The 55,400-nt window shown below is 63.8% G+C and carries 50 protein-coding genes (1 of these 50 only partly in view); 30 read left to right on the top strand and 20 right to left on the bottom strand.

Annotated elements, in window-relative coordinates:
• Positions 1–225: 225 nt before the first annotated feature.
• The 3 genes from DJFAAGMI_RS24225 to DJFAAGMI_RS24235 all read right to left on the bottom strand — a co-directional run bounded on the left by DJFAAGMI_RS24225 (position 226) and on the right by DJFAAGMI_RS24235 (position 4,001).
• Positions 226–1,449: a phospholipase A gene (locus DJFAAGMI_RS24225; RefSeq protein WP_211459827.1), complete on the bottom strand. Its 1,224-nt coding sequence runs from the start codon at positions 1,447–1,449 to the stop codon at positions 226–228.
• A 41-nt stretch (positions 1,450–1,490) separates the two neighbouring features.
• Positions 1,491–1,814: a hypothetical protein gene (locus DJFAAGMI_RS24230; RefSeq protein ID WP_249334792.1), complete on the bottom strand. Its 324-nt coding sequence runs from the start codon at positions 1,812–1,814 to the stop codon at positions 1,491–1,493.
• Between the two features lie 114 nt (positions 1,815–1,928).
• Positions 1,929–4,001: an ATP-dependent helicase gene (locus DJFAAGMI_RS24235; RefSeq protein ID WP_043006512.1), complete on the bottom strand. Its 2,073-nt coding sequence runs from the start codon at positions 3,999–4,001 to the stop codon at positions 1,929–1,931.
• Positions 4,002–4,230: 229 nt separating this feature from the next.
• Here DJFAAGMI_RS24235 and DJFAAGMI_RS24240 point away from each other — a divergent pair, with 229 nt between their 5' ends.
• The 5 genes from DJFAAGMI_RS24240 (at position 4,231) to DJFAAGMI_RS24260 (ending at position 7,505) form a co-directional block, all read left to right on the top strand.
• Positions 4,231–5,019 (top strand): hypothetical protein, encoded by a 789-nt coding sequence (locus tag DJFAAGMI_RS24240; RefSeq protein ID WP_211459923.1) that lies wholly within the window; start codon positions 4,231–4,233, stop codon positions 5,017–5,019.
• Positions 5,016–5,582, top strand: coding sequence for a GTP-binding protein (locus DJFAAGMI_RS24245; RefSeq protein WP_003059262.1), 567 nt, complete (start codon positions 5,016–5,018; stop codon positions 5,580–5,582). Before DJFAAGMI_RS24240 ends, DJFAAGMI_RS24245 begins: the two co-directional genes overlap by 4 nt.
• Positions 5,579–5,980 carry a roadblock/LC7 domain-containing protein gene (locus DJFAAGMI_RS24250; RefSeq protein ID WP_211459829.1) on the top strand — a complete coding sequence of 134 codons (402 nt, stop codon included), beginning with the start codon at positions 5,579–5,581 and terminating at the stop codon, positions 5,978–5,980. The genes DJFAAGMI_RS24245 and DJFAAGMI_RS24250 overlap by 4 nt, the downstream gene beginning before the upstream one ends.
• A gap of 86 nt (positions 5,981–6,066) precedes the next feature.
• Positions 6,067–6,426 (top strand): hypothetical protein, encoded by a 360-nt coding sequence (locus DJFAAGMI_RS24255; protein WP_211459830.1) that lies wholly within the window; start codon positions 6,067–6,069, stop codon positions 6,424–6,426.
• A gap of 128 nt (positions 6,427–6,554) precedes the next feature.
• Positions 6,555–7,505, top strand: a complete 951-nt coding sequence (locus DJFAAGMI_RS24260) for an AEC family transporter (RefSeq protein ID WP_211459831.1) — start codon at positions 6,555–6,557, stop codon at positions 7,503–7,505.
• Between the two features lie 202 nt (positions 7,506–7,707).
• Here DJFAAGMI_RS24260 and DJFAAGMI_RS24265 read toward each other — a convergent pair whose 3' ends face one another.
• From DJFAAGMI_RS24265 to hemE, 3 genes are all read right to left on the bottom strand, one after another.
• Positions 7,708–8,829, bottom strand: coding sequence for an asparaginase (locus DJFAAGMI_RS24265; RefSeq protein ID WP_211459832.1), 1,122 nt, complete (start codon positions 8,827–8,829; stop codon positions 7,708–7,710).
• Positions 8,830–9,024: 195 nt separating this feature from the next.
• A complete protein-coding gene (gene priA, locus DJFAAGMI_RS24270) occupies positions 9,025–11,241 on the bottom strand; it encodes a replication restart helicase PriA (RefSeq protein WP_211459833.1) in 2,217 nt (738 codons plus the stop codon).
• Positions 11,242–11,901: 660 nt separating this feature from the next.
• Entirely contained in the window at positions 11,902–13,017 is a 1,116-nt protein-coding gene (gene hemE, locus DJFAAGMI_RS24275; RefSeq protein WP_211459834.1) for a uroporphyrinogen decarboxylase, read from the bottom strand.
• Between the two features lie 216 nt (positions 13,018–13,233).
• On the opposite strand from hemE, the gene DJFAAGMI_RS24280 reads away from it, so the two are divergent.
• Entirely contained in the window at positions 13,234–14,100 is an 867-nt protein-coding gene (locus tag DJFAAGMI_RS24280) for a GNAT family N-acetyltransferase (RefSeq protein ID WP_043006507.1), read from the top strand.
• A 63-nt stretch (positions 14,101–14,163) separates the two neighbouring features.
• Here DJFAAGMI_RS24280 and DJFAAGMI_RS24285 read toward each other — a convergent pair whose 3' ends face one another.
• On the bottom strand, positions 14,164–14,679 hold the full coding sequence (locus tag DJFAAGMI_RS24285) for a hypothetical protein (protein ID WP_211459835.1): 516 nt from the start codon (positions 14,677–14,679) through the stop codon (positions 14,164–14,166).
• Between the two features lie 333 nt (positions 14,680–15,012).
• On the opposite strand from DJFAAGMI_RS24285, the gene DJFAAGMI_RS24290 reads away from it, so the two are divergent.
• Entirely contained in the window at positions 15,013–15,399 is a 387-nt protein-coding gene (locus DJFAAGMI_RS24290) for a VOC family protein (RefSeq protein ID WP_211459836.1), read from the top strand.
• Positions 15,400–15,430: 31 nt separating this feature from the next.
• On the opposite strand, the gene DJFAAGMI_RS24295 is transcribed toward DJFAAGMI_RS24290, so the two are convergent.
• Positions 15,431–17,719 (bottom strand): protein-disulfide reductase DsbD family protein, encoded by a 2,289-nt coding sequence (locus tag DJFAAGMI_RS24295; RefSeq protein WP_211459837.1) that lies wholly within the window; start codon positions 17,717–17,719, stop codon positions 15,431–15,433.
• 205 nt (positions 17,720–17,924) lie between these two features.
• Here DJFAAGMI_RS24295 and DJFAAGMI_RS24300 point away from each other — a divergent pair, with 205 nt between their 5' ends.
• Positions 17,925–18,899 (top strand): Bug family tripartite tricarboxylate transporter substrate binding protein, encoded by a 975-nt coding sequence (locus DJFAAGMI_RS24300; protein WP_211459839.1) that lies wholly within the window; start codon positions 17,925–17,927, stop codon positions 18,897–18,899.
• Here DJFAAGMI_RS24300 and DJFAAGMI_RS24305 read toward each other — a convergent pair.
• A complete protein-coding gene (locus DJFAAGMI_RS24305; protein ID WP_211459840.1) occupies positions 18,886–20,517 on the bottom strand; it encodes an MATE family efflux transporter in 1,632 nt (543 codons plus the stop codon). The two genes, DJFAAGMI_RS24300 and DJFAAGMI_RS24305, sit on opposite strands and share 14 nt — an antisense overlap.
• Positions 20,518–20,613: 96 nt before the next feature.
• On the opposite strand from DJFAAGMI_RS24305, the gene DJFAAGMI_RS24310 reads away from it, so the two are divergent.
• Positions 20,614–21,489, top strand: coding sequence for a creatininase family protein (locus DJFAAGMI_RS24310; RefSeq protein WP_211459925.1), 876 nt, complete (start codon positions 20,614–20,616; stop codon positions 21,487–21,489).
• A gap of 105 nt (positions 21,490–21,594) precedes the next feature.
• Here DJFAAGMI_RS24310 and DJFAAGMI_RS24315 read toward each other — a convergent pair whose 3' ends face one another.
• From DJFAAGMI_RS24315 to DJFAAGMI_RS24325, 3 genes are all read right to left on the bottom strand, one after another.
• A complete protein-coding gene (locus DJFAAGMI_RS24315) occupies positions 21,595–22,581 on the bottom strand; it encodes a Bug family tripartite tricarboxylate transporter substrate binding protein (RefSeq protein WP_211459842.1) in 987 nt (328 codons plus the stop codon).
• A 101-nt stretch (positions 22,582–22,682) separates the two neighbouring features.
• Positions 22,683–23,132 (bottom strand): hypothetical protein, encoded by a 450-nt coding sequence (locus tag DJFAAGMI_RS24320; protein ID WP_211459844.1) that lies wholly within the window; start codon positions 23,130–23,132, stop codon positions 22,683–22,685.
• Positions 23,133–23,180: 48 nt separating this feature from the next.
• Positions 23,181–23,858 carry a histidine phosphatase family protein gene (locus DJFAAGMI_RS24325; RefSeq protein WP_211459846.1) on the bottom strand — a complete coding sequence of 226 codons (678 nt, stop codon included), beginning with the start codon at positions 23,856–23,858 and terminating at the stop codon, positions 23,181–23,183.
• A gap of 285 nt (positions 23,859–24,143) precedes the next feature.
• On the opposite strand from DJFAAGMI_RS24325, the gene DJFAAGMI_RS24330 reads away from it, so the two are divergent.
• From DJFAAGMI_RS24330 to DJFAAGMI_RS24340, 3 genes are all read left to right on the top strand, one after another.
• Positions 24,144–25,172 carry an extracellular solute-binding protein gene (locus tag DJFAAGMI_RS24330; protein WP_211459848.1) on the top strand — a complete coding sequence of 343 codons (1,029 nt, stop codon included), beginning with the start codon at positions 24,144–24,146 and terminating at the stop codon, positions 25,170–25,172.
• Between the two features lie 143 nt (positions 25,173–25,315).
• Complete coding sequence (locus tag DJFAAGMI_RS24335) at positions 25,316–26,968, top strand: ABC transporter permease (protein WP_211459850.1); 1,653 nt, start codon at positions 25,316–25,318, stop codon at positions 26,966–26,968.
• Positions 26,969–27,134: 166 nt separating this feature from the next.
• Positions 27,135–27,794: an ABC transporter ATP-binding protein gene (locus DJFAAGMI_RS24340; RefSeq protein WP_211459852.1), complete on the top strand. Its 660-nt coding sequence runs from the start codon at positions 27,135–27,137 to the stop codon at positions 27,792–27,794.
• Positions 27,795–27,808: 14 nt separating this feature from the next.
• Here the strand turns inward: DJFAAGMI_RS24340 and DJFAAGMI_RS24345 are convergent, their stop codons facing one another.
• Positions 27,809–28,735, bottom strand: a complete 927-nt coding sequence (locus tag DJFAAGMI_RS24345) for a PhzF family phenazine biosynthesis protein (protein WP_211459926.1) — start codon at positions 28,733–28,735, stop codon at positions 27,809–27,811.
• Between the two features lie 214 nt (positions 28,736–28,949).
• Entirely contained in the window at positions 28,950–30,131 is a 1,182-nt protein-coding gene (locus DJFAAGMI_RS24350) for an aminotransferase-like domain-containing protein (RefSeq protein ID WP_211459854.1), read from the bottom strand.
• 383 nt (positions 30,132–30,514) lie between these two features.
• Between DJFAAGMI_RS24350 and DJFAAGMI_RS24355 the strand changes: the two genes are divergently transcribed.
• On the top strand, positions 30,515–31,987 hold the full coding sequence (locus DJFAAGMI_RS24355) for an aminotransferase-like domain-containing protein (protein ID WP_211459856.1): 1,473 nt from the start codon (positions 30,515–30,517) through the stop codon (positions 31,985–31,987).
• On the opposite strand, the gene DJFAAGMI_RS24360 is transcribed toward DJFAAGMI_RS24355, so the two are convergent.
• Genes DJFAAGMI_RS24360 through DJFAAGMI_RS24370 form a run of 3 tightly spaced genes read right to left on the bottom strand, consistent with a single transcriptional unit; the run spans position 31,984 to position 34,225 of the window.
• Entirely contained in the window at positions 31,984–32,811 is an 828-nt protein-coding gene (locus DJFAAGMI_RS24360) for a ChbG/HpnK family deacetylase (RefSeq protein WP_211459858.1), read from the bottom strand. The two genes, DJFAAGMI_RS24355 and DJFAAGMI_RS24360, sit on opposite strands and share 4 nt — an antisense overlap.
• On the bottom strand, positions 32,808–33,224 hold the full coding sequence (locus tag DJFAAGMI_RS24365) for a GtrA family protein (RefSeq protein WP_419095629.1): 417 nt from the start codon (positions 33,222–33,224) through the stop codon (positions 32,808–32,810). Before DJFAAGMI_RS24365 ends, DJFAAGMI_RS24360 begins: the two co-directional genes overlap by 4 nt.
• On the bottom strand, positions 33,221–34,225 hold the full coding sequence (locus DJFAAGMI_RS24370; RefSeq protein ID WP_211459860.1) for a glycosyltransferase family 2 protein: 1,005 nt from the start codon (positions 34,223–34,225) through the stop codon (positions 33,221–33,223). Before DJFAAGMI_RS24370 ends, DJFAAGMI_RS24365 begins: the two co-directional genes overlap by 4 nt.
• 121 nt (positions 34,226–34,346) lie before the next feature.
• On the opposite strand from DJFAAGMI_RS24370, the gene DJFAAGMI_RS24375 reads away from it, so the two are divergent.
• Positions 34,347–35,828 (top strand): ArnT family glycosyltransferase, encoded by a 1,482-nt coding sequence (locus DJFAAGMI_RS24375; RefSeq protein WP_211459862.1) that lies wholly within the window; start codon positions 34,347–34,349, stop codon positions 35,826–35,828.
• Positions 35,829–35,893: 65 nt separating this feature from the next.
• Here the strand turns inward: DJFAAGMI_RS24375 and DJFAAGMI_RS24380 are convergent, their stop codons facing one another.
• The 3 genes from DJFAAGMI_RS24380 to flgA all read right to left on the bottom strand — a co-directional run bounded on the left by DJFAAGMI_RS24380 (position 35,894) and on the right by flgA (position 37,470).
• Positions 35,894–36,256, bottom strand: coding sequence for a hypothetical protein (locus DJFAAGMI_RS24380; RefSeq protein WP_167011068.1), 363 nt, complete (start codon positions 36,254–36,256; stop codon positions 35,894–35,896).
• Positions 36,257–36,279: 23 nt separating this feature from the next.
• The gene (gene flgM / locus DJFAAGMI_RS24385; RefSeq protein WP_003065535.1) at positions 36,280–36,594 is read right to left on the bottom strand and encodes a flagellar biosynthesis anti-sigma factor FlgM; all 315 of its coding nucleotides are present in this window, start codon (positions 36,592–36,594) and stop codon (positions 36,280–36,282) included.
• Positions 36,595–36,711: 117 nt separating this feature from the next.
• Complete coding sequence (gene flgA / locus DJFAAGMI_RS24390) at positions 36,712–37,470, bottom strand: flagellar basal body P-ring formation chaperone FlgA (RefSeq protein ID WP_211459864.1); 759 nt, start codon at positions 37,468–37,470, stop codon at positions 36,712–36,714.
• 203 nt (positions 37,471–37,673) lie between these two features.
• Here flgA and flgB point away from each other — a divergent pair, with 203 nt between their 5' ends.
• The 16 genes from flgB to DJFAAGMI_RS24470 form a co-directional block, all read left to right on the top strand.
• Complete coding sequence (gene flgB, locus DJFAAGMI_RS24395) at positions 37,674–38,087, top strand: flagellar basal body rod protein FlgB (protein WP_003059206.1); 414 nt, start codon at positions 37,674–37,676, stop codon at positions 38,085–38,087.
• Between the two features lie 16 nt (positions 38,088–38,103).
• A complete protein-coding gene (flgC, locus tag DJFAAGMI_RS24400) occupies positions 38,104–38,508 on the top strand; it encodes a flagellar basal body rod protein FlgC (RefSeq protein WP_003059205.1) in 405 nt (134 codons plus the stop codon).
• Between the two features lie 16 nt (positions 38,509–38,524).
• Positions 38,525–39,187: a flagellar hook assembly protein FlgD gene (locus DJFAAGMI_RS24405; protein WP_043006485.1), complete on the top strand. Its 663-nt coding sequence runs from the start codon at positions 38,525–38,527 to the stop codon at positions 39,185–39,187.
• Positions 39,188–39,201: 14 nt separating this feature from the next.
• Positions 39,202–40,470 carry a flagellar hook protein FlgE gene (flgE, locus tag DJFAAGMI_RS24410; protein ID WP_003059203.1) on the top strand — a complete coding sequence of 423 codons (1,269 nt, stop codon included), beginning with the start codon at positions 39,202–39,204 and terminating at the stop codon, positions 40,468–40,470.
• Between the two features lie 107 nt (positions 40,471–40,577).
• A complete protein-coding gene (locus DJFAAGMI_RS24415) occupies positions 40,578–41,318 on the top strand; it encodes a flagellar basal body rod protein FlgF (protein ID WP_003059202.1) in 741 nt (246 codons plus the stop codon).
• Between the two features lie 18 nt (positions 41,319–41,336).
• Entirely contained in the window at positions 41,337–42,119 is a 783-nt protein-coding gene (gene flgG, locus DJFAAGMI_RS24420; protein WP_003059201.1) for a flagellar basal-body rod protein FlgG, read from the top strand.
• A 169-nt stretch (positions 42,120–42,288) separates the two neighbouring features.
• The gene (locus DJFAAGMI_RS24425; protein WP_211459866.1) at positions 42,289–42,996 is read left to right on the top strand and encodes a flagellar basal body L-ring protein FlgH; all 708 of its coding nucleotides are present in this window, start codon (positions 42,289–42,291) and stop codon (positions 42,994–42,996) included.
• A gap of 20 nt (positions 42,997–43,016) precedes the next feature.
• Positions 43,017–44,165, top strand: a complete 1,149-nt coding sequence (locus DJFAAGMI_RS24430) for a flagellar basal body P-ring protein FlgI (RefSeq protein WP_054073443.1) — start codon at positions 43,017–43,019, stop codon at positions 44,163–44,165.
• Positions 44,162–45,184: a flagellar assembly peptidoglycan hydrolase FlgJ gene (gene flgJ / locus DJFAAGMI_RS24435; RefSeq protein ID WP_211459868.1), complete on the top strand. Its 1,023-nt coding sequence runs from the start codon at positions 44,162–44,164 to the stop codon at positions 45,182–45,184. Before DJFAAGMI_RS24430 ends, flgJ begins: the two co-directional genes overlap by 4 nt.
• Positions 45,181–47,160 (top strand): flagellar hook-associated protein FlgK, encoded by a 1,980-nt coding sequence (gene flgK / locus DJFAAGMI_RS24440; protein WP_211459870.1) that lies wholly within the window; start codon positions 45,181–45,183, stop codon positions 47,158–47,160. The genes flgJ and flgK overlap by 4 nt, the downstream gene beginning before the upstream one ends.
• Before the next feature lie 20 nt (positions 47,161–47,180).
• On the top strand, positions 47,181–48,380 hold the full coding sequence (gene flgL, locus DJFAAGMI_RS24445; RefSeq protein ID WP_211459872.1) for a flagellar hook-associated protein FlgL: 1,200 nt from the start codon (positions 47,181–47,183) through the stop codon (positions 48,378–48,380).
• A gap of 172 nt (positions 48,381–48,552) precedes the next feature.
• On the top strand, positions 48,553–49,704 hold the full coding sequence (locus DJFAAGMI_RS24450) for an HDOD domain-containing protein (protein ID WP_080758065.1): 1,152 nt from the start codon (positions 48,553–48,555) through the stop codon (positions 49,702–49,704).
• A 184-nt stretch (positions 49,705–49,888) separates the two neighbouring features.
• Positions 49,889–51,070: an EscU/YscU/HrcU family type III secretion system export apparatus switch protein gene (locus tag DJFAAGMI_RS24455; RefSeq protein ID WP_211459874.1), complete on the top strand. Its 1,182-nt coding sequence runs from the start codon at positions 49,889–49,891 to the stop codon at positions 51,068–51,070.
• The gene (gene flhA, locus DJFAAGMI_RS24460) at positions 51,070–53,172 is read left to right on the top strand and encodes a flagellar biosynthesis protein FlhA (RefSeq protein WP_211459876.1); all 2,103 of its coding nucleotides are present in this window, start codon (positions 51,070–51,072) and stop codon (positions 53,170–53,172) included. The genes DJFAAGMI_RS24455 and flhA overlap by 1 nt, the downstream gene beginning before the upstream one ends.
• Positions 53,169–54,782 (top strand): flagellar biosynthesis GTPase FlhF, encoded by a 1,614-nt coding sequence (gene flhF, locus DJFAAGMI_RS24465; protein ID WP_211459878.1) that lies wholly within the window; start codon positions 53,169–53,171, stop codon positions 54,780–54,782. Before flhA ends, flhF begins: the two co-directional genes overlap by 4 nt.
• Positions 54,775–55,400, top strand: the 5' portion of a protein-coding gene (locus tag DJFAAGMI_RS24470; RefSeq protein WP_211459880.1) for a hypothetical protein. Its footprint extends 232 nt past the window's final position; the window shows 626 of its 858 coding nt (coding positions 1–626); the start codon lies at positions 54,775–54,777; the stop codon falls past the right edge of the window. Before flhF ends, DJFAAGMI_RS24470 begins: the two co-directional genes overlap by 8 nt.

Raw genomic sequence — 55,400 nt, forward strand, 5'->3', positions numbered from 1 at the left:
GCTTGTATCCATTGAATTTCAATGCTTTTTAAGCTTGAAATTGATGAGGGTAGAGTGCTATATGCTATGAAAAATGAGTGCGCCGCAGCTGGCGGACGCCATCTGTAGAAGCGGTACTCCCCGAGCCCGAGCCCCAAGCCGGAGGCAGCGAGCCCGGGCTGCCCCGTTGCCTCTCGCCCCTGGGGAAGGCGCGGGTCCGCCCGGGCGCAGCGCCTCGGGCAGCGCTTAGAAGTCCAGCAGGCTCAGGCCCACGCTGAGCACCGTGCGCTTGTTGTTGTAGTCGACCAGGCTGTCGCCATAGCCGCTGAACAGCTGTACATGCAGGCGCAGATTGCTCTTGCCGCCGTTCCAGCCTTCGCCCAGGGTGCGCAGCCATTCGATGCGTCCGGAGCCCTTGCCCTGGCCCAGCGAGCCGCGAGCGGTCAGGCCCAGGTAATTCTGGTCGTTGACGTTCCAGCCCAGCTTGACTTCACCGCGGCCGATGTAGTCCTGGATGTGGGGGTTGTCGTCCTCGAGCGCGCTCTCCTTCATGCGCTGCCAGGCCTTCAGATGCAGCTGCCAGCGGTTGCCAAGCTCGGCGCCGGTCATCAGATACCAGCGGTTCCAGCTACGCGACAGCGGATTGCTCTGACCGTTGGACTGGTGCGCGATGCCAATGCCCGAGTAGCGCCAGCGCCAGCCCAGCGGCAGTTGGGCGTCCGTCGGGTAGACGTAGAAGACCTCGGGCTCGTGGTCGGTGGTGCGGAAGGGCCGCGAGATATCGCCGTTGAACAGCTGCCAGTAGGACTGCTGGGTATAGCCGAACCACAGCGAATCCTTGCCCTTCGAGGTGGGGCCGGTCAGCAGGCCGGAGGCAATCTTGGTGCGGGCCGAGAGCTGCAGGCGCATCTCGTGCTTCTGGTAGGGCTGCTCGGTCGCCAGGCCGCGGCTGGGCGAATAGGGCTGCTGATTGACCTCGTCACCCACGACCACGGAGACCGACATGGGACGGTAGCCGCGGAAGTTGAAGGTGCCGCAGTCCGTGCCGGGCTCCAGTTCGAAATAGCGCGACACCTCGGTGTAGCGTGGATCGCGGCAGCCGCCGTTGTTGGGCGATAGACCCAGGCCGCTGTCGGCGCTGGCGACAGTCGCCGCAGTCGCCCCGGCCGCACTGGCGGGCGCGGCATCGTTTGCCGAGGCGGTAGCGGCAGTGAGAGCAGGCGCAGCTTGTGCGCTGGCTGCAGGTGCACTCCAACCGGTGGCCTGGGGCGCAACCGCCGGGCCTTGCTTGTGTGCCCAGGCATCAAAGCAGGCCAGGCGGTCGTTGTTGCTGGTGGTGGCAGCACATTGCTGCCAGCTTTCGGGGGGCGGCAGTTCCGCGCTGCTGGCGGTGGTTGGGTTCAGGCCGCCGACCAGTGTCAAGCCTATGCTCAGGGTCAGGGGGGGCGGGGAGAAGAAGCGAATACTCATGGGATCAATCAATGCACAGGCAGGACAAGGCCCAGCCCTGCTCAGGGTTGGACCTTGCGCATGATGAACGCGCGGGGTGGATCATTTTCTCCCTCCTGGTAACTGCCGTGAATTTCTGTACCGCAGCTGCCGTCGACCACTTCGCCCAGCCAGGCGCCGGTGATGCGTGAGCCGTCAGCGCTTTCTTCGAGCGTGACCGTGCCATCGTTCACATCGCCGACCATGGGGTGGCTGCCGCCCGGGCGGCTGATGCTGCCCTTGACGTTGCCTGCCCACTCGGGATGCGGGCCCAGCACCATGCGGGCGGTTTCTTCGCTGCCGGTGACGGAGCCTGTCCATTCACCTTGCAACTGCTTGTCGCTCATCTGCCAGTCTTGCGGGCAAGTGCTGGCAGATTTGGAATCAAACTGGGCGCAGGCGCTTAGGGAGAAAGCGCTGGCAGCTATGAAAATCAGAGTTCTCAAAGTCATCTCGGGTCTTCAGTTGGCGGCGCCCGGCGCCGCCTGGTTCTTGCGCGCGGCAAATTCCTCGCGCAGCTTGCGCAGCTTCTCGCGCGGGTCTTCCCTGGCCGTGGCCGCATCGAGGCCCATTTCCTTGATGAAACGGCTGGGCTGGCAGGCCACCATCTCACGGCCTTTTTTGCGGCGCTTGGTCCAGCTCACGGCCAGCGTGCGCTGGGCGCGGGTGATGCCCACATACATCAGGCGGCGTTCTTCCTGCAGCCGCGCCGCCGTTTCATCGCTGACCTTTTGCTGCTTGCCGTCGTCGTCGTCCAGCTTGAACGGCAGCATGCCCTCGGTGACGCCGACCTGCATGACATGGGGCCATTCCAGGCCCTTGGAGGCATGGAGGGTGGAGAGCACGACCATGTCCTGCTCCTTCTCGCGCTCGCTGATGGTGGACAGCAGGGCAATGTTCTGCGAGACCTCCAGCAGGCTCTTGACCTCGGTCTGGGTACCGGCGCCTGCGGCATCCTCGATCTGGCCACCGGCGCGCTGGGCCATCCAGTCGCAGAACTCCAGCACATTGCTCCAGCGCGCGGCGGCGACAGACTCGCTGTCTTCGCTGTCATACAGATACTGTTCGTAGCCAATTTCCTTGAGCCAGTCGATCAGAAAGCTGCGCGAGGCTTCAAAGCCCAGGGTGTGGCGGGCGCGGTATTCCAGGTCGTTGATATAGCGGCCGAATTCCAGCAGGCTTTCGAAGGCCTTGCGCGGCAGCGCCTCCTCCAGCATGGCATTGAACAGCGAGCCGAACATGCTGAGCTTGTGCGCAGCGGAGAACTCCCCGAGCTTGCCCAGCGTGGTGTGACCGATGCCGCGCTTGGGCGTGCCGATGGAGCGCAGAAAGGCCGGGTCGTCGTCGTTGTTGATCCAGAGGCGGAACCAGGCGCACAGGTCCTTGATCTCGGCGCGGTCGAAAAAGCTGGTGCCGCCCGAGACCTTGTAGGGGATGTTGGCCTTGCGCAGCGCCTTCTCGAAGGGCTTGGCCTGGTGGTTGGCGCGGTAGAGGATGGCGAAGTCCTTCCACGCGGGCTGCGGGTTCATATTGGCGCGCAGGCTCTGAATGCGGGCCACGGCACGCTCGGCTTCGTGCTCTTCGGTGTCGCAGTCGACGATGCGCACGGGTTCGCCCTCGCCGAGTTCCGAAAACAGTGTCTTGGGAAACAGCTTGGGGTTGGGGCCGATCACATTGTTGGCGGCGCGCAAGATGGCGCTGGTGGAGCGGTAGTTCTGCTCCAGCTTGATGACCTTGAGCTGCGGAAAGTCCACGGGCAGCTTCCTGAGGTTGTCCAGCGTGGCGCCGCGCCAGCCGTAGATCGACTGATCGTCGTCTCCCACGGCCGTGAAGTGGGCGCGCTCGCCCACCAGGAATTTCAGCAGTTCGTACTGCGTGGCATTGGTGTCCTGGTACTCGTCCACCAGCACATGGCCCAGCAGGCGCTGCCATTTCTCACGCACTTCGGGGTGGCCGCGCAGCAGGCGCATGGGCATGCCGATCAGGTCGTCGAAGTCCACGCTCTGGTAGGCGGTCAGGCGCTCTTCATAGCGCTGCATGATGAGAGCGGTGCTGCGCTCGTTGTCGTCCTGCGCCATGGCCAGGGCCTTGCGGCTGTCCCAGCCCTGGTTCTTCCAGCCGCTGATGGTCCACTGCCACTGGCGGGCCGTCGCCACATCGGTGGTGCCGCCCGCGCAGTCCTTGAGGATGCCGGTGACGTCGTCGGTGTCCAGAATGCTGAACTGGGGCTTGAGACCGAGGATGTGGCCGTCCTCGCGCACCATGCGCACGCCCAGCGAGTGGAAGGTGCAGATCAGCACTTCCTTGGCCTGGCGGCCGATCAGACCTGCGGCGCGCTCGCGCATTTCGGCGGCGGCCTTGTTGGTAAAGGTGATGGCGGCAATGCGGCGTGGCGCCAGACCGGTTTCGATCAGGCGGCCTATCTTGTGCGTAATCACCCGGGTCTTGCCCGACCCGGCACCTGCCAGAACAAGGCATGGACCGTCGGTGTAATGCACGGCCTGGAGCTGAGCGAGGTTGAGACCAGCAGACATGAAGCAGAGTGACCCATCATCAAAAACAAGGACTGGGAGCATACCGCTTCACCGTGAAGAGCCCTGATGACAGCGCTCACAACTGACAAAAATCAGGGACTCAGCGAGCGTTTCACCTACACATGCGCTCTGCTGTTACTTGAATAATTGTTGTAATAAGGTGTTAGTTATGTAGCGTGAAGATTGTCTCGTGTCCGGCCTTGATCCCGACAACGCCAGCGAATTGTCGATGGTTGAGGGATTCATTGTCTTTTCCTCAACAGTCAGGGTGCTGTGCATGGCGAGAACCATCGGTGAAGTGAGCTTGGCCGCAGAACTTTGGACGCCTGCGGTGCAGCAGCGCTTTGAAGCGCTGTTCTCCGTGGCCGCGCGCAAGTCGCTTTCCGCCTGGCGTCAGGTTCCGCGCCAGGCGGCCGAGGTGCTGGTGATCGAAGGGCTGGAGAGTCTGCTGGCCAAGTCAGAGGCGAGAGCCCCCTGCGTGGTCTATCTCGGTGGCGAGCCGGCCATGCAGCCGCTGGGGCGCTCCTCCCAGGGCTGGGCCGCACATCTTGATGCGGACTTTACGCTGTCCGACCTGATCGACATGCTCGATCGCGCAGCAGTCTTCCTCATGGACTGGAGAGCCCGGCACAGGACCGATGCACCCCTGTCGCTGCAGCGTGCCCTGCAGGAGCTTCAGCAGCAGGGGGCCGACTGTTCGCACCGCTTTCATATCAAGTCCTGGGTCGCCCTGCCTGGCAGCGCTAACAGTGCGCTGCACATGCGCGTGCTGGCGCTGCTCGCGCGCGGGCCCATCGATGCCAGATCGCTGGCCGAGCACGCCGGCATCGAAATGCCGCAGCTATCGACCCTGCTGTCCCTGCCTCAGCTTCAGGCCGTCCTGCACTGCAGTCCGCGCGGCCCCGAGCAGCCAGCGGACGCACGCAAATCAAGCACCCCAAGGCAGGCCGCCACTTCGGTGACGCTCCAATGGGTCAGCAAACTGACGGGCTGGATTAGCCGTGGAGGACGCACATGACCTCTTTCATGCCCATGCAGCCCGGCCAGGGCCTGCTGCGGGTAAGTCTGCTTGGGCCCATGGGCATAGGCAAGACCACGGCGCTGCGCAGCCTGTGCGGGGAATTCATGGCAGGCAGCGATGTGCGCAATCTGGACAGGGCGGCACACAGCAAGGAGTTCACCACGGTAGGGGCGGAGTTTGGCGAGATCGACCTGGGCTCGGGCGAGCGGCTGCAGCTGGTGGGCAGTCCCGGCCAGGATCGTTTCGATTTCGTGCGCCGCTGGGTGCTCTCGGCATCGGTGGGGGCGCTGCTGATGCTGGACGTCAACGACGCGGGCGCGGTGGATTACGCCAGCGAGATGCTGACGGGGATCGCGGAGTTGGAGCAGGCTCCCCTGATGCTCATTCTCAGCTGCCGCAGCGCCAGCGGAGCAAGGCTGGAGGCGTTCAGTTCGGCCCTGGTGGCCAGAGGCCATGAGATCACCCCGCTGATCGAAGCCGACCCGCGTGATCGCCAGCAGATGCTGGATGCGCTGAGCGTGCTGGCGTCACTGCTGTCCCTGCAAAGTCAGACCCTATGAATACCCATACCTCTCTCGTGATTCCGGCCCATGCGGTGCAGGCCGGCCAGGAAATCCTGGCGCGCGTGGTCGCACCGGTTGCAGGCGTCCATATCGCCTTGCTCTGCACCCCTGACGGCTTCGAGATTGCCGCGCTGCGCATTCGCAGTGAGTTGCCGACCGAGCGGCTGTCGGCCATGGCGGGCTCGCTGATGGCCATGGCCAGGGCCGTGGCCAATGAAATCGGTCACAAGGATTGCAAGCGCCTGACCTTCGAGACGGAGTCGGGCACCGTGGTCTTCCAGGCGGTGAATGGCGCTTTCCCGGCCGTTCTCTGTCTGGTGGTCGATCAGAACGCCTTGCTGGGTCGCGCGCTTTGGGCGGCCGGCGAGGTTGCCACAGGGTACCTGCCTTCCTGATCACAGGTTCACTGGAGTTCTGAGTCCGAGTGGGTGCGCATACTGCGCACGGGTTCCTTGTCTTGCTTTTTCAAAAAGGTGGATTTATGGCCTCTATCCAGGATTCTCTGAACGCTTTGATGACCACCGACGGCGCCGTCTGTGGCGCTCTCGTGGACAGCGCCAGCGGCATGCTGATGGGCAGCGTCGGCGGCGGCGTGGACATGGAGCTGGCTGCGGCCGGCAACACCGAGGTGGTGCGCGCCAAGCTCAAGACCATGCGCATGCTCAATCTCAACGACCAGATCGACGACATCCTGATCACTCTGGGCAAGCAATATCACATCATCCGTCCCGTGGCCGCCAACGACGGTGTGTTCTTCTATCTGGTGCTGGACAAGGCCCGCGCCAATCTGGCACTGGCACGCCGCAAGACTGCCGATGTGGAAAAGGAGCTCAGGCTCTGACGCGCTGTCCTTGCATCCGTCACAGCGGCCTGCCTTGCGCAGGCTTTGTTTTGTCCACCGGGGGGCGCTGAAAAATTTTCATCGAAGGCTCTGAGAAGTCTGCCGCAGCGCGCTGTCACAATTTGCCGGTGCTGTCCGTTCTACTCATCACCTTTCCCTTTTTTGCGCTGGTGGCTTGCGGCTTTGCCGCCACATGGCGCGGCATCCTGCCCCAGGCAGCGATCCCCGGCCTCAATGCCTTTGTGCTGTACTTCGCGCTGCCCTGCATGCTGTACCGCTTTGGCGCGCAGACACCGATTCATCAGCTGCTCGACATCAACGTCACCCTGGTCTATCTGCTCTGTGCGGTGCTGATGGTGGGCGCGACCGTGCTGCTGACACGCAGGCGCCTGGGCTGGAACGATGCCGCATTCGGCGCTCTGGTGGCGGCATTTCCCAACACCGGCTTCATGGGCGTTCCCATGCTGGCGGCGCTGCTGGGCGCGCAGAGCGCGGGGCCGGTGATCGTGACCATGGCCATCGACATGGTCATCACCACCTCGGCCTGCATTGCGCTGTCGCGGCTCGATCTGGCGGGAGGGCAAGGAATCTGGCTGGCGGTGCGCAATTCGCTCAAGGGCATGGCGTCCAATCCCATGCCCTGGTCGATTCTGCTGGGCGGTCTGGCGTCGGCCATGGGCTGGGTATTGCCCGGCCCGGTGGACAAGACCGTGGCCATGCTGGCCGCAGCGGCTTCGCCGGTGGCCTTGTTCACCATAGGTGCCGTGCTGGCGCGCTCGCAGATGAACAGCCACGAACGCGTGGCTGCGCGGGACTATGTGCCGGTTGCGCTGGCCAAGCTGGTCGTCCATCCGCTGCTGGTCTGGGCCGTCGGACTGGCCGCGATCGCGATGGGTTTGCCGCTCCAGCACGAAACCCTGGTGGTGCTGGTGCTGCTGGCGGCTCTTCCCTCGGCCAGCAATGTGTCGCTGCTGACCGAGCGCTACGGCGCCCACAGCGGTCGCGTGGCGCGCATCATCCTGGTGTCGACCAGCCTGGCCTTCCTCAGCTTCTCCGCTGCCGTGGCGCTGATGACCTGATCAAAAACAAGAGCGGCTTGCGCAAGACCAGCCTGCGCAAACCGCTGTTTCGGCTTAAAGCCGCAAATCAAGCACACCCCAACAAAGAGACAGCGAGCAAGGGCCTAGGCGGCCCCGCCGCCCCGCACCGAAGGTGTCGTCCCCCTCCGGCGCTCAGCGCCAGAGAGAGGGGAAAGGCGCGTCAGCGCCTCAGGGGGAGTGCTCAATACTCCCAGAACATCCGCTGCAGTTCCTTGGTGTTGGCGCCCTTGGTCAGCGCCAGCATGGTCAGCAGGCGTGCCTTTTCGGGGCGCATATCGTGGGCGACCACCCAGTCGTACTTGTCGTCGGGCTGCTCGGCATTGCGCAGCACAAAGCCGTAGGGCACGCGTGACGAGCGCACGACGAGCACGCCCTTGCCGCGGGCATCCTGCAGCGGCTTGACCATGCGGTCGGCCACAGAGCCATTGCCGGTGCCGGCATGGACGATGGCCTTGGCGCCGGCATCGACCAGGGCATTCACGGCCGTGGGCTGGACGCTGCCATAGGCATAGACGATGTCCACCTGGGGCAGCTTGTCGATGTTGTCGATATTGAACTCGGAGTTCATGGTGTGGCGCTTGACGGGCGCGCGGAACCAGTAGTTCTTGCCCTCGACCACCATGCCCAGCGGGCCCCACTGGCTCTTGAAGGCACCGGTCTGGATGTTGATGTCCTTGTTCACATCGCGGGCGGTGTTGATCTCGTCATTCATGGTGACGAAGACGCCCTTGCCCTTGGCGTCCTTGGAGCCGGCCACGCTGACGGCATTGACCAGGTTCAGCGCACCATCGGCAGACAGCGCCGTGCCCGGGCGCATGCTGCCGACCACGGCGATGGGCTTGTCGGTGTGCACGGTCAGGCTCAGGAAGTAGGCCGTCTCGGCCAGCGTGTCCGTGCCGTGGGTGATGACGATGCCGTCCACATCAGGCTGCTTGGCCAACTGCGAGACGCGCTTGGCCAGAGTCAGCAGATTGTCGTTGGTGAAGCTCTCGGAAGCGATCTGGAACACCTGCTCGCCACGCACGTTGGCGATCTGGGCCAGCTCGGGCAGGCCGGCCAGCAGCTTGTCCACAGGGACCTTGGCGGCCGTGTAGGTGGCGCTGTTGACGGTCGAGGCACCGGCACCCGCAATCGTGCCGCCCGTGGCCAGCACCACCACATTGGGCTTGGCTGCCTGTGCCTTGACCGCCTGCGCGGCTGCAGGCGATGCATCCTGCGCCAGAGCTGCGCCGGGGGCGGACAGAACGCCCAGAACGGCAATGGTGGCGGCCAGCAAGGACTGGCGGAAGACTTGTTTTTGCATGAAGTAGTGCTCCGTGATTGAATGAAACGGCCTCTTGTGGAGCCGAGCCTCACACCATGCAATAGCCATGCCGGCTTGCCCATTCGCGCAAATCCCGATGGATTTGCCAGGCGCCTGTGGTTTATATAAATTGATAGCTGTCAGCGCTTATGGGTAAAGGGCTGAAGACTTAAAACCCTTAAATTTTCGGCGGCTTTAGATGCTGAGGGGATCCACATCCACGAGCCAGCGCACCAGCGGTCTGTGCTCGGGCAGAGTGCGCAGCCAGTGCAGATACTGCTGCCAGGCATTCAGAAAGCGCAGCAGGGCGCTGCGGTTTGCGGCCTCCAGCAGCATCTGGGCACGCTCCACATTGGCCACGCGCTGCACCGCCATGGGGATGGGCGGGTAGATGAACACCTCGTCCAGATAAGGCAGCTTGGCCTCTTTGGCGACCTGGGTGGCGGCATTCAGGAAAGCCTGTGCGGCTTCCTGGGCGCGTGCATCGGCGCGGACTATGGCCTGAAAGGCATAGGGCGGCATGCCGGCGTCCAGCCGTTCCTTGAGTTGCTGCCTGGCAAACGCCGGGTAGTCATGCTTGCGCAGTGCGGTGTAGACGGCGTTCTGAGGGTCGTGGGTTTGAATCCACATCTCCGGATGGCTGCCCTGGGCCTTCACATATTGCGCATCGCGCCCGGCGCGCCCGGCGGCCTGCATCAGCAGGCAGAACAGTCGCTCCGGGGCGCGATAGTCGCTGGAGTACAGCGCGCTGTCGGGTTGTACGGCGGCAACCAGCGTGATGCGCCGGAAGTCATGGCCCTTGGCCACCATCTGGGTGCCGACCAGCACATCCACATCGCCGGCATGCACCTGGGCCAGTTGCTGCTCAAGGCTGCCCTTGGCCCTGGTGGTGTCGGCGTCAATGCGCGCCACACGTGCCGGATTGCCGTCGGGGCGCTGCACATTGCGCAGCAGCCGCTCCAGCTCTTCCTGCAACTGCTCCGTGCCCTTGCCCAGCGGCAGGATGTCGGGGTTGCCGCAACTGGGGCAGGCAAACGGCACGCGCTGGGTAAAGCCGCAGTGGTGGCAGCGCAGCGTGCGATCGCCCTTGTGAAAGACCTGGTGGGCGCTGCAATGGGGGCAGTCGCTCTTCCAGTTGCAGTCGGCGCAGAACAGCACGGGGGCAAAGCCGCGGCGGTTGAGCAGGATCAGGCTTTGCTCGCCGCGCTTGACGCGCTCGGTAATGGCCTCGATCAGCGGTGGCGAGAACACGGCGCGTTTGGGCTGCTGGCCCATGTCCACCATTCTCACCCTGGGAAGGCTGGCCGCGCCTGAGCCGGCTGCATCTGAGCCGGCCGCGCCAATGCTGGCCGCGCCGATACGGCTGGGCATATGCAGGCGCAGGTAGCGGCCGACTGCAGGGTCCGAGGCATGCCAGCTCTCCAGCGACGGGGTGGCGCTGCCCAGAATGACCTTGGCGCCGGTATCACGGCCGCGCCAGATGGCCAGATCGCGCGCCGAGTAGCGCGCGCCTTCCTGCTGCTTGTAGCTGGCATCGTGCTCCTCATCGACCACGATCAGCGCCAACTGCGGCACGCTGGCAAAAATGGCCATGCGTGTGCCGAGCACGATGCGGGCGCGGCCCGTGTGCGCGGCCAGCCAGCTTTTGAGGCGCTGAGGGTTGGTCATGCCGCTGTGCATGCTGACCACGGCCTCCCTGCCGTACCGGGGCACGAAGCGGGCGATGAAGCGCTCTTCCAACTGCGGCGTGAGATTGATCTCGGGCACCATCACCAGAGCCTGTGCCTCGGGCCTGGCATCCAGCATGGCCTGGACGGCGCGCAGATAAACCTCTGTCTTGCCGCTGCCGGTGCTGCCATAGAGCAGGAAGGGGCCGGGGTTTTGCGCAATCTGCTCGAAAACCGAGGACTGCTCGGAGCTGAGCGCGACCAAAGGCATTGCGCTGCTGGCGTCAGGCGTGTGATCCACGGTCTCGGCGCTTGCCGGTGCTGCTTCGGCGGCCTGTGTCTTCCTGCGCTTGCCGGCTGGCGTCTTGGCTGTCTTGGGCGGAGCCAGTCGCCGGGCCAGTTGCTCAGGCGACATCTCACGCAATTGTGGTGGAAGGGCGGCGACGGCGATTTCGCCGAGGCTGCGCTGGTAATAGTAGGCGGCAAAGGCCACCAGCCGTCGCCAGGCCTGGTCCAGCGGCGCTATGCCCTGCAACTGGGCTGCAATGCTGCGCAGCTCCACCCCATCGGGAATCGCTTCGGGGGCGGCCGGTGTATCCCAGACCACGCCCAGCAACTCCCTTTTTCCCAGGGGAACGCGTACCAGCGTGCCGGGCTCCAGCGGCGTGTCGCTGCCGTAGCTCAACAGATCACCTACGGCGCTATGGGCAGGGGTCTGGACGGCAACGTGAACGGTATGGGACATGGGCTGGGATAAGGGGAAAGAGCTGCCAGGGCCGCAGCTACTCAGAGCTATAGCAGATTTTGAGGCCTGCCAAGGCTTTGCGCTCTGTGGATAACTTTGTGAGAAAAAATATGCGCCAAAGCTCCAGTCAAGTCCGGTTCGCATCTGGAAGGCAGCGGAAGAACTGGATGCATCAGTAATTAATATATTAAAAACAAATACTTATATCTATTTCTGATGCTTTTGTGAGATGGGGCGGACGGGACGCATGCAGGGACTCTGCCTTGCCAGATCTGTGCATAAATCAGGTGGTGAGGCACTGTCAACCGAGAACCTCCCTAAACTTAACTGCGCGCAAACCATGGTGCAAAGTCCTTAACTTCCCAAAAAAATAGCAGGAATGCAAGCAGCCGCGAGACCTGATGCCTCCTCGGAACATCCACATGTGGATAACTTCCTTCAATCGAGGCAGGAAGAAGTGAAAAAATAAAAAAGCGCCAAACACTGCTGGCGCCGAATTTCGAGAGTTCTGAGATTTAGTGGTTTGAAATCAATGGCTTGCCGCTATTGTTCTGCGTCTCAGGCCAGGGATTGTCGTCCAATAACCACTTGTTCCGCTTGGGTGATGCGAGCTTGTGATGCTGCAACAAAGGCCCGGCAAGGCCGTTGTTGCAGCGGGAATCAGCCCTGAGCGCGCTGCAGGCGCGAGTGCTTGTGCACAGCTTCGACCAGCGCGGCCACATGTTCGGGCGGGGTGAACTGGCTGATGCCATGACCCAGATTGAAGATGTGGGTGGGGCCGGTGGTGCTTTTGTCGGTATGGGGCTTGCCAAAGCTGTCCAGCACGGCGCGCGCCTGGGCGGCGACCTGCTCGGGTGCGGCAAACAGCACATTGGGGTCGATATTGCCCTGCAGCGCCTTGCCGGGGCCGCCGATTTCGCCACCCACGATGGCGCGAGCCTTGCCCAGATTGGCCGTCCAGTCCAGACCCAGCACTTCGCAGTCGATGTCCTTCATGTCGGGCAGCCAGATGCCTCCGCCCTTGGTGAAGACGATACGGGGCACGTCGCTGCCGTCCACGCCGGTGCGCTTGAGACCAGCCAGCACGCGCTTGGTGTAGGCCAGGCTGAATTCCTGGAAAGCGCCGTCGGCCAGCACGCCGCCCCAGCTGTCAAAAATCATCACGGCCTGGGCGCCGGCATCGATCTGGGCGTTCAGGTAGGCGGCCACGCTGTCGGCGTTGACTTCCAGGATGCGGTGCATCAGGTCGGGGCGCGAGTACATCAGCGACTTGACGGTGCGATAGTCATCGCTGCCCTTGCCTTCGGTCATGTAGCAGGCCAGAGTCCAGGGGCTGCCCGAGAAGCCGATCAGGGGCACACGGCCATTGAGCGCCTTGCGGATATTGGTGACGGCGTCAAATACATAGCGCAGCTTGTCCATGTCGGGAACGGCCAGCTCGGCCACGGCGGCCTCATCACGCACGACCTTGGCAAAGCGCGGACCTTCGCCTTCGGCGAACGACAGGCCCAGGCCCATGGCGTCGGGCACGGTCAGGATGTCGCTGAACAGAATGGCCGCGTCCAGAGGGAAGCGTTCCAGCGGCTGCAGGGTCACTTCTGTGGCGTAGTCCACATTGGTGGCCAGACCCATGAAGCTGCCGGCCTTGGCGCGGGTGGCCTTGTATTCGGGCAGGTAGCGTCCCGCCTGGCGCATCAGCCACAGGGGCGTGTAGTCAGTAGCCTGGCGACGGCATGCGCGCAGGAAGGTGTCATTGGTCAGGGGGGCGAAACTCATATGTCGATTGTCGCCCACTCCGGCTTTCCCATTCACCACAATCCCGAGCAGCAATTCAGCTCTCTGTGCAGGGATGGCAGCTGCCATGGTTTGTCATGCAACCGTCATCCAAGTGTCGCGCGGGCTTCATCTGCGTTTTCCACAATGACGCCACGCAGACACACCGTGTGGCACAGGCAGGCCGCCAACTGCGTCCAACACCGGAGGAAAGCAGACATGAGGCATCCCGAGATTCTTGATGCGCTGAATGGCCAGAGCATCGCGACGACACCGTCATCGGCTCCCTCGCTTTCCCATCGCCCCGCCAGTCCCGCACACGCTGCAGCGCCCGCTTTGCGCCTGCAGGTGCGCTGGGCGCGTCATCTGGACGAGGTTCGCCAGGCCCAGCGCCTGCGCTATCAGATCTTTGCCGAAGAAATGGGTGCTGTGCTGCAGACACCCGTGGCAGGTCACGACATCGATGTCTTCGACGATTTCTGCGAGCATCTGATGGTCTGCGATGAAGAGCAGAACAAGGTGATCGGCACCTACCGTCTGCTGACCCCCGCTCAGGCCCAGCGCGCCGGCGGCCTGTACAGCGATCAGGAGTTCGACCTCTCGCCCATCAACGCCTGGCGTGCGCAGATGGTGGAGCTGGGGCGCAGCTGCGTGCATGCGGAGCATCGCCAGGGCGGCGTGATTCTGGCGCTCTGGGGAGCACTGGCCGAGTTCATGCAGCGCAACCAGCTGGAGGCCATGGTGGGCTGCGCCAGCATTCCCATGCAGTACCCCGGTCTGGCCCATGGCGAAGGCCCGGCACGCATCTGGCAGCAGCTGCGCCAGAGCCATCTGGCCGAGCCCGAGCTGCAGGTGCGCCCACGGGTGGCCCTGCCCGAGGAGCTGGCATGTATCAGCAATGTCTCGGTGGATGCGCTGAAGGTCGAGCCGCCAGCGCTGATCCAGGGCTATCTGCGCGCCGGCGCCAAGGTGCTGGGGGCGCCGGCCTGGGATAGCGACTTCAATACCGCCGATCTGCCCATCATGATGCGTATGCAGGACCTGCCTTCTCGCTATCGCCGACTGTTCGGACGCATGAAGGCTTGAGGCGGGAGCAGAAAGCAAAAAGCCTGCGGCCGATGTCGCAGGCTTTTTGCATGGCCGGGCGTGCTATGCGGCGTGGCTGGGCTCATCTTCCAGGCCTTCGGCAAACAGGCCCAGCGCGGTAACCATCAGACCCAGCATGAGGAAGGCATAGGCCGCAATGGACAGCACCAGACTCATGCTGTAGCCCCATTGGAGAACCGAGCAGGCCCATTCCCAGGAAGCATAGAGCGCGGTGCACTGATTGCTGGCCGGCATGTGCACATACCAGGTGACGGCGACCCACATCAAGATCAGCATCACCACCGTGGTGCGCAGCTTGTGCGAGGGGGTCTGGTCCATGTTCTTGAGCAGGACCAGTGGTATGGCTCCGCCCCAGACAAACATCATCAGCCAGCTGAAGGCCGGTGCCTGTGCCAGTATCTGCTGCAGCCAGTGCATCTTGGGCATGCTGTTGATGCTGGCCAGAATGTCCCAGGCAAAGGGCAAGGCCAGGCCGGCAATCGCCAGGCTGGCTAGCGCCAGTGCACGCAACAGGCAAAGACGTTTGTGAGACGGCTGATGGATAAGGTTGGCATGCATGGCTTACCTCCTGTGCAGTTCAGGCGGTCCGCAGCAGTCAACGTGTGCAAGGCTGGCAAAGGCCGAAAACTGCGGTTGCACCTGGCTTGTGGGCAATTCCAGTCTAGAGCTTTTGTCCGGTTTGTGCCATAGGTGCTGCGCTCCTGCCTGGAGTCGCGTTCCAGCGCGAATCGAAGCCAGACCGGAACCCGCCGGTTTGACAGGGCGAGGCTGGTGTGCCGAGTCGTAAAGTTGATTGCGCCAGGTTCATGAAACCCGCCGACTCTGGCTTCTTCCGGCCCACGGGACTAAGCTTGGCCTGCTCGACTCGGGGCGCCGGGCAAAGGAGTTCTTATGCTGAGCCAATCTGCTGTGACGACGATGCTGCCGGTAATGGATCTGGCGCGGGCCCGCGCTTTCTACGAGGAATGCCTGGGTCTGCAGCCCGGTGAGTTGCGACTCGACGGGAAATTTGTCTATCGGGTGGGCGGCAGCGCCCTGGCCCTGTTTCCCAGACCTGGCGGCACCAAGGCCGAGCACACGGCCATCAGCTTCCAGGTGTCCGATATCGCCGCGAGCATTCGGGAGCTGAAAAACCGGGGCGTGGTGTTTGAAGACTATGACTTTCCCGATTTCAAGACCGTCGACCATGTCTGCGTGCTGGGGGCCGAGAAAGCCGCCTGGTTCAAGGACACGGAAGGCAATTACCTCTGCCTGCACGAGGATCTGCAGCAGGCATGAGGGGGCGCAGCGCCCGGCACGCAGGGGCGTCCTAGATCTGCTGGAGCGCGTCCAGCACTTCGCTCTTGGAGAGCAGCTCGCTCATCACCACCGGCGGCTTGCCGGGCAGGTACAGCACGTAGACGGGGACGCCGCTGCGTCCCAGTGATTGCAGTGCCTGGGTGATGGCCGGGTCCTGGCGCGTCCAGTCGGCGCGCAGCAGCTGCACCTTGTGCTGCTCGAAAGCTGCCAGCACCTCGGCATTGCTCAGCGTGGTGCGCTTGTTGACCTGGCAGGTCACGCACCAGGCGGCCGTGAAGTCCACAAACACCGGCTGGCCCGAGGTCTGGGCAGACTGAACCTTGTCTGCCGACCAGGGTTGCCAGAGTTCGCCGGCCTGTGCCCTGACCTGATCCACAGGCTCGGCCTTGATCAGCGGCAGTGCGTAGTAGGCGACGCCAATGGCCAGCAGCAAGGCGATGGCGCCGAGGCTCATGCGGCTCTTGCCGCGCAGGCCCAGGGCCCAGATCAGCGCGGCCAGCACCAGCAGCAGGGCCAGCAGTGCCGCGGCGGCATCCATGCCGCCCTGGTGGCCAAGCACCCAGACCAGCCAGACCACGGTGGCAAACATGGGGAAGGCCATGGCGTGGCGGAAGGTCTGCATCCAGGGGCCGGGGCGGGGCAGCCAGCTCACGACGGCGGGCACGAAGCTGGCCAGCAGATAGGGCAGGGCCATGCCCATGCCCAGTGCGGCAAACACCGTCAGCGCCTGCGCCGCGGGCATATCGATGGCAAAGCCCAGAGAGGCACCCATGAAGGGCGCCGTGCAGGGCGAGGCAATGGCCACGGCCAGCACGCCGGACAGAAAGGAGTCCAGTATCGGGTTGCGTGCCTGGGCGCTGGCAATGCTGCTGGGCAGCAGACTGCCGAACTCGAACCAGCCGGCCAGATTCAGTCCCAGCACGGTGAATAGCGCTGCCAGCAGCGAGACCACCACGGGCGACTGCAGCTGGAAGCCCCAGCCCAGATGCTGACCGGCCGCGCGCAGGCCCAGCAGCAGTGCGCCAAGTGCCACAAAGGACAGCACCACGCCGGCGGCATAGGCCAGGCCGCCCAGTTTCTGGGCCTGGCGGTTCTGGCCATGCACCGCAAACCCCAGTACCTTGATGGCCAGCACGGGAAACACGCAGGGCATGAGGTTGAGGATCAGACCGCCGATCAGGCCGCCCAGCAGGGCAGCCCAGAGGCTGCCTGCACTGGCCGTATTGCCCGCAGGTACGGTCTGTGAAGCGGTCTTGTTGGCCTCCAGAGCTGCGGCCAGGGCCGGAGAAACGCCTGCGAGCGTGGGGGCGCTCCAGTGGCCCTGCACGGCCAGTTCGCTGCGCCAGCCAGCGCTTTCGCCTCGCTCCAGCGCCGCAGCGCGCTCAGCGGGCGGCAGGGCCAGCACCACGGCCAGTTGCACCGCGGTTTCGCCGCGCATATCGGACAGGGGCATGTTCTCGCCGACCCAGACGTCACCGTCCCAGTGCTGCTTCCAGTCCTTGCCCGACTCTGCGGCATGCTTGAAGGTGTCGGCGTTCTCGGGATAGAACTCCAGTGTCTTGCCCTTCAGGCTGGCGGGCAGTCCGGGTATGCGCAGCGTCAAACGGTCGTCGGGCAGGTTCGTGCCTTCGGCCTTGCCGGACTCGACAAGGGCCTGGCCGCCCTGGCTCAGCGCCTGGGGCTGGCCTGCCTGGGCCCGCACAAAGGCCTGGCTTTGCGCAGCGCTGCTGCCCTGAACGGGGATCTGCAGCTGGAAGTTGCCGGACTCGGGAATGCATTCCACGCGGCAGACCAGCCATTCGGCGGCCAGGCCCACGTCCACCATGCCAGAGGCCGGTGCCTTGAAGTCGGCCGCGACCTTGATGGGGACGGGCAGCAGCACCGTGTCCTCATAGCCATAGTTGACCAGGGGCCCTACGCGCAGCGCATGAGGCAGCGGCCATGCGATGGGGCCAGCCTCCAGGCCCGGGGGCAGCTGCCACTGCAGCACCGTGGGCAGGCCCGAATCGCCGGCATTCTTCCAATAGGTATGCCATTCGGGCTGGTGGGTGATCTTCAACCCCAGCCAGAAGACCTGCCCGGCGGTGATGCCCTCGGGGGCCTGGGCCACCAGCTCGGCCTGCACGCGCGGCGTCTGCACCGTGGCGCCACCCGAAGCCGCATTCTTCAGCAGGATCTGCGCGCCGGCACCGGTGGAGAAGGCACAGACCCAGACGGTCAGTGCCAGCATCAGCCAGAGTGAAAGGCGCTGCGAGAGGCTGCGGGGTCCGGTGGTCAGGAAAAGGGCTTGAGAAGACATGGCGGACGGTGGGAGTCTGTGGCGGTGTTTTTGGTTCCCTGCACGGGGGAGGCCGATTGGCAAAACCAATGCTTGCATAGGCGCATGGTATTGGACAGAAGGCGCGGGCGGACTCCATCATGGCCCGGCCAACAAGGCTCAAACAGCCCGCAGCCGGAGCCGGTCGCAGGAGTCCGTTGCCGGGCAACTACAGGAGACAAGCATTATGGTGAATACCTCACGCCGCCGCTTTCTTGCCACCTCGGCTACCTGTGCTGCCACCGCGCTGCCCTGGCATGCGGCCGCTGCGTCAGCCTATCCGGACAAGTCGGTACGGGTCATCGTGCCGTTTCCGGCTGGAGGCACCACGGACGTGGTGGCGAGGCTGGCCATGCAAAAGCTCGGCGAAATCACGGGCCAGTCCTTTGTGGTCGACAACAAGGGCGGCGCCAACGGCGTCATCGGCTCCGAACTGGCAGCCCGCGCCGCACCCGATGGCTACACGCTGCTGATGAACACGGCTGGAGCGCAGGCCCTCAGCCCCGTGCTCTACAAGACCGGCTACGAGGCGCTGGCCAGCTTCGAGCCCATCAGTCATCTATGCGATGTCGGTTTTGTGGTGATTGCGCGCAAGGACCTGCCCGTCAACAGCATGCAGGAGCTGATCGCCATGGCGAAGCAGGGTCGGCCGCTGAGCGCCTCCTCGGGCAGCAGCATGATCTCGCTGATCACCGAGCAGTTCAAGAAGGTGGTCGAGGTGCCCGGCATCGTCAATGCCCAGTACAAGGGAACGGGCGCGCAGATGCAGGCCGTGGTGGCGGGCGAGGTGGACTTCTCGTTCGATTCCTTCACCTCGGTGGAAATGATTCGCGCCGGCAAGGTCAAGGCCCTGGCTGTGCTGCTGCCCCAGCGTGCACCGGCCTTTGCCCAGGTACCCACGCTGCGCGAGCTGGGCGTCAGTGGTATGGATTTCAGTTCCTGGTCGGGCCTGCTGGCGCCCAAGGGCACACCGCAGGAGATCGTGGGCTATCTGGCCCAGCAGATGGACAGGATCATGCAGATGCCCGATGTGATGGCCAGGCTCGCCGGCTACAACTACCTGCCGCGACGCAGCACGCCCCAGGAGTTCGGACGGCTCATCGCCGCCGACCACGAGCGCTGGAAGCGCGTCGTCAAGGAAACGGGCATCACCCTGGGTTAGCGTCACGCGGTGGCACCCCCGCATCTGCGGCCAGGGTGGCCACGGTACTGGGCGGCTGGCCACCCACCTCGGCAGGGATGGCGATGCGCTCGCAGGGGTCGGCCCGGGCTATCAATGCATCGCTGTCCACGGGGGCTTCGGCTAGCTCTGCGGCCGGCGTCTGTTCCCGGGCTGACTCTGCAGCCGGCATGGCGGCCTGGGTCGGCAGCATGTGCGCCTTGCGCCAGTTGCCCCAACGGTAATAGGCCAGCATCATCAGCATGGAGCAGACGGAGCTGATGGGAAAGCTCCACCAGATGGCGTCCACGCCCATCACGGGTTGCAGCCAGCGTGCCACGGGCACGCGTATGCCCCACATGGCGATCGCCAGAATCAGCACCGGCGCCATGACGGCCCCCGTGGAGCGCACCACGCCGGCCAGCACAAAGGTCACGCCAAAGAAGAGGAAGGAGCCAATGGCAATATGGTTGAGGTGGCGGGCGACCTCCAACGAGGGGCTGCCGCCGGGCAGAAACCAGCCCAGCACATGACGGTCCAGCAGCACGATGAGGACGATCAGGCTGCCGGTCAGCAGAAGATTGCCCAGCATGCCGGCATTGGCCGTGGCGCTGACACGCTTCCAGAGGCCAGCGCCCACGTTCTGCGCCGCCATGGACGAGCAGGCGGCGCCTATGGCCATGGCCGGCATCTGCACATAGGTCCACAGTTGCAGCGCGGCGCTATAGGCGGATGCCGTCTGCACGCCATGCTCGTTGACCATGGAGATCATGGCGATCATGGCCAGAGAGATCATCACGATCTGCACGCCCATGGGCAGGCCCTTGACCACCAGAGTGCGCACAATCGTCAGATCGGGCTTGAACAGCCCCAGCTGCCGGCGACCTATCCACAAGGGATGGCGGCGCAGACGCAACCAGCCCAGCAGGGCCGCAAAGCTCACGGCATTGGCAATCAGCGTGGCGACCGCCGAGCCCTGAATGCCCATGCGCGGCACGGGGCCCCAGCCAAAGATCAGCAGAGGGTTGAGGGCCATGTCCAGCGCCACGACGACGAGCAGAAACCAGAACGGCGTTCGGGTGTCTCCCGCGCCGCGCAGGGCCGCCGTCACAAAGCTGAACATGAACAGCAGCGGAATGGCCAGAAAGATGATCCGGAGATAGGCCTCGGCCAGCGGCAAAGCCGCCTCGGGCGTGCTCATCCATTGCATGAGATGGCGCGACAGCGGCCAGCCCAGCACGGCAATCAGCAGTGAGACAACACCAAAAAACGTAGCGCTGGTGCCAAGCACACGTTTGGCCTGCGCGATGTTTTTCGACCCCATGCTCTGGGCGATCAGGATATTGGTTGCCATGCTGATGCCGAACACCGCGCCGATCAGCGCAAACATCACGTTGTTGGCGTTGGCGGTGGCCGTCAGCGCGGCCTCGCCCAGGTGACCGCCGACCCAGATGGCATTGACCGAGCCGTTGAGCGACTGCAGCACATTGCCGGCCAGGATCGGCAGGGCAAAGACCAGCAAGGTGCTGGCAATCGGGCCCTGGGTCAGGTCGCGGGTCTGGGGCTTGGAGTTGGCGGTGCGCGCACTCTGGCGCGGGGCGCTGGCGGAGGCTTCAGGCATCGGCCCATTGTGGGGCATGTCGGCTGGTTGCGGTTGACGGGCGCTGGGCCCGGAATCCGGGGCATGTGGTGGTTTCGGGGCGCTGGCGCAGCTACGATGATGGCCATGAGCAATACCCCGACCACTCCCGCAAGCGCGCTTCCCCGCTGGCCCTCGCGCTTCTGGGCCCAGGCATCGGCCCATGACTTTGCCCTGGCCCAGAACAATGGCCTGGCCGCAGACACCGTGGCCGTGCTGCCCGTGGCTGCGGTGGAGCAGCATGGGCCGCACCTGCCGCTGTCGGTGGATGCCAGCCTGATAGAGGGCGTCATCGATGCCGCTCTGGCGCAGTTGCCAGCCGAGCTGCCGGTGCTGTTTCTGCCGCCGCAGAACATCGGTTTTTCGGTCGAGCATACGAACTATGCGGGCACCTTGAGCCTGCAGCCGGCCACGCTGATTGCTCTGTGGACGGAGCTGGGCGCCTGCGTGGCGCGCGCCGGCATCAGGAAGCTGCTGCTGCTCAACGGTCATGGCGGCCAGGTCAGCGTGATGGACATCGTTGCGCGCGAGCTGCGCATCCGGCACGGCCTGCTGGTCTACAGCGCCAGCTGGTTCGGGCTGGTGGACGATGCGGCCAACCAGCAGTTCTGTGCGCATGAGCACCGCTTCGGCATTCACGGCGGCGAAGTGGAGACCTCGATGCTGCTGCACCTGGCGCCCGAGACCGTGCATATGGAGCGTGCGCAGAACTTCGCTTCCAGCTCTGAGCAGCGGGCCGGAAAATACCACTTCATCGGCAATGGCCGCAGCGCCAAGCTGGGCTGGGCCATCGAGGACTACAACCCGGCCGGAGCCGTGGGCAACTCCGCCGACGCGACGGCCGAGCGTGGCGCGGCCATGGTGCGTTCATCGGCGCAGGGCCTGGTGAGGTTGCTGGGCGAAATTCATGACCTTCCCCTGAGCACGGTGGCAAACCAGCCGCAACCGCTTTGAATTCAGGAGCTTCTTACGCAAGAGCAGCCTGCATTTGCAGGCTGTTTTGTATTAAAAATCAATGCTATCAAGCGCTATAAGCTACTGAAAGTGTAGCTCTCAGTGTCACTGCTTCGGAATCTTGGCCGTGGTGATGACATCGCCCCAGCGCTTGATTTCCGACTGCAGCAACTTGGCGGTCTGCTCGGGGGTGCTAGCCTGGGCCTGCACATTGAGCTCGCGCAGCTTCTTGGCGACCTCGGGGTTGTTGACGGCGGTGTTGATTTCCTTGTTCAGGCGCGCGATCACGGGGGCGGGCGTCTTGGAGGGGGCAGCCAGCGCATTCCAGGACGAGGCCACAAAGCCTTTGACGCCGGATTCCTGGGCCGTGGGCACATTGGGCAGCAGCGGTGAGCGCTTCTCGCCCGTCACCGCGAGCAGGTTCACGGCCTTGGAATTGATCTGTCCCATGATGGGCGTGAGAATTTCCACCGCCGCATCGATCTGCTTGCCGCGCAGCGCCGTCACCACGGCGGGCGTGCCGTTGAAGGGCACGATCTGCGCATCGATGCCGGCCGTGGTCTTGAACAGCTCTGCCGCCAGGTGCTGGGTGCTGCCCACATTGATGCTGCCCAGATTCAGCTTGCCGGGATTGGCCTTGGCATAGCTGACGAGTTCGCCCAGGTTCTTGAAGGGCGATTTGGCATCGGTGATGACGCCGATGTCAAAGTAGCCCAGCGTGGAGATGGGCGTCAGGTCCTTGACCATGTCGAAGGGCAGACTGTTGAACAGATTCACCGTGACGGCACTGCCGTTGGACATGAGAAACAGCGTATGGCCGTCGGGCGCCGCCTTGGCCACGGTGTCGGCCGCCACGATACCGCCCGCGCTGGGCTTGTTGTCGATGACCACGGGCTGGCCGAGCTGGGTGGACAGCTGCTGGGCCACCACACGGGCCGTCACATCGGCCACGCCGCCGGCGCCGAAGGGAACGACGATGCGGATGGGGCGGTTGGACAGGCCTTCGGCCTGGGCGGTGGCGGCAAATCCGCTCAGCAGGGCAGCCCCCGCTGCGGCGCTGATCAGGGATTGGGTAAAACTGCGGCGTTTCATGCTTGTCCTTCTGTCTGAAACTTTTATCCCGAGAGTGTGCCGCCGAAAGATGTACGGAGGCAGCCGCAAAGCGTTCTGTCTGCTATGCCGCACAGGTATGGCTAGTTACCGCTTGCTTGCAGGGTATCCAGTCCCCAGTGATGCATGGCCTCGCGCACGATCAGCAGGGCGGCTGCATGCTCGGGGGTCTGCGGCAGCTGCGGATCGGCATGGCCAGGCTGCTGGGCCTGGCGCGCCAGCAGCTCGAACAGGTTCTCGATGGCCTCGCGTGACGCCTGGGTGGCTTGCGGGTCGGCCGTGGCGCCATGGATCAGTTGCCGCAGCAGTGGGTCTGTCGTTTGCAGCAGACTGGCGCCTGCAGGCAGCCAGCGCCCGGCCGGCATGACGGCATCCTCGACATCGGCAATCGCGTTTTCCAGCATCAGCGCATTGGGCATGCGGTGGGCAAAGGCCTTGGCCAGGGTGGCGATTCCGATGGGCAGACGGTGCTGCTGCGCGCCTATTTCAAGCGTCAGCGCCGTATCGCCAAGACTGAGAAAGATGGAGTCCATTGCGGCTTTGTAGCACTTTGCGTTGGCCGGCTCCGGACCTGAGGGGAGTCAGGCGCTGGTGATCCAGCTTCTGTATTCGGCGCTATCGAGATGGTTGAGCGTGTTGAAGCTTTGCAGCATCAGGCGCTTGGGACTGATGCTGAACTCCGTCACGGCAATATTGCGCAGTCGCATATTGAGGGCGATGGTCACCTCGGGCGCGGTGCCAAGCACTTGCCCCACAGCAGTGGAGATGGGACCGCCGCTGCTGACGAGCAGCACGTTCTGGCCACTGTGCTGGTGGCGTATCTCCTCAAGCACCTGGTGCACGCCGTCCGCAAAACCGTTCCAGTCAGGCATGCCGACCGGGCTGATGGTGCCTCCCATCCATTGCGCCAGCGCGTCGCACAGCAGGCGGAAATGATGACGGTACAGCTCGGGCGTATCGGGCCTGGGCAGAGGGGCAGGGTGGATGGCGCGCAGCAGGGCTTCGCTGTCGTACTCGTTGAGTCCGGGCCGGCTCTGTGCCTCAAGACCTGAAGCGCTGCCAAGGCCCTGGACTATCCCGGCCAGCGTCTGCTGATGGCGCTTGAGCGTGCCTGCATAGACGGCGTCGAACTTCAGACCTCGCTCACGCCAGTATTCACCCAGACGCACGGCCTGTTCCTGGCCGCGTGGGCTGAGCTGGTCGTAATCATCCGCGCCAAACGAGGCCTGGCCATGGCGCACAAGGTAGAGGTTTCCCATGGCGCGGATGTTGGGCCTTGCCCGCTTGCGGCGCTGTCATGCCTGCGACCTGCTGGCGCTTGGGCGACAGCGCCGGGATGCCTATTTCCGCAGCCGACATCCGGATTGGAGTGCGGGCAGGGCATGCCTCTCGGTTAAGATAGTTGAGAGCTATTCTCAAAAACATAAAAACACGCTCCTCTTTCGATACTGGTTCATGGATCTCCTGCACTTGGCTGGCAGGAGACTTGCCGGTTTCGAGGCGGAGCGTGTTTTTTTATGTCTGTTCACCTCCTGGAGCCCTTCATGTTTCGACGACCCCTGTTTGCACTGGCCGCCGTTGCCAGCCTGTGCGCCCCTGCGCTGTCCGCCCACGCCGAGGACATCACGCTCTACACCACCCGTGAACCGGCACTGATCCAGCCCTTGCTGGCGGCCTTCACGGCGCAGACCAAGATCGGCGTGAAGACGGTGTTCGTCAAGGACGGCCTGCTGGAGCGCGTCAAGGCTGAAGGCCAGCGCTCGCCCGCCGACGTACTGATGACGGTGGACATCGGCAATCTGGTGGATCTGGTGGACGGCGGCGTGACCCAGCCCGTCAAGTCCAGCGTGCTGGAGGCGGCCATTCCGGCCCAGCTGCGCGCCGCAGACAACCAGTGGTTTGCGCTGTCCATGCGGGCCCGTGTGCTGTATGCCGAAAAGGACATGAAGATCGGCGCCTTCCGCTATGAAGACCTGGCCAAGCCCCAGTTCAAGGGCAAGGTCTGCAGCCGTGCCGGCCAGCACCCCTACAACACGGCGCTGATCGCCGCCATGATCGCCCATGACGGCGAAGCCAAGACCGAGCAGTGGCTCAAGGGCGTCAAGGCTAATCTGGCACGCAAGGCCACGGGTGGCGACCGCGACGTGGCGCGTGACATTCTGGGCGGCATCTGCGATGTGGGCCTGGCCAACACCTATTACGTGGGCCATATGAAGGCGGCCAAGGAAGGTACGGACGCACGCAAGTGGGGCGATGCCATCAAGGTCGTCAAGCCTACTTTCAACGATCCCAAGAGCGGCACGCATATCAATATCAGCGGCGCCTCGGTCGCCAAGTACGCGCCTAACCGCGATCAGGCCGTGAAACTGCTGGAGTTCCTGGTTTCCGAGCCGGCCCAGAATATGTACGCCCAGGCCAACTACGAGCACCCTGTGCGCAAGGGCGTGGCGCTGGACCCCGTGGTGGCCCAGAGCATTGGCGAGATCAAGATCGATCCGCTGCCGCTGACCGAGATTGCCAAGCACCGCAAGGCTGCCAGCGTGCTGGTCGACAAGGTGGGGTTTGATAAATAAGTAGCCCCCTGAGGCGCTGATGCGCCTTCCCCCTCTCTCGCTTCGCGGGAGGGGGACAACACCTTCGCTGCGAGGCGGCTCTTGCTCGGTGTTCCTTTGATGGAGCATGCCTGTCCAAGGGCCGTTTCCTTTTTGATTTTTTGATGTTTTCTTATCTTCGTTCAGGGCTCAGGCCCGTCGGGCCGGTGTGGCAGGGCACAAGCTGTTTGATTGCGCTTGGGGTGTTTGCGCCCATTGCCTCGCTGGCCTGGCTGGCGCTGGGCTCGGACTGGGCGCACTGGCAGGATCTGCTGCGCTATGTGCTGCCCGATGCCGCAGCCAATACGGCCTGGCTGATGGGCGGGGTGGGACTGGTGGTGCTGGTGGTGGGCACGGGCTGCGCCTGGCTGGTGACGGCCTGTGATTTCCCGGGACGGCGCTGGCTGCACTGGGCGCTGCTGCTGCCGCTGGCCATGCCGGCCTATATCGTGGCCTTTGCCTATCTGGATCTGCTGCACCCCATAGGCCCGGTGCAGGGGGCGCTGCGCTGGCTGCTGGGTTACGACAGCCCGCGTCAGTGGCGCCTGCCCGATCTGCGCTCCATGGGCGGTGCGATCTTTGTGCTGGGGTTCACGCTCTACCCCTATGTGTATATGACGGCACGGGCCATGTTCATGACCCAGCCGGCGCATCTGATGGAGGCCGCTCGCTCGCTGGGTGAGACACGCTGGGGTGCTTTTTGGCGTGTGGCCTTGCCCATGGCGCGACCGGCGCTGGTCGTGGGCCTGAGCCTGGCGCTGCTGGAGACGCTCAACGATATCGGTGCGTCCGAGTTTCTGGGCGTGCACACGCTCACGGTATCGATCTACACCACCTGGGTCACGCGCTCCGATCTGGCTGGTGCCGCGCAGATTGCCTGCTCCATGCTGCTGGCCGTGGTGGCCCTGGTCTGGCTGGAGCGTCAGGGCCGCAGTCGCCAGCGCTTTGGCTCGGCCCAGCGCATGAGGGCCATAGCGCCGCACCGTCTGCCTGCAGGCAAGGCCTGGCTGGCCACGCTGGCCTGCAGCCTGCCGGTGCTGATCGGCTTTGCCGCGCCGGCGGCCTATCTCGCCTGGGAAAGCGGCAAGCGTCTGCTGCAGGGCTCGGGCGTCTCCGAGGGACTGGTCTCCAGCCTGCTCAATACGCTGGGGCTGGCGCTGGGCGTCACCGTGATTGCGGTGGCAGCCGGTCTGGTCATCGCCTGGGCCACGCGCACCGGCATCAGCACGCGAGCGCCGTCGCGCTGGCCTGCGCAGGTGGCGGCGCTGGGCTACGCCGTGCCGGGCACAGTGCTGGCGATTGGTTTGCTGACTCCCGCGTTGGCGCTGGATGCGGGGCTGGCCAGCCTGTTTGGTGCCAAGGGCTTGCCGCTGATGGGTCTGGGCGTGGTGCTTGTCGCGGCTTGCGTGATTCGCTTCCTGGTCATGCCTGTGGGTGGGATCGAGGCCGGTCTGGCGCGTATCCCGCCGACGCTGGAGCAGGCTTCGCGCCTGCTGGGCGAAAGCCGCCTGGGCACGCTGCGCCGTGTACACCTGCCGCTGCTGCGGCCCGCCATGGCCACCAGTGCCATGCTGGTGTTTGTCGATGCCATGAAGGAGCTGCCAGCCACCTTGCTGCTGCGCCCGGCCGATTTCGATACCCTGGCCACCTGGCTCTATGCCGAAGCCGCGCGCGGCACCTATGAGGAGGGCGCGATCGCCGCGCTGTGCATTGTGGTCGCGGGGCTGGTTCCCGTCATGCTGCTGGCGCGTGCCCAGCTGTCGGGTACTCAGCGATGAATATGCATGAAAATCGGCTCAAGCGCTTATGGGTATTGCGCAAGCAGCTATTGAATATGAATAGGGCGAACAGGACTTGTGCAAACAAGAATGCAGCAACGGTCGGCCTCCCGAGGCAGTCGTCTTGCCCGAACCTGTTTTGCCCAAGTCTTGACGAAGTGACTGCATGACCGCCTCTCTACAAATTGCGCAGCTGCAACTGGGCTATGAAACGCCAACGGGTCTGCACACCGTGCTGCAGGGCTTTGATCTGCAGGTGCCTGCAGGCCATATCGCCAGCCTGCTGGGGCCCTCGGGCTGCGGCAAGACCTCCGTGCTGCGTGCGATCGCGGGCTTCGAGCCGGTGCGTGCAGGCAGCATTCATCTGGGCAAGGTGCTGCTCTCCGGCCCCGGCACGCATCTGCCGCCCGAGCAGCGCCATGTGGGCATGATGTTCCAGGAGTACGGGCTGTTCCCGCACCTGACAGCCGCACAGAACGTGGGCTTCGGCCTGCGTCGTATGGGCAAGCCAGAGCGCGACAAACGTGTGCAGGAGCTGCTTGCCGTGGTGGGGCTGGCGAATTCAGGTAGCAAGTTCCCGCACGAGCTGTCGGGCGGCCAGCAGCAGCGTGTGGCCCTGGCCCGCGCCCTGGCGCCGTCCCCGGCCTTGCTGCTGCTCGATGAACCATTTTCGAACCTCGATGCCGCCACGCGCGAGCGCCTGACGCTGGAGGTGCGCGACATTCTGCGGTCTGCCGGGCAGACGGCGATTCTGGTCACGCACAACGCGCAGGAAGCCGAAACCATGGCCGACCAGATCTGCAGGATGACGCCGGCTCAGCTCTGAGCCGGCCCTGAGGTTTAAAGCAGGACGCGGCCTGAGGTGACGGTCACGGTGTGGCCGCCCACCCAGAGCTTGCCGTTGGCGGCGGCCTGCACATGGACCTGTCCGTCACGACCGACGCAAACGCCTTGCGCGGCAATATAGGGCGTCTGCAGCAGACCTTCGCCCGTCAGCCATTGGGCCAGCGCAGCATTCAGGCTGCCGGTGACAGGGTCTTCGCTGGCGGTCTCTCCTATCAGGGCGCGTACTTCGAGGCGTGGCTGGGCTGGGGTTACTTTTTCTTGAGAGGCTTCTTCAGCCTGCTTGGCAAAAGCGCGGGCCTCGCGGCTGGAACGGCCAATCAGCGGGGCATCCTCTTCCACCTCATAAATGGCTGCCAGACCGGCTTTGGCCCCCAGCTTCTTGAGCGCTCCAAAGTCTGGCTCCACACTCAGAACCGTATCGGGGTGGTCTAGCAGCAGGCCCAGCCAGGGTGAGCCGTTATGGAGGCTGCGCGCCATCAGCAGCTGCTTACGCGCAAGGCCCAGCGCCTGCAGCACGGGGGCCAGTTCCTCTTCGGGAATTTCCTGAGAGTCGAGCGAAGGGGCTTCGAAAAACAGCGCACCTTGCGCATCGCAGCCAATGGCTACCAGGCCTTTTTTGCACTCCTGCAGCACCTGCTCGGGATTGCGCGGCTGGCCGCCCTGGGCCAGCCAGGCATGGCAGCTGCCTAGCGTGGGGTGGCCGGCAAAAGCCAGCTCGCCCGCGGGCGTGAAGATACGCAGCTGGTAGTCGGCGCCCGCAGCCAGCCCCTCGGGCGTGGGCTGCAGCACAAAAGTGGTTTCCGACAGATTGGTCCAGCGCGCGAAGGCCTGCATCTGGGCCTCGCTCAAGCCATCGGCACCCAGTACCACGGCCACGGGGTTGCCGAGCAGCGCGGTAGGCGTGAACACGTCCACGGTCATATAGGGACGAGAGAGAGGGCTGGTATGTGCGGAGGCAGACATGGGCAGCGATTGTCGGTAAAAAGAAAAACCGGCGCTGCACGGAGGTTCGTGGCAGGCCGGTTGATGGGGCATTGCACATGCCATGGGGTGTTAGAGACGCCGAGCAAGAGCCGCCTTGCGGCGATGGCGTTGTTCCCCTCCCGAAGAGAGAGGGGGAAGGCGCGTCAGCGCCTCAGGGGGTGTTGCTGCGGATGGCGTCAGCCAGAGCAGCAATGCCAATATTTATCTGCTCGGCAGACACCGTCACATAGGACAGACGCAGCGTGTTGTTCTGCGCATCGCCGGCGTAGAAGGGGGCGCCGGGCACAAAAGCCATATTGCGCTCCACGGCCTTGGCCAGCAGGGCCTGGGCGTCCATGCCCGCAGGCAGCCTGACCCAGAGGAACATGCCGCCCACGGGACGTGTCCACTTCACGTCGAGACCGGCCATCTCGCGCTCCAGAGCCATCAGCATCACATCGCGCTGGGCCTTGTACATGGCACGGATGGTGGGAACATGGCGGTCCAGGAAGCCGTCCTTGATGACTTCGGCCACCACGCGCTGGTTGAAGCTGGGGGTGTGCAGGTCGGCCGCCTGCTTGGCCTGGGTCAGCTTGCCGTACACGGACTTGGGCGCGACAATGAAGCCGATGCGCAGGCCGGGGGCCAGCACCTTGGAGAACGAGCCCATGTAGATCACGCCCTCGGGGTTGCGTGCAGCCAGGGGCAGGGGAGGCTCCTGCTCGTACCAGAGGTCGCCGTAGGGGTTGTCCTCAATGAGGGGAATGTCCAGCTCCCTGGCCTTGTCGACCAGGGCCTGGCGGCGCGCATCGCTCATGGTGCGGCCGGTGGGGTTCTGGAAGTTGGGCAGCACATAGGCCAGGCGGGCCTTGTCGGCACCGCTGCCGATCTGCTTGGCAAAGTCCTCGATCAGCATGCCTTCGTCATCGCTGTCCACGCCCACGGCTACGGGCTCCATGGGGGTGAAGGCCTGCAGGGCGCCCAGGTAGGTGGGCTTTTCGACCAGCAGACGGCTGCCCTTGTCCAGGAACACCTTGCCGATCAGGTCCAGTGCCTGCTGGCTGCCGGTGGTGATCAGGATCTGCTCGGGATCGACGCTCCAGGGCAGGAAGTCGGCGATCGCCTGACGCAGCGGGGCAAAGCCTTCGGTGGTCGAGTACTGCAGGGCTGCGGCACCGTCACGCTGCATCACGGTCTGGCAGGCTTCGGTGAACGCGTCCAGGGGGAAGGCCTTGGGGGAAGGCAGGCCGCCAGCCATGCTGATGATGCCGGGGCGGTCGGTCAGCTTGAGGATCTCGCGGATGGCGGAGGAATTCATCTTGGCAGCACGTTCTGCCAGCGTCCAGGTTGTCATAAAACAGTACTCGATCTCTACGTTGCCAGCCCGGGCAGGGCTGGCCGGTGTGCATTCTTACGCCATTGTCGGGCATGTGCTGGCCCGAGCTTGGGGCTCGGGATGCAATCGCTGCGGCGCGCAAGGCGCTGTAACTATGCACCAGCAGGTGGGGCTTATTGTGTCGCGGCCGGTTTGCCTGTGTGGGCTGGCGGGCAATTGCGACGGTGTGGTCTGCAGTCGGTGAGGCCGCAGACCGTGACCATAGCCCTGTGTGGAGGGCGGCCAAGAGAGGTTGATGGACTCAATATACGCTTGAGACCATTACAGTACCTATACAGACAGTCTCACAATTATGGCTTCTGTATTGGTATTCGCTTCAATACAGTTCGCTGCACATCACCATGTCCATCTCCCTGTCCCGCCAGGCGGCCCTGACCCTGACCCAGCAACTGGCCGAGCGTCTGGCCGAACGCATACGCACCAGGCTGCTGCCCGCAGGCGCGCGCCTGCCTTCGGTGCGTGAATGTGCGCGCCAGCAGGGCGTGAGTCCGTACACGGTGGTGGCCGCCTACGACCTGCTGCAGGCCCAGGGACTGGTCGAGGCCAGGCCGCAACGCGGCTTTTTTGTGCGTGACATTGTGCAAAATCCGCTTCAAACGCAGGAAGGTAAAGCGCAGATAGCTATCAATGAGGGATCGGTCAATACCCCGGTAGGCATCCCGCCGGGCACGCGCATCAACGCCACCATGCTGATCCGCGGCATGTTTGTGGAAAGCGTGGCCGGCAAGCCCCAGCCCGGTGCCGGTGTACTGCCCGCCGAGTGGCTGGATGCCGGCTTTCTGGTAGCGGCCATGCGCAAGGTCACCAGCGGGCAGGCGCTGCGCGAATCGCTGGTGCGCTATGGCGAGCCCATGGGCGACAGCCGGCTGCGCGAGGCGCTGGCGCGGCGCATGCAGCGCATAGGCATCGCGGCGGGGCCGGGCCAGATCATCACCACCCTGGGCGCGACCCAGGCGCTGGACATCGTGAGCCGGGCCCTGTTGCAGCCCGGCGATCCGGTGATGGTGGAAGAGCCGGGCTGGGCCGTGGAATATGCGCGCCTGGCCGCCATGGGCATGCGCGTGCTGCCGGTACCGCGTGGACCCGAGGGGCCGGACATGGCGGTGATGCAGCGCTATTGCGAGACCATGGCCCCCAAGCTCTATGTGAGTGTCAGCGTGCTGCACAACCCCACGGGCTACAGCCTGAGCGCCGCCAGCGCCCATGAGGTGCTGCAGATGGCGCAGCGCCATGGCTTCTATGTGGTGGAGGACGATAGCTACTGCCATATTGCGCCCGATCACGCACCACGCGTGTCGGTGCTGGACCGGCTGCAGCGCAGCATCTACATCAGCGGCTTTGCCAAGGTGCTGGTGCCCAACTGGCGTCTGGGCTATCTGGCAGCGCCGCCCGAGCTGGTCGAGAGACTTCTGGACACCAAGCTGCTGTCCACCCTGTCCACGCCGACTCCCATGGAGCAGGCGCTGGCCCTGTGCATGGAGCAAGGCCAGCTGCGCCGCCATGCCGAGCGGCTGCGCCAGCATCTGGCCCAGGCGCGCACGCGCAGCGTGGCGCTGGCCCAGGCTGCCGGTTGCCGTTTTGTGGCCGAGCCTGCGGGCATGTTCGGCTGGGTGGATACCGGTGTGGATACCGAGGTGCTGACCCAGCTGCTGCTGGATCAGGGCTACATGATTGCCCCGGGCGCCATGTTTCATGCCAGCCGGGGCTCCAGTACCTGCATGCGCATCAATTTCGCGACCACGCAGGACGCCGCCTTCTGGCGGGTCTTCGAGCGAGCGGTGGCCCAGATGCGGGCCCAGGCACAGAAGTCCTAGCCCAGCTGGATGGGGCCCTGATGGATATGGCAGCCGGTACGCTGCAGCAGCTCGCCAAAGGCGTCGGACATCAGATAGTCGAACTCCACGGGGCGCTGCCTGCCTATGGCATCGCCCGGCACCACGCCGCTGGCCGGGTGGCACATCAGCAGGCCGCCAGCCGCCATATGCGGCAGCCAGCCGGCCATCTGCCTGCCATAGCTGGCGGTGTCGGGGGCATCAAAGCCATAGACACCGCCAAAGCCATGGTTCATGGGGATGCCTGCATGGCGTAGCCGTCTGGTGGTGGCCCAGCCGCCCAGCAAGGCGATGATGGCGGCCTTGGGGCTGCGCCACAGGCCTGCGGCCGGTGCCGTGGAGCGCACCCAGGGCATCTCGTGCGCGGCGTAGCGGGCCTGGAGTTCCTGCTGCATGGCCGCTCGCAGACCCGGCAACTGATGCACATGCTGGTGGCCGTCGATGAAGTCCGGGGGCGTGCCCATGACCTGCTCGAAAGCATCGAGCTGTTCGCGCCAGGCCTGGCGCATCAGTTCCTGCGGCATCTGCCGTGCATAGGCCTGGCGCAGCACCGTGCCCAGCGCCTGGGCTCCATGCTGTCCGCCATGGTCTTCGGTCAGGTTGAAGTGCAGACCCACCGAGAGCCGGGGACGCAACTCCCGCAATGCCGGCGCGGCTTGCGGCCAGAGTGGCGAGGTGGTCATGCAGCTGGTGGCCGACAGACGACCGGCAAGCGTCAGCTGCTGCACGGCGTCGTCCACCAGCGGATGCAGGGCGTAATCGTCGGCACACAGCAGGATGGCACGGGAGGTTTTCATGTGATTCATGCGGCGCTGCTTGCCTTGAAGGCCCAGAACTTGCTCATGACAAAAGTGCCTATGGCCACCAGCACCAGCACGGCGGCCAGGCTCCAGAAGTAATGCCATTGCAGCCAGTTCAGGGCGATGTAGTACAGCGCCTCGTTGGCGACAAAAGAAAGACAGGCCACGGCAAAGAATTTCGCCACCACCGGCCAGCCCCTGGCCTGGGCTGCTGAAAAAGTGAGCAGGGCATGACCGTTGTAGCTGACCACAAAGGCCACGAGAAACGCCAGCACATTGGCCCCGAGCGGCGGCAGGCCCAGCAGTGACACCAGCAGGCCGACCACCGCCAGATGCGTGGCTGCTGCCGAGCCGCCCACCAGCACGAACTGCAGCAGCTGCGGCAGGCGGCGCAGTCTTTGCAGCGCGCCCACGATCACGATGGCTCGCGCAGCGGACTGCGGTCTTCATCATGGGCCACCAGGTAGATGGGGCGGCGCTTGACTTCTTCGTAGATGCGACCGATGTACTCGCCAAGAATGCCGATGGACAGCAACTGCACGCCCGAGAACAGCATGATGCTGGCCGCCAGTGTGGGCCAGCCGCGCAAAGGGTTGCCAAAGAACAGGGCTTCGGCCGCAATCCACAGGCCATAGGCCAGAGCCAGCAGGGAAATGCCCGCCCCCACCATGCTCCAGACGCGCAGGGGCAGGGTGGTGAAGGAGGTCAGTCCCAGAAGGGCCAGAGACCCCAGGCGGCGCAGATTGAAGCTGGAGCTGCCTGCCGCACGGTCCCGGGGAACAAAGGGCAGGGCGACGGTCTTGAAGCCGACCCAGGCGTACAGACCCTTCATGAAGCGATTGTTCTCCGGCAAAGCCTTGAGGGCATCGACGACCTTGCGGTCCATCCAGCGGAAGTCGCCTGCGTTCGGCGGCATCTTGACCGAGCTGCCCGAGTTCATCACGCGGTAGAACAACTGGGTGCCCATGCGCTTGGCGCCGCTTTCTGCGCCGCGGTCGGCGATCACGCCATAGATCATCTCGTAGCCCGATTGCCACAGCCCATGCATTTCGGCCAGCATCTCGAGCGGATGCTGGAAGTCGGCGTCGATCAGCAGCACGGCATTGCCCCGGGCATGGTCTATGCCGGCAGACAGGGCGGCTTCCTTGCCAAAGTTGCGCGACAGGGCCAGATAGCGCAGCGGCAGCTCCTGGGCGAGGCGCAGGCTCAGCTCATGCGTGGCGTCACGGCTGCCGTCGTTGACCACCACGATCTCGAAATCGGGCGTCAAGGCCCTAACCGTTTCGGTCAGCGCACGCAGAAACCCCTCGATATTGGCTTGTTCGTTATAGGCCGGCACCACGCAGCTCAGCCTCAGCGGCTGGCGCGGCAACTGGGCTGGCGGGGCTGCGGGAGCATATTCGGCGTGAAAATCGGTCATGGGGCAGGATTTTCGCGCAAGTCTGTAACTGCTTGCTGGGCCGGCCACGGTTTGCACTGCTTCAAAAAGGCCGTCGTTATACTCACGCCCCTACTGCTCCTGCTTCTTTCCTGATCGTCTGATGACCGCTGCTCAACGCGAATCTCTTGTTCTTGGCGGCCGTGCCGTTGCCGCCTTGCTCGCCGTATACGGCGTGATCTGGCTGGCCATTCACTGGGTGACGGCCCTGGCTGCGCCCGGGGACAACGTGGAGCAGCTGATCTGGATTCACTCACTGGAGCTGGGCTATTTCAAGCATCCGCCGATGCCGACCTGGATCATGGCCGCCTCCGCGGCTGTCTTTGGTCCGTCCATTGGGCTGACCTATGTGCTGGGCGGCGTGCTCACACTGGGCTCATTGGCGATTTTCTGGAAGCTGCTGTGCGATATGCGGGGCCGGGCCTATGCGACCGTGGGCCTGCTGGCGGCGCTGAGCATCACCTTCTATTGCGGGCGGCTCTACTACTACAACCACAACGTCGTGATGATGCTGTGGATTTCGCTGGCCGTGGCGCTGACCTGGCATGTCACGCGCAAGCCATCCCTGGCGGCTTGGGCCTGGCTGGGCCTGGTTTCGGGCCTGGGCATGCTCAGCAAATACCAATATGTGCTGGCGCTGGGCGTGATCGGCCTGTGGTGGCTGCGCATTGGCGCCTGGAAGAACCCGGTGCATGTCAAAGGAGCAGCGCTGGCTGCTGCGGTCGGCCTGCTGGTTCTGTCTCCTCATCTGTACTGGCTGAAAACCCATGACTGGATGCCCATGCATTACGCAGAGCGAACGTCCCTGGGTCTGCACCTGGATACGGCCGCGCGCATCAAGATGTCCTGGACGTTTGCGGTGGACTGGATCTTCAACCGCTGCATGCCTGCCTGGATCGTGCTGGGTGTGGCTCTCTGGTGGGGGCGTCGCAGGGCGTGCAAGACTGGAGCGCAGACTGCGCCCGTAAAGGAGCTGCCAGTCGACGCGGACAGGATGCTGCGCGAGTTCTGGCTGCTCTGGGGCCTGGTGCCGCTGCTGGCCATGCTGGTGCTGTGCCTGTTTACGGGCTCCTATCTGCACCTGCAATGGGGTACGGCCTTCATGTTCCTGTGCGTGCCGGCCGTCATGGAGTGGGCGCGCTCGCCACGGAGCTGGGGTGCCGCCGGGGACTTGCGTGCCGCCTGGCTGACGTTTGGGGTTCTGCAGGCGCTGCTGTTGCTGCAGTTCTGGCTGGCTTCGCCCATGGGGCTGTCGGGCTACAAGAGCACCCATCAGAACCATATCCCCGTGGACAAGATCGTGGAAGGTCTGGCGCCGGCGGCGCATCAGGCACTGGGCGGCCCTGTGGACATCATCATCGGCCCGCAGGCGCTGGCCGGGCGTATTGCGATGGAGCTGCCCGAGCGCCCGCGCGTCTACGTGGAGCGCAATCTGCAATACAGCCCCTGGATTCGTGAGGAAGAGTTGCCGAGCGCCCGCATCATCGAGGTGGCAGTGGCCCCGGACCCATTGCCTGAAGGCTTTACCCGCGCCTATGGGGTCTGGGCCTGGCGGCCGGTGAAGATCGCCAAGGGCGAGCACTGAGACCTGCCAAAACAAGAAAAGGCGAGCCTCTGGCTCGCCTTTTTGCTGGAGTTGCCGATTCGAGCCTAGCTGGCTGCGTGATAGATGCGTGCGCGGCCGGTCTGCGATGCGCCGCGCAGGCTGCTTTCGTAGGTGCTGTCTTCAGCCGCGGGCACCAGTGCCTTGGTACGGCGCTGATTGAGCACGGAAAGCCTGGCCAGCTGGTCACGGACCAGGGAGATTTCGCGGTCCAGATTCTGTGCGCGCTCGCGCAGTGCAGGCGTCCAGTCGTCGGCCGAGAAGCGCTTGGCGAGCTGGGAGAACGCCACCATGGCGTCCCGCAGGCGGGTGCTGGACTGCTCCAGCGCGGATGCGTCCGGTGACTGCAGCGATGCCGAAACGGTCTGAATCACCGCATCCAGCGAATCGAGCATTTCCTGCAAGGTCATCGGGTCAGCCTCTGTTCGGGGGTTCAGCCGCGGGCGTGAACCAGGAATTCTTCGGTATTGGCCAGCAGCTTGTCTGCAACGGCCTCGGCGTTGACGCGGAAGCTGCCATTGGCAATGGCTTCGCGCATGGCCTTGACGCGATCGGCATCAAAGTCGGTGTTGGTGCGGCTTTGGCTGTCCAGGGCGCGGGCCGAGGACGAAAAGGACACGGGCACGCCGGCTGCGCGCTCGGACAAGCCTTTGGTCGATTCTTCGGTGGCAACCGTGGTTGCGGATTTCGGGGCCTGCTTGGCGGCTGCAGCGGTCTGCTGCAGGTCCGGCTTATTGCCTATCTTCATGCTGGTTCTCCAATCGCCCTGTATCGGCGTAGGGCGCTGTAGCCTTGCTTTCGACAAGGGCGCGTAAAACTTGAGGAATATTTGGCACGGTCTTTAAAGTGAGTATGCACTCTCTTGTTATTGAACCAGAACCACGCCACTGGCATTGACCGTTCCTGTGACAAGGCGGCCATTATCCATGCGAACCCGTACCTGTTGCCCTTCTCCGGCTGCAGCCATCGCCTTGCCCGAGCCGGCAACGCTGAAACCGCCACCGTTGACCATCACCTGCACGGGCGATCCCGCAGTGAACAGGGCCGGCGGGCGCACCATGTTCTGGCGCAGAGCCTGCCCCGATGTCAGCGGACGCGCCGCGACCATGCCGATGAAATCCTCTGCATTGGCGAATACGGCAGCGCTGTCTTCGGCCCAGTCCACTTCTGCGGGGACGGCGTCCTCGGCGCTCAGCGTCTTGCCGGCGGGAATATTGCCCTGCGCCACCCAGGCCGGGCCATATGCTCGCACGGTGATGGGAAGGAACACGTTCCAGGGCACGCTGCCCTGCACGCAGCGCAGGCCCAGCCGGGTGCGACCCCAGAGGCGACTGCCCGCAGGCAGATAGGGCTCGACCTTGGCGCAGGCTGCCAGTCGCAGACGCGAGTCCAGCTGGCCCATCTGGACCTCCATGCGCAAAGCCATGCCGTTGCCGGCCTGCACGGTCTCCGCCGATGGCTGGTGCAAAGCCGCATCGACAAAGCGCTGTCCGATCTGGCTGAGCTGCGCCGCGCCATCCTGGGCCTGTGCGCCAGCCGTCAGCAGCAGCGCGCCCAGGCCCCATGCCGCAGCCAGGCCTTGAGAGGGGCGAAGGCGCAGAGACAGGGAAAAGCGGCCAGACATGCATCAATCCTTTGAAGTATCCACAGTCACAAGGCTGCAGACGATGCTTGCAAATATAGGCGCGACCCGGCTTGCGCAATGGCTTGAAGTGCCAGCGCAATACCGCTTTCTTCGCGCTTTAGTTTGCGCTGCCGATTTTCATAATCCTCGCATGCCGCAGTCCGTGGGCTCCGGCATCCCCGAATTCTGAAAGCGAGGCCGTAATGCTGAACAAAATGACCGAACGACTGGACTTCCAAAGCGAGGCGCTGCTGCTGCGCGCCGAGCGCCAGCGTGCGATTGCCAGCAATATCGCCAATGCCGACACCCCTGGTTATGTGGCGCGCGACTTCAATTTCCGCGAAGCCTTGATGGCCGCGACCAGCGGGCCCAAGCCCTTGACCCAGGCCAGCGTCACGACGGCAGGCCATATCCCGCTGCAGGCGCAGATGTCGGACGAGGCACTCAAGGCCAAGCTTGGCTATGCGGTCAATTCCCAGCCCAGCCTGGACAACAACACCGTGGATCTGGATCGCGAGCGCGCCAACTTTGTCGACAACTCAGTGCGCTACGAAGCCACGCTGCGCTTCATCAACGGCCAGGCCAAGACCATGCTCAGCGCCATTCAAGGCCAGTAAGCCCAGGAGCTAAACCATGTCCATGTTTTCCATCTTCAATATCTCGGGCAGCGCGGTCAGCGCCCAGTCCCAGCGTCTGAACGTGGTGGCCTCCAATCTGGCCAACGTCGATGCCGTGGCCGGCCCCGATGGCAGCGTCTACAAGGCGCGCCAGGTCGTGTTCCAGACCGTGCCCATGGGCAATGACGGCAGCGCAGGCGTCAAGGTCAATGCCATCAGCGAGGACAACACGCCCGGACGCCGCATTCACGACCCCAGCAACCCGCTGGCCGATGGCGAGGGCTATGTCACCCATTCCAACGTGAGCGCCGTGGACGAGATGGTCAACATGATCTCGGCGTCACGCTCCTATCAGAACAACGTGGAAGTCATGAACACGGCCAAGACGCTGCTGCTCAAGACTCTGCAAATGGGCCAGTAAGCCCGGGAACACACACATGATCTACGGCGCAAGCAGCGTGGACGGCACCACGACCAACACCACCAGCAATACCAAGAACTCGGTAACCGACCCCAACGAGGCGCAGGACCGTTTCCTCAAGCTGCTGGTGGCCCAGCTCAACAACCAGGACCCCATGAATCCCATGGACAACGCGGAAATGACCTCGCAGATGGCGCAGATCAACACCGTGACTGGCATTCAGCAGCTGAACCAGACCATGGCTTCCATGTCCAGCCAGTTCTCCGCCATGCAGGTGCTGCAAGGCACTTCCATGATCGGCCGCACGGTGCTGACCGAGGGCAACACGCTGGGCGTGGCGGCCGACGGCACGCATACCGCTGCCTTCGATCTGGAAAACCAGGCGGCCAGCGTCAAGATCCAGATCACCACGGCCAGCGGCGAGCTGGTGGACACCATCGATCTGGGTGCCGGCGCGGCCGGTCGCAACTACTTCACCTGGGAAGGCAAGGACAAATACAGCGGCGACTCCTCGCAGCTGCGCTACAGCGTGGTGGCCACCAATGGCACGACCGCCGTGGCATCCACACCGCTGGCGCCTCATGCCGTGATCGCCGCCAGCTCGGCCAACGGCGCGCTGTCGCTGGAACTCGATAACGGCAGCAGCGTGGCTTATTCCGGCATCAAGGCCGTTTACTGATTGAGGAGCACATCATGGGTTTTCAACAAGGTCTCTCGGGCTTGAACGCCGCCAGCAAGAATCTGGACGTCATCGGCCACAACATCGCCAACTCCAGCACCACGGGCTTCAAGGCATCGCGCGCCGACTTCGCTGAAATGATCGCCAGCGCCATCGGCTCGGCCAGCGGCCAGAGCAGCGGCATCGGCGTCAACGTGGCCGCAGTGTCCCAGCAGTTCCGGCAGGGCTCCATCACTTCGACGGGCAACAACCTGGACCTCGCCATCAACGGCAACGGCTTTTTCGTCGTCAAGCAAAGCGACGGCAGCATCGCCTATACGCGCGCCGGCAACTTCGGTCTGGACAAGGAGGGCAACCTCAAGACCGTGGACAACGACAATGTCATGGGCTATGTGGTCGATCCTACGACCGGCAAGATCCAGTCGGGTGCCACTCCCGTGCCGATGAGCTTTCCCACAGGGCAGCCGATTCCCGCCAAGCAGACATCCACAGTGAATGTGGAGCTGAATCTGGATGCGCGCGCCACGGATGCTGCCGGCGACGCCACAGCCACGCCGCCGGTGGCCGCCACGCCGCGTGCTACCTATGGCACCTCGCTGAATGTGTATGACACCCAGGGCACGGCCATTCCCGTCAATCTGTATTTCGAGAAAGATGCCACAGGCAACACCTGGAACATCTTCAACTCTCTCGATGCCTCGGCCACTCCCATCGGCACGGCCGTGTTCGATGCCAGCGGCAAGCTCACCAGCGTCACCCCGAACGCCCCGACCACAGGATCTGGCACCACGCTGGACCTGAGCATCAGCGGCGGCACGGCCAACCCCAACGGCCTGCCGGCCTTCGACGTGGCCTTCGATTTCGGCGGCCTGACCCAGTTCGGCACCAAGTTCGCCGTCAGCAGTCTCAAGCAGGACGGCTATACCTCGGGCGCGCTGACCGGTATCAATGTGGGCCGCGACGGCTCCATCGTGGCTTCCTACTCCAACGGTGTCACGCGTACCGAAGGCCAGATCGCCCTGGCGGCCTTCACCAATACCCAGGGTCTGGGCTCCATCGGCAACAACAAATGGGTGGCCACCTCCGATTCCGGCCCTGCGCTCAATGGTTCGGCCCAGACCGGCACCTTCGGCTCGCTGCAGTCGGGCGCGCTGGAAGAGTCCAACGTGGATCTGACGGCCGAGCTGGTCAACATGATGACGGCGCAGCGCTCCTACCAGGCCAACGCCCAGACCATCAAGACGCAGGATCAGGTGTTCTCCACCCTGGTGAATCTGCGTTAACGGACAAGCCTCTGAGGCGCTTTGGGCCTCACCCCGGACGCGCCGGTTGAGCGCCGGCATCCGGGGGAGGCGGAAAAAGCGAGTGATTTGACGCAAGAAAGGTCAGCATGGACAGAATAATTTATACGTCGATGACGGGGGCCAACGCGGCTGCCCAGCGTCAGGCCGTGCTGGCCCACAATCTGGCCAATGCCGGCACCAACGGCTTTCGCGCCGAGATGTCCACCTTCCGCTCGGTGCCGCTGCAGGGCACGGGAGCCGGTACGCGCGTGTTTGCGCTGGAGGCCACCTCCGGCTATCAGGACACTCCCGGCCCGGCCCAGCGCACCGGCCGCGCGCTGGATGCCATGGCCATGGGTCGCGCCTGGTTTGCCGTGCAGGGGCTCGATGGCCAGGAAGCCTACACGCGCAACGGCGTGTTCGAGATCTCGCCCGAAGGGCAACTGGTCAACAGCAACGGCCAGGCCGTGCTCTCCGATGGCGGTGCGCCCATCGATATCCCGCCCGAGTCCACGATCTCCCTGGGCTCGGACGGCACGCTGACTGCGAAGATGGGCAACCAGCTGCCCGTGGCCGTGGGCCGAGTCAAGCTGGTCACGCCGCCCGTCGACGAGCCGCTGGTGCGCGGCGATGACGGCTTTTTCCGCGCGGCCCAGGGCGATGCGCTGCCCAACGACGAGACGGCGCGCCTGCTGTCGGGCTCGATCGAAGGCTCGAACGTGAACTCCGTCGAAACCATGGTCGGCATGATCGCCGCCTCGCGCCAGTTCGAGCAGCAGATGAAGCTGCTGCAGACCGCAGAAACCAACGATAAATCCGCCAGCCAGCTGCTGAGCATGAACGGCTGATAGCCAAAGGAATACGTCATGATCAATTCGCTGTTCATTGCCAAGACCGGCATGGAAGCCCAGCAGACGCAGCTGGACGTGATCTCGCACAATCTGGCCAACGTCTCCACCACGGGCTACAAGCGCGCGAATGCGGTCTTCGAGGATCTGATCTATCAGAACCTGCGCCAGTCGGGTTCGCAGACCACCGAGCAGAACCAGCTGCCCACAGGTTTGCATCTGGGCCTGGGCGTGCGCACCGTGGCCACCAGCCGCAACTTTCTGCAGGGTAGCCTGCAGCAGTCGAGCAATGCGCTGGATGTGGCGATCAACGGCAACGGCTTCTTCGAAGTCAACATGCCCGACGGCACGATTGCCTATACCCGCGACGGCTCGTTCGAGGTCGATTCCCAGGGTCAGCTGGTAACGTCCAGCGGCCTGCCCGTGGCCAACGGCATCACCATCCCTCAAGGCGCGACCAAGGTGTCCATCAGCCATGATGGCGTGGTCAGCGTCACCATGCCCGGCCAGGCTGCGCCGCAGCAGGTGGGCAATATCGCGATGAGCCAGTTCATCAATGCCGCAGGCCTGGAGCCGCGCGGCCAGAACCTCTACGTCGAGACCGCCTCCTCGGGCCAGCCCCAGCAGGGCACGCCCGGCACCAACGGTCTGGGCACGATTCAGCAGGGCTATCTGGAAGCCTCGAACGTGAATGTGGTCCAGGAGCTGGTGACCATGATCCAGACCCAGCGCGCCTACGAAATGAATTCCAAGGCGATCCAGACTTCCGACCAGATGCTGGCCAAGCTGGCACAGCTCTGATTGATCACCATGTACTGAGGAGCAGCTTGCGCTTGATGCATATGGTTTTCAGGTTAATTTGATGCTGATTTCCATTCAGGACAAGCGCTAAAAGCGCTGATTTCAATAGCGTGCATTGCGCACGCAGGGCACAAGGGGCGAAGCGCCTGACTGCCAAGGACTTGCCGCCATGTTCAAAGCCATTGTTTCCCATTGCCCGACGGTCTGTGCCCTCACTGCGGCCCTGCTGGTTTCGGGCTGCGTCACGCTCAATCCGCCGCCGCCCGTGGACATGCCCTCGACGGCGCCTCCCGTGCTGCAGCCGCGCGAGCAGACGGCCCAGAATCCCACCGGCAGCCTGTTCAATGCCAGCCGTTACCGGCCCATGTTCGAGGATCAGCGCGCCCGCATGGTGGGCGACTCGGTGACGGTGCAGATCGTGGAGCGCGTTTCAGCCAGCCAGAGCACGGATTCCAAGGTCGGGCGAGCCAACGAGCTGAGCACGGGCATCACCTCGCTGCCGCTGCTCAGGGGCGGCGCCGAGAAGACGGTGGCCGATGCGCTCACCCTGGGTGCCGAGAGCAAGAACGACTTCAAGGGCTCGGGCGCCACCACCAGCAACAATACCTTCACGGGCTCGATTGCCACCACCGTGGTCGATGTGCTGCCCAACGGCCATCTGGTGATTGCCGGCGAGAAGCAGATCGGCGTCAACCACAACGTCGATGTGCTGCGTTTCACGGGCACGGTGGACCCGCGCTCGCTGCGTCCGGGCAGCACCGTGGCATCGACTCAGGTGGCCAATCTGCGCGTCGAATCGCGCAGCCGTGGCCAGGCCGGTGAAGCCCAGTCAATTGGCTGGTTGTCCCGGTTCTTTTTGAACGTTATGCCGTTCTGATTCTTCCGAGAATGGGCAGTATGAAAGTACTGTCCACGCTCCTGTCACTGCGCCCTGCGCACACCGCCTTGCTGGTGGTCGCAGCCCTCGGCGCCAGCGGGCTCACCCTGCCTGCGCATGCCACACGCATCAAGGAGGTTGCCGCCATCCAGGGCGTGCGCAGCAACCAGTTGACAGGCTACGGTCTGGTGGTCGGCCTCGATGGCACGGGCGACCAGACCACACAGATGCCCTACACCAAGCAGGCGCTGGCCAATTACCTGGAGCAGATGGGCATCGCCCTGCCGGCCTCGGGCAATGCGGCCCAGCTGCAGCTCAAGAACGTGGCGGCGGTGATCATCACGGCCGAGCTGCCGGCCTTCGCACAGCCCGGCCAGGCCATCGACATCAATGTCTCCTCCATGGGCAACGCCAAGTCGCTCAAGGGCGGCACGCTGGTGGCGACACCGCTGCGCGGCGCGGACGGCGAGATCTATGCGCTGGCCCAGGGGAATGTGGTGGTCGGTGGAGCCGGGGCTGCGGCCGGCGGCTCCAAGGTGCAGGTCAATCACCTGAACGCGGGCCGCGTGCCGCAGGGCGCGCAGGTGGAGCGTGCCGTGCCCACCCCCGTCAACCAGGGCAACACAATCACGCTGGGACTGAATCAGACCGACTTCCAGACTGCGGACAAGATGGTGCGCGCCATCAACCAGCGCATGGGTGCCGGTACGGCCATGGCACTGGACGGGCGCACGGTGCAGGTCAATGCACCCATCGACCCGGGCTCGCGCGTTCGCATGATTGCCGAGATTCAGGAGATGCCCATCGAGACCTCCAAGCCGGCGGCCAAGGTGGTCATCAATGCCCGCACCGGCTCCATCGTGCTCAATCAGGCTGTGACCCTGGGCCCCTGCGCGATTGCGCACGGCAACCTGTCCATCACCATCAGCACCACGCCGGTCATCAGCCAGCCCGCACCGTTCTCGCAAGGGCAGACCGTGGTGGCGCAGAAGTCCGATATCCAGGTCAAGCAGGAGCCCGGCAAGGTCATCAACATGCCCAATTCGCCCCAGCTCACCGATGTGGTGCGGGCACTGAATTCATTGGGCGCCACGCCGCAGGACCTGCTGGCCATCCTGCAGGCCATCAAGGCCGCGGGCGCCATGGACGCCGAGCTGGAGGTGATATGAGCACGTCATTGCCCCATTCTTCATCGCTGGCGGCCAGCAATGCGCTGGCTGTCGATGCACGCTCGCTCAATGCGCTCAAGACGGCGGCCGGCGAGAACAGCCCGCAGGCTGCGCGCGAGACTGCCAAGCAGCTCGAATCGCTGTTCATGCGCGAGATGATCAAGAGTATGCGCGAGGCGACCATGAAGTCCGGTCTGCTCGACAGCGCGCAGGGCAATCTCAGCACCGACCTGCTGGATCAACAACTTTCGGTGGCCATGGCGGGACAGCCCGGCGGTCTCACCGATGCCATCAGCAAGCAGCTGGCGCGCAGCATGGGAGTCGACGCTGCCGAGGACGCCGAAATTGCCGTGCCTTCCACTTTGAGCCTGAGCCGCAATGCCTGGCGCAATGTGGGCAGCAACGGTGCCTGGAGCGGCAGCCGCAGCCAGGCTGCGCAAACGATCAAGGCCTATGCACCGGCTCCCAAGGGGCGCGACAACTTCGTCACGGCGCACACCGGCGCGGCCCAGCGCGTGGCCAGCGAGAGCGGCATCCCGGCCCACTACATGATCGGCCAGGCAGGGCATGAAACGGGATGGGGCAGGAGCGAGATCCGCAACAAGGACGGCAGCAACTCGTTCAACCTGTTCGGCATCAAGGCCGGTGGCAGCTGGACGGGCAAGGTTGCCGAAGTCACGACCACCGAATACATCAATGGCGCGCCCAAGAAGGTGACGGCCAAATTCCGCGCCTATGACTCCTACGAGGAGTCCTTCCGCGACTACGCACGCCTGATCGGCAGCAATCCGCGCTACGAAAAAGCCATGGCCCAGACCGGTTCTGCCCAGGCCTATGCCAGCGAGCTGCAAAAGGCCGGCTACGCCACCGATCCGGCCTATGCGCAAAAGCTCAGCCGCGCCATCCAGAGCGTGGCCCAGGTCACAGTCGCCAACGCCGGCAGCACCAACGTCGCAAGCCGTCTGGGCGCCAACGCCCGTGCCGCCCAGATCAACAAGATCACCGAGAACCAGTCATGAGTCTTCTGAACGTGGGCGCACGCGCCCTGATGGCCAACCAGATCGCCCTGCAAACCACAGGGCACAACATCGCCAACGTCAACACCGCGGGCTACTCGCGCCAGAGCGTGGCCTTCCAGACCTCGGCGGGTCAGAACATCGGCAACGGCTATATCGGCAACGGCGCCGATGTGGCCACCATCCTGCGCAACTTCAGCGAGCTGCTCAACCGCCAGGCTGCAGCGGCCAGCGCGGTCAGCGCATCGGATGCTGCGCGCTCGCAGTCGCTCAATCAGATGCAGGAAGTGTTTTCGGGCGGCAGCAATGGCCTGGGCGCTGCAGTCAACGACATGCTGAACTCTTTTGCCGATGTGAGCAGTGCTCCCACGGACCTGACTTCGCGCAACGTGGTGCTCACACGCATGAACGAGCTGGCTGCGCGCTTTCGCTCGGCTTCCGGTCAGCTCGATGAGCTGGACTACAACACCAAGCAGCAGATGACCAACGATGTGAACGTGGTCAACAGCCTGGCCAGCCAGGTCGCGTCGCTGAACTCGCAGATCAGCCGGGCTGTGGCGACTGGCGGTGTGCCCAACGACCTGCTGGATCAGCGCGATCAGCTGGTGCGTGACATCAACAAATATGTGCAGACCTCGCAGGTCGACGCCGGCGATGGCTCCATCACGCTGTTTGTTGGCGGCAGCCAGCCACTGGTGATGGGGCAGACTGCCGCGCAACTCAGTCTCAAGGAGTCTGTGCAATACCCTGGCAGCGGCCAGATGAGCCTGTACTTCCAGCAAGGCAGCGGACAGACGGTGGAGCTGACGGCCAATATGGTTGGTGGCGGTGAGCTGGCGGGTCTGCTGCAATTTCAGAACTCCGACTTGACCGAGGGCCGCAATTTGCTGGGCCGCATGGCGGCCACGCTGGGTGCTGCCATGAATCAGCAGCAGCAAAGCGGCCTGACTCTGGATGGCAAGCCGGGCTCTGCCCTGTTCACCGTGCCCAGCACGGTTGTGGGGCATACCTCGATTGCAGGCATCACGGCGCAGGCGCAGTTCGTGGATACGGCTTCCACCAGCATTCCAAAGACGCCGCTGGACTACACGGGCTATCAAGCCTCCGATTACAAGGTGCTGTTCAAGGACAACGGCGCGTTGTCACTGATTCGTCTGTCGGACAACAAGGTCACGGATTTTGCCGATATCAATGAGCTGGCCACGACCACGGTTGACGGTCTGCGCTTCAACGTATCGGGTGCCGGAGCAAAAGGCGAGTCCGTTCTGTTTCAGCCCTATGCCAATGTGGCGCATGACTTCAAGGCCCTGGTGTCCTCGCCGCGCGATCTGGCTGCAGCCAATCCGATTACAGCGGGCATGTCGCAGAGCAACAAAGGCAATCTGCAGTTGGCGGGACTGAAAGTCAATTCGGGTGACTTCACGGTGCCGCCTACGACTACCGGTGTGCAACTGAGCTTCCAAACCGATGCGCAAGGCAATATCAGCTATACCGTTTCGGGATCCAGCAACGCTGGCAGCAACGTCAGTGGCAAGCCCTATGTGTCTGGCCAACCTATTGAGGTCGATGGCTGGTCCATCACGCTGACGGGGACGCCTCACGACGGCGATTCGGTACTGGTGGGCGATGCGCTGGATCCTCAATATGGTGACGCCTATACGCGCAATGCCGGCAATGCGGGGGCCTTTATGGATCTGCGCGACGCCAAGGTGTTTGATGGCGGTACCAGTCTCAGCGACGGTTACTCGGCACTGATCGCTCAGGTCGGCACGCGCACCCAGAGTGCCAATTACGCCGCCAAGCTCTCCAGCACGATTGCCGACAATCTGGAGGCTGACCGCACGGCTGTGTCGGGAGTCAACCTCGATGAAGAAGCCGCCAAGCTGCTGCAGTTCCAGCAGGCCTACCAGGCCTCGGCCAAGATGCTGCAGGTGGCACAGGGAATTTTTGACAGCGTGGTTCAGGCCGTGGGCCGCTGATCCGCAACAAGGAGCCAATCATGACCAATATCGCCCGCGTTGGCACGGCCAGCATGTATGACAGCTCGGTTCGCAACATCAATTCGCGCCAGAGCAATCTGGTCGATCTGATGGACAAGATTACCGCCGGCAAGCGCGTGCTGCGCGCCAGCGACGACCCGGTGGCGGCCGCCCAGGCCGAGCGCGCTCGTACCAGGCTGACACGCACCGAGTCCGATCAGCGCTCTCTGGACGCGCAACGCAATATCATCTCCTATGGTGAATCGACTCTGGGCGAGGCCAACAAGGCTTTGCAGGATTTCCGCGATCTGCTGGTGAATGCGGGCAATGGCACGTTCAACCAGACCTCGCGCGATGCATTGGTGGCGCAGATGACAAGCCTGCGCGACCAGCTCATGAGCTATGCCAACCGCAAGGACAGCAATGGCTTGCCGCTGTTTCGCGGCCTCGACAGCTCCGAGCAGCCCGTGCAGGGCTACACGTTCGCGGGCCAGCCCGGTCAGTCCGGCAGCGGCGACAACAGCATTCCCAACTCGCTCGATGGTGCAGCTGCATGGATGAATGTGCCGACCGGAAACGGCGTGCTGGAAGTCAATGCAAACCAGAGCAACAAGGGCAAGGCCTGGGCCGATGTGGGCGTGATCTCGGACCCGTCCGCCGCAACCGCGCTGACCACGCCGGTCAGCGTCGAGTTCTCCATGGATGCCGACGGCAAGCCTCAGTACAGCCTGGATGGCGGAGCGACCTTCAAGCCTTACAAATCGGGTGAGGCGATCGAGGTGGCTGGCATGAAGCTGACCATCACGGGCGAACCTGCCGCTGGCGACAGCTTTACCGTGTCACCCAGCCAGCGCTCGAATATTTTCAGCGTGCTGGACAAGGCGATCGATGCCGTGCGCAACGGCAGCAATACCGACGGCTCCACGGCGACGGGGGCATTGACCCATGCCATCACCAAGGGCCTGGCGGAAATCGATACCGGCATGAGCCGTATGCAGACCGTGCAGAGCTTTGCGGGAGACTTGCTCAATCGTGCCGATCGCATTGAAACCGGACTGTCCGCACAGTCGTTGCAGCAAGAGGCTGACCGCTCAAGAGCCGAAGATCTGGATATGATTCCCGCGCTTTCTGAAAAAGAAACCCAGACCGTGGGTCTGCAGGCGGCTCTGCAGTCTTATGCTCAGATCCAGAAGCTGTCACTGTTCAACTACATCGGCTGATTCCTGCGGGCTCTGCCCGTCTTGATGTCTCGTCGTTCACCTGTCCAAATCCTCCATGACCCAGTCTGCCCTCAGCTCTTTGACTCTTGGTTATCGGCCGCTCTGGGGACGTACGCGACGCCTGGCAGGAATTCAGCTTTATGTGCATGAGGACTCTGGAAGCTCTGCCGACATGGCGCATTTTCTGCGTACCGTGGACGAGATCTGGAGCCGTCAGGCGCCGCCGTTGCTGATATCGCCACAGTCCCGCCAGGTTCTGTGCAATCTTCTCGAACATGCACCTCAGGGTAGCCCCTGGATCGAGGTGCGCGGCGACTGGCTGCAGCAGGATGAAGGTATTTACGAGCTGGTGCAGAAGGCCAAGGCGCGCGGGCTGATGCTGGTCTGGGGAGGATCGCTGGCCGATGTGCCCGATGCCGATGCAGCGCGCTGCTTTGCCAGCAGCCTGCTGAGCCTGCCGCCAGAAGGGGCTGCGGGACTGCCCAATGTGGTGCGCCCAAGCCAGCAGGCAAAGGATGCAGACAAGGAGGCCGCTTCGGGCTTTTTTGCCACCCAGCCCTTGAATCTGCTGGACGGCCAGATGTACCAGAGCCTGCAGAGTCTGGAGCTGGCGCGCTCCTGTCTCGACGAGCACGAAGCGGCCGCCGTGGCCGGCTGGCCCGTGGCAGACACCATGCAGGCTTTTCGGCTGCAGCAGCCCCAGCCCTCGCGCGATGCGCTCTTCAGGCTCATGAAGGCCATCGACAAGGAACAGTCCCTGGATGTGATGGAAGAGATACTGGGTTCGGACCCGGTGCTGGCCTATCGCTTTCTGCTCTATACCAACTCGGCCGCGCTGGGCCTGCGCCGCGGCGTGGACTCGCTGCGCCGCGGGCTGGTGATGCTGGGGCTTGGCACGCTGGAGCGCTGGCTGGCCGACCAGCTGCCCCATGCCTGCACCGAACAGGATCTGGTGCCTCTGCGCACCCAGGTCGTGCTGCGCGCAAGACTGGCCGAGCAACTGATTGAGGCCGGGGTGAGCCTGGATCTGCAGCGCGAGATGTATCTGTGCAGCCTGTTCTCGCAGCTGGATCTGCTGCTGCATGAGCCGGTGGCTACCATCTTGCGACGCACACCACTGAACGAGCGCATCTTCGATGCCATCGTCACGCGCACCGGTCCCTATGCTGCCGTGCTGCAGATGAGCCAGGCCTTGGAGAGCCGCGACCCGGCGCCCATCCGGCAGTTGCGCGAGCAGGAGGAGTGGGAGGCCGAGGACCTCAACCGGATGCTGCTGCGCATGCTCAGTGAACTCAGGCTGGGCATGCCCCAGGCTCAGACCTGAGTGTCTGGATGAAAATTCGCTGAAAGCAGGCTCTATCCCATTGCAGGTGGGAGATAGTAGCTATCAAGTTGATGAACATGCTGTGGGGCAGAGTCGTGCATAAGCAGGGCTTGGCTGCCGCTTATCCACGCATTGCAGGGGCGCCGGATTCGGACAATTGGGACATCCAATCCGTCCGTGCGCCATGTCCGAATCCCAAGACAAAAACCTGCCCGCCACCGAACGCAAGCTGCAGAAGACGCGTGAAGACGGCCAGGGTGCGCGCTCGCGCGATCTGTCGCACCTGGCAATCCTGGGCACGGGCGCTTTGCTGGTGCTGATGGGCACCCAGCCCATGATGAATCACCTGCGCGAGGCCATGGCCCAGCAACTGGTGTTCAATGCCGTGACAGCCAAGACTCCGGCGCTGATGCTGGAGCGCTTTCAGTCCATGCTGATGCTGGGTCTTGGAATTTCCGTGATCTTTGCGCTGGTGACCACCACGGCCTCGGTGCTGTCCGGCGTGGCCGCAGGTGGCTGGATCTTCAGCTTCAAGCCCATTCAGCCGCGCTTTGGCAAGCTCAATCCCTTGTCTGGCCTCAAGAATCTGTTCTCCAAGCAGCAACTGACCACGGTGGTCAAGATGGTGTTCCTGACCATCGTGCTGAGCTTCGTGGCCTGGAAGTACATGAGTGCCAATATTGCCGAGATTGCATCGGTTTCGGCCCAGCCATCGCCCATGGCGCTCGCCATGGTGGGCTCCTGGCTGACTACGGGCGTCACCCTGCTGTTGATCGTGGTGCTGCTGGTGGCCCTGATCGACGTGCCACTGCAGGCTTTTCTCTTCAAGTCGCGCCTCAAGATGAGTCATGAGGAAGTCAAGCAGGAGCACAAGGAGTCCGAAGGCAACCCGCAGCTCAAGGGCAAGATTCGCCAGAAGCAGCGTGAGATCGCCGACCGGGCCAGCGTCTCGGCCGTGCCCAGAGCCGACTTTGTAGTCACCAACCCTACCCACTATGCCGTGGCGCTGCGTTATGACGACGCCACCATGGCTGCGCCCCAGGTGATCGCCAAGGGCACGGATCTGGTGGCGCTCAAGATTCGCGAAATTGCGGGCGCGCATCAGATTCCGGTGCTGGAGTCGCCCATGCTGGCGCGCGCTCTCTATGCCCATGCCGATCTGGATCAGGCCATCCCCGCCGCGCTCTACACGGCCGTGGCCCAGGTGCTGGCCTATGTCTATCGTCTCAAGGCTGCACTGAGCGGCCAGGGGGCCATGCCCGATGCCCTGGGCGAGCCCCCCGTGCCCGTGGAGCTGGATCCGCACCGTGGTCGCACCCCGCCTGCGGCGGTCGATGCTGCTGCGCAGCAAGAAGGTAATCTGTGATGTCGTCGAATCGTCTGCAACTGCTCCAGAAGTGGTCTGGCTCCAATGCCGGTGCCCTGCAAGGGATGACTGCTCCCATACTGGTGGTGGCCATTCTGGGCCTGATGGTGCTGCCTGTGCCGCCATGGCTGCTGGACACCTTCTTCACCCTCAACATTGCCGTGGCGCTGATGGTGATGATGGTGGCGGCCTACATGATCAAGCCGCTGGATTTCGCGGCTTTCCCTTCGGTGCTGCTACTGACCACGCTGATGCGCCTGTCGCTCAACGTGGCGTCGACGCGCGTGGTGCTGATGGAGGGCCACACCGGCCCCGGCGCTGCGGGCGCGGTGATCGAGGCTTTCGGTCACTTCCTGATCGGCGGCAACTTTGCCGTGGGTCTGATCGTGTTCAGCATTCTGGTTGTCATCAACTTCGTGGTGATTACCAAGGGTGCAGAGCGTATTGCCGAAGTCTCGGCCCGCTTCACACTGGACGCGATGCCCGGCAAGCAGATGGCCGTGGACGCCGATCTGAACGCCGGCCTGATCGACGAGAAGGAAGCCAAGCGCCGCCGTGCCGAAGTGGGCGAGGAAGCCAATTTCTTCGGCTCTATGGACGGTGCCAGCAAGTTTGTGCGCGGCGACGCGATTGCCGGCATCCTGATTCTGGTGATCAACGTCATCGGCGGCCTGATCATCGGCATGGCCCAGCACGGCCTGACCGCGGGCCAGGCGGCTGACAGCTACATCCTGCTGGCCGTGGGCGATGCGCTGGTGGCGCAGATTCCGGGTCTGCTGATCTCGGTGGCATCGGCTATGGTGATCTCGCGCGTGGGCAAGGAATCCGATATGGGCCGCCAGATCGTGCAGCAGCTGTTCATGTCGCCCAAGGTGCTGGGCATCACGGCCGGCGTGATGATCCTGCTGGGCCTGATCCCCGGCATGCCGCATCTGGTGTTCATCAGCATGGGGGCCTTGCTGGGCTGGGGTGCCTGGATGCTGGACAAGCGGGAGAAAGCCCGCGTTGCAGAAGAAAGCAGCGCCGCGGCGCCCCAGCAGCAGGCTGTGCAGGGTGACGGCGAAGCGAGCTGGGACGATCTGCAACCCGTGGATCTGCTGGGCCTGGAGCTGGGCTACCGCCTGATTGCCTTGGTGGACAAGAGCCGTCAGGGAGACCTGCTGACGCGTATCAAGGGTGTGCGCCGCAAGTTTGCGCAGGAGGTGGGTTTTCTGCCGCCGGCCGTGCATGTGCGCGACAACCTGGAGCTCAAGCCCAGCGCCTATCGCATGACGCTGCGCGGCGTCATGGTGGGTGAGGGCGAAGCCTTCCCCGGCATGTTCCTGGCCATCAACCCCGGCGGCATCACCACGCCGCTGATCGGCACGGCAACGACCGATCCGGCCTTTGGCCTGCCCGCGCACTGGATTGACGAGCGGCAGAAGGAAGCGGCACAAATGGCCGGTTTTACCGTCGTTGATTCGGAAACCGTGATGGCGACGCATTTGTCACACTTGATGCAAGTGCACGCGGCCAAGCTGTTGTCTCGTACCGAGACGCAGCAGCTCGTTGACCATGTGGCCAAGCTGGCCCCCAAACTCATCGAAGAAGTCATCCCGAAAATGGTGCCCATCACAACGTTCCAGAAAGTGCTCCAGCTGCTGCTGGAGGACTCTGTGCACATTCGTGATATCCGCACCATCATCGAAACGCTGGCCGAAAACGCCACGCAGACGGCTGATCCGGTGGAGCTGGCGCGTCGCGTGCGCATTGCGCTGTCGCCTGCCATCGTGCAGCAGATCTACGGTCCGACCCGCGAACTCAACGTGATTGCCATCGAGCCCGGCCTGGAGCGTCTGCTGGTGCAGGCACTGTCGAACCCCAATGCGCCATCGCTGGACCCCGGCGTGGCTGAAATCCTCACACAAAAAGCGGTCGATGTGGCCAACCAACAGGAAGAGCTGGGCTTGCCCGCCTGCCTGCTGGTGCCGGACGTCATCCGCAACTCTCTTGCCAAGCTGCTGCGCCGTGTGGCGCCGCGTCTGCAGGTGCTCGCGCACAGCGAGATTCCCGAGACGCACACCATCCGCATCGGCCCGATTCTTAAAGGTGCAACCGCATGAATATCAAACGCTTTTACGCCCCGACTGCCCGCGAGGCCCTGGCCAAGGCGCGCATGGTTTTTGGCGACGGCACCCTGATTCTCTCCAACCGCCAGACGCCGGACGGAGTGGAGGTCATGGCCACGGCCGAAGAGACCTTTCAGGACATGGATGCCGGCATGCAGACCGGCTCGCCGCTGCAAAAGGCACTGGAGCGCCGCGCAAGCGACGAAGGCATGAGCCTGCGCAAGGAGCACTCGCCTCTGGCTCCCGCTGCTGCCAGGCGCAGCCAGGGCGGCGAAGCCATGAGTACGCTGGAGCATGTGCAGGCGCGCCAGACCGCCAAGGAAGAGCAGGCCCGCGAAATGCAGATTCAGGCCAAGCCGGTCAAGGCCATCAATGAACTGGCCCAGCATTCCGTGCAGGACGATGTGGAGCAACTGTCCATGAGCACGCTGACTTTCCAGGACTATGTGCGCGAACGCATGCTGCGCCGTCGCCATGAGTCTTCGCTGGACAGCAGCGAAGCGCTGCCCACTTTTGCCCAGCGCGTGCAGGAGCGCAACAACGAGCGCCCCGCCATGGCCGCCAAGTCTCAGACGGCCAGTGCTGCGGTGGTTCGCCACAATCCTCTGCGCCCCGAGAAGATCCTGCTCAAGGAAAGCGCCAGACCTGCCAGCGTGGCTGCCCCGCAGAACTTCATGCAGGAGATGCAGTCCATGAAGGATCTGATCGAGGAGCGCTTCAACACGCTGACTTGGCTGGGCCAGACGCGCCAGAACCCGATCCAGTCCAGCCTGATGCACAAGCTCATCCGCGCCGGGTACTCGCCCGCACTTGCACGTGCACTGATCGAGAAGCTGCCGGAGACGCTCTCCGCCGGTGACGCCGTACGCTGGCTGATGCAGGTGCTGGAGCGCAATCTGCGCACCGATGCAGCTCAGCCTGCGATCTACGAGCAAGGCGGTGTGTTTGCCCTGGTCGGTGCGACCGGCGTGGGCAAAACCACCACCACGGCCAAGCTGGCGGCGCTGTGCGCGGCCAAGCACGGTCCTGCATCCGTGGGTCTGATCACGCTGGATACCTATCGCATTGGTGGCCATGACCAGTTGCGCACCTATGCCCGCATGCTGGGCATGGTGGCCCATCAGGCCCATGACAAGGCTGCGCTGCAGGACCTGCTCGGTCTGCTGCAAAGCAAGAAGATGGTGCTGATCGACACGACCGGTGTGGCCCCGCGTGATCCGCGCAAGGACGAGATCATGGATGTGCTGGCCATTGAGGGCGTGCAGCAGCTGCTGGCCGTCAACGCGGCCGCGCAGGGTGATGCGCAGGACGATGTCATGCAGGCCTTCAAGGCGCGCGGGTCGCAACACGCCATCCTCACCAAGGTCGATGAAGCCGTGAAGGTCGGTCCCTCGGTGGATACGCTGATTCGTCATCAGATCCAGCTGCGCGGCGTGACCAATGGCCAGCGCGTGCCCGAAGACTTCGAGCGCGCCAATGCGCAACTGCTGGTCTCGGCCTCCATGCGCTCGGCGGCCAAGTCGGCCTTTGATCCCCAGTCGCTGGATCTCGACTTCTTCTTCACCCCTTCGTCCGCCAGCAGCGCAGAGGCTGCCCATGCTTGAGCGTCGCTCGCCATTGCATCAGGGCATGGCTCTGCATGTGAGCGATGCCAGCACCGCCGGTTTGCGCGTGCTCGCCGTGCTGCACAGCGCATCGGGTGCGGCCGCCGAGCAGGCCGTGCTCTGGCCGCTGTGTGCCCAGCTGCAGCGCCTGGGGCAGAAGGTGCTGGTGCTCGATGGCAGCCAGGCCGAATCCTTTCATACGCCAGGTCTTGCCCAACTGCTGGCACAGCATGCCTGGCAGGCTCAGGCGGGACTTCGCGCGAGCGTCGGCGACGCCCAGTCGGTGGCAAGCCTGCCCGCGCGACTGGGCCTCAAGCAGCTCAAGGCCTCTGCCGACGAGATGGGGCTGGACATGCTGACCGCCCTGCAAGCCTATGTGCGCGGCTACACCACCGTTCTCATCTATGCGAGCAGCGAGACCCTGACGCCGCTGCTGCAAGGCCAGGGCCTGCAGCCGCTGCTGGTCGTGCCGCCCGATTCCGAACACCTCATTGAAAGCTACCGTCAGCTCAAGCATCTGGCCTTGTTTGCCGGTGTGGAGTGCACGATTGCTGCACTGGAGGCACCGCTCGCGGCTGATGGTCCGCAGAAATACGACTGGAGCCGCAAGCAAAGCAG

The sequence above is a fragment of the Comamonas brasiliensis genome (assembly GCF_018292285.1).
GTDB lineage: Bacteria > Pseudomonadota > Gammaproteobacteria > Burkholderiales > Burkholderiaceae_C > Comamonas > Comamonas brasiliensis.

Excerpts from the sequence above, each read along its gene's own strand:
- priA (WP_211459833.1), bottom strand. The coding sequence starts at position 11,241 with ATGTCCCATACCGTTCACGTTGCCGTCCAGACCCCTGCCCATAGCGCC.
- flgL (WP_211459872.1), top strand. The coding sequence starts at position 47,181 with ATGACCAATATCGCCCGCGTTGGCACGGCCAGCATGTATGACAGCTCG.
- DJFAAGMI_RS24315 (WP_211459842.1), bottom strand. The coding sequence starts at position 22,581 with ATGAAACGCCGCAGTTTTACCCAATCCCTGATCAGCGCCGCAGCGGGG.
- hemE (WP_211459834.1), bottom strand. The coding sequence starts at position 13,017 with ATGAGTTTCGCCCCCCTGACCAATGACACCTTCCTGCGCGCATGCCGT.
- DJFAAGMI_RS24425 (WP_211459866.1), top strand. The coding sequence starts at position 42,289 with ATGTTCAAAGCCATTGTTTCCCATTGCCCGACGGTCTGTGCCCTCACT.
- flgK (WP_211459870.1), top strand. The coding sequence starts at position 45,181 with ATGAGTCTTCTGAACGTGGGCGCACGCGCCCTGATGGCCAACCAGATC.
- DJFAAGMI_RS24430 (WP_054073443.1), top strand. The coding sequence starts at position 43,017 with ATGAAAGTACTGTCCACGCTCCTGTCACTGCGCCCTGCGCACACCGCC.
- DJFAAGMI_RS24455 (WP_211459874.1), top strand. The coding sequence starts at position 49,889 with ATGTCCGAATCCCAAGACAAAAACCTGCCCGCCACCGAACGCAAGCTG.
- DJFAAGMI_RS24355 (WP_211459856.1), top strand. The coding sequence starts at position 30,515 with ATGTCCATCTCCCTGTCCCGCCAGGCGGCCCTGACCCTGACCCAGCAA.
- DJFAAGMI_RS24320 (WP_211459844.1), bottom strand. The coding sequence starts at position 23,132 with ATGGACTCCATCTTTCTCAGTCTTGGCGATACGGCGCTGACGCTTGAA.
- DJFAAGMI_RS24245 (WP_003059262.1), top strand. The coding sequence starts at position 5,016 with ATGACCTCTTTCATGCCCATGCAGCCCGGCCAGGGCCTGCTGCGGGTA.
- DJFAAGMI_RS24265 (WP_211459832.1), bottom strand. The coding sequence starts at position 8,829 with ATGCAAAAACAAGTCTTCCGCCAGTCCTTGCTGGCCGCCACCATTGCC.
- DJFAAGMI_RS24330 (WP_211459848.1), top strand. The coding sequence starts at position 24,144 with ATGTTTCGACGACCCCTGTTTGCACTGGCCGCCGTTGCCAGCCTGTGC.
- DJFAAGMI_RS24345 (WP_211459926.1), bottom strand. The coding sequence starts at position 28,735 with ATGACCGTGGACGTGTTCACGCCTACCGCGCTGCTCGGCAACCCCGTG.
- flgA (WP_211459864.1), bottom strand. The coding sequence starts at position 37,470 with ATGTCTGGCCGCTTTTCCCTGTCTCTGCGCCTTCGCCCCTCTCAAGGC.
- DJFAAGMI_RS24370 (WP_211459860.1), bottom strand. The coding sequence starts at position 34,225 with ATGACCGATTTTCACGCCGAATATGCTCCCGCAGCCCCGCCAGCCCAG.
- DJFAAGMI_RS24255 (WP_211459830.1), top strand. The coding sequence starts at position 6,067 with ATGGCCTCTATCCAGGATTCTCTGAACGCTTTGATGACCACCGACGGC.
- DJFAAGMI_RS24230 (WP_249334792.1), bottom strand. The coding sequence starts at position 1,814 with ATGAGCGACAAGCAGTTGCAAGGTGAATGGACAGGCTCCGTCACCGGC.
- DJFAAGMI_RS24350 (WP_211459854.1), bottom strand. The coding sequence starts at position 30,131 with ATGACAACCTGGACGCTGGCAGAACGTGCTGCCAAGATGAATTCCTCC.
- flgC (WP_003059205.1), top strand. The coding sequence starts at position 38,104 with ATGTCCATGTTTTCCATCTTCAATATCTCGGGCAGCGCGGTCAGCGCC.
- flgB (WP_003059206.1), top strand. The coding sequence starts at position 37,674 with ATGCTGAACAAAATGACCGAACGACTGGACTTCCAAAGCGAGGCGCTG.
- flhF (WP_211459878.1), top strand. The coding sequence starts at position 53,169 with ATGAATATCAAACGCTTTTACGCCCCGACTGCCCGCGAGGCCCTGGCC.
- DJFAAGMI_RS24340 (WP_211459852.1), top strand. The coding sequence starts at position 27,135 with ATGACCGCCTCTCTACAAATTGCGCAGCTGCAACTGGGCTATGAAACG.
- DJFAAGMI_RS24325 (WP_211459846.1), bottom strand. The coding sequence starts at position 23,858 with ATGGGAAACCTCTACCTTGTGCGCCATGGCCAGGCCTCGTTTGGCGCG.
- DJFAAGMI_RS24360 (WP_211459858.1), bottom strand. The coding sequence starts at position 32,811 with ATGAATCACATGAAAACCTCCCGTGCCATCCTGCTGTGTGCCGACGAT.
- flgE (WP_003059203.1), top strand. The coding sequence starts at position 39,202 with ATGGGTTTTCAACAAGGTCTCTCGGGCTTGAACGCCGCCAGCAAGAAT.
- flgJ (WP_211459868.1), top strand. The coding sequence starts at position 44,162 with ATGAGCACGTCATTGCCCCATTCTTCATCGCTGGCGGCCAGCAATGCG.
- DJFAAGMI_RS24235 (WP_043006512.1), bottom strand. The coding sequence starts at position 4,001 with ATGTCTGCTGGTCTCAACCTCGCTCAGCTCCAGGCCGTGCATTACACC.
- DJFAAGMI_RS24280 (WP_043006507.1), top strand. The coding sequence starts at position 13,234 with ATGAGGCATCCCGAGATTCTTGATGCGCTGAATGGCCAGAGCATCGCG.
- DJFAAGMI_RS24450 (WP_080758065.1), top strand. The coding sequence starts at position 48,553 with ATGGCGCATTTTCTGCGTACCGTGGACGAGATCTGGAGCCGTCAGGCG.
- DJFAAGMI_RS24240 (WP_211459923.1), top strand. The coding sequence starts at position 4,231 with ATGGTTGAGGGATTCATTGTCTTTTCCTCAACAGTCAGGGTGCTGTGC.
- flhA (WP_211459876.1), top strand. The coding sequence starts at position 51,070 with ATGTCGTCGAATCGTCTGCAACTGCTCCAGAAGTGGTCTGGCTCCAAT.
- DJFAAGMI_RS24380 (WP_167011068.1), bottom strand. The coding sequence starts at position 36,256 with ATGACCTTGCAGGAAATGCTCGATTCGCTGGATGCGGTGATTCAGACC.
- DJFAAGMI_RS24310 (WP_211459925.1), top strand. The coding sequence starts at position 20,614 with ATGATGGCCATGAGCAATACCCCGACCACTCCCGCAAGCGCGCTTCCC.
- DJFAAGMI_RS24300 (WP_211459839.1), top strand. The coding sequence starts at position 17,925 with ATGGTGAATACCTCACGCCGCCGCTTTCTTGCCACCTCGGCTACCTGT.
- flgG (WP_003059201.1), top strand. The coding sequence starts at position 41,337 with ATGATCAATTCGCTGTTCATTGCCAAGACCGGCATGGAAGCCCAGCAG.
- DJFAAGMI_RS24290 (WP_211459836.1), top strand. The coding sequence starts at position 15,013 with ATGCTGAGCCAATCTGCTGTGACGACGATGCTGCCGGTAATGGATCTG.
- DJFAAGMI_RS24305 (WP_211459840.1), bottom strand. The coding sequence starts at position 20,517 with ATGCCTGAAGCCTCCGCCAGCGCCCCGCGCCAGAGTGCGCGCACCGCC.
- DJFAAGMI_RS24335 (WP_211459850.1), top strand. The coding sequence starts at position 25,316 with ATGTTTTCTTATCTTCGTTCAGGGCTCAGGCCCGTCGGGCCGGTGTGG.
- flgM (WP_003065535.1), bottom strand. The coding sequence starts at position 36,594 with ATGAAGATAGGCAATAAGCCGGACCTGCAGCAGACCGCTGCAGCCGCC.
- DJFAAGMI_RS24415 (WP_003059202.1), top strand. The coding sequence starts at position 40,578 with ATGGACAGAATAATTTATACGTCGATGACGGGGGCCAACGCGGCTGCC.
- DJFAAGMI_RS24405 (WP_043006485.1), top strand. The coding sequence starts at position 38,525 with ATGATCTACGGCGCAAGCAGCGTGGACGGCACCACGACCAACACCACC.
- DJFAAGMI_RS24250 (WP_211459829.1), top strand. The coding sequence starts at position 5,579 with ATGAATACCCATACCTCTCTCGTGATTCCGGCCCATGCGGTGCAGGCC.
- DJFAAGMI_RS24295 (WP_211459837.1), bottom strand. The coding sequence starts at position 17,719 with ATGTCTTCTCAAGCCCTTTTCCTGACCACCGGACCCCGCAGCCTCTCG.
- DJFAAGMI_RS24375 (WP_211459862.1), top strand. The coding sequence starts at position 34,347 with ATGACCGCTGCTCAACGCGAATCTCTTGTTCTTGGCGGCCGTGCCGTT.
- DJFAAGMI_RS24285 (WP_211459835.1), bottom strand. The coding sequence starts at position 14,679 with ATGCATGCCAACCTTATCCATCAGCCGTCTCACAAACGTCTTTGCCTG.
- DJFAAGMI_RS24225 (WP_211459827.1), bottom strand. The coding sequence starts at position 1,449 with ATGAGTATTCGCTTCTTCTCCCCGCCCCCCCTGACCCTGAGCATAGGC.